The organism is Antiquaquibacter soli, assembly GCF_030580675.1.
Lineage (GTDB): Bacteria > Actinomycetota > Actinomycetes > Actinomycetales > Microbacteriaceae > Rhodoglobus > Rhodoglobus soli.
Window position 1 is genome coordinate 1 of the sequence record NZ_JAUQUB010000006.1, and the last position, 57,671, is coordinate 57,671.

Annotated in this window: 41 protein-coding genes and 1 tRNA gene (1 of these 42 running past the window's edge); 22 read left to right on the top strand and 20 right to left on the bottom strand. The window is 68.4% G+C overall.

Features of this window, described 5'->3' with window-relative positions; translation table 11 throughout:
* The 4 genes from Q5716_RS14745 to Q5716_RS14760 all read left to right on the top strand — a co-directional run.
* A partial coding sequence (locus tag Q5716_RS14745; RefSeq protein ID WP_305003918.1) for a hypothetical protein occupies positions 1 to 432 on the top strand: 432 nt, incomplete at its 5' end.
* Positions 402 to 1,277 carry an RHS repeat-associated core domain-containing protein gene (locus Q5716_RS14750; protein ID WP_305003919.1) on the top strand — a complete coding sequence of 292 codons (876 nt, stop codon included), beginning with the start codon at positions 402 to 404 and terminating at the stop codon, positions 1,275 to 1,277. The genes Q5716_RS14745 and Q5716_RS14750, both read left to right, overlap by 31 nt.
* Positions 1,278 to 2,221: 944 nt before the next feature.
* Positions 2,222 to 3,874, top strand: a complete 1,653-nt coding sequence (locus Q5716_RS14755) for an RHS repeat-associated core domain-containing protein (RefSeq protein WP_305003920.1) — start codon at positions 2,222 to 2,224, stop codon at positions 3,872 to 3,874.
* 133 nt (positions 3,875 to 4,007) lie between these two features.
* A complete protein-coding gene (locus Q5716_RS14760; protein WP_305003921.1) occupies positions 4,008 to 4,487 on the top strand; it encodes a hypothetical protein in 480 nt (159 codons plus the stop codon).
* 118 nt (positions 4,488 to 4,605) lie between these two features.
* Here the strand turns inward: Q5716_RS14760 and Q5716_RS14765 are convergent, their stop codons facing one another.
* Positions 4,606 to 5,484, bottom strand: a complete 879-nt coding sequence (locus Q5716_RS14765; RefSeq protein ID WP_305003922.1) for an SDR family oxidoreductase — start codon at positions 5,482 to 5,484, stop codon at positions 4,606 to 4,608.
* 63 nt (positions 5,485 to 5,547) lie between these two features.
* Complete coding sequence (locus Q5716_RS14770; RefSeq protein ID WP_305003923.1) at positions 5,548 to 6,036, bottom strand: MarR family winged helix-turn-helix transcriptional regulator; 489 nt, start codon at positions 6,034 to 6,036, stop codon at positions 5,548 to 5,550.
* Between the two features lie 98 nt (positions 6,037 to 6,134).
* Between Q5716_RS14770 and Q5716_RS14775 the strand changes: the two genes are divergently transcribed.
* Positions 6,135 to 6,662, top strand: a complete 528-nt coding sequence (locus tag Q5716_RS14775) for a dihydrofolate reductase family protein (RefSeq protein WP_305003924.1) — start codon at positions 6,135 to 6,137, stop codon at positions 6,660 to 6,662.
* Between the two features lie 24 nt (positions 6,663 to 6,686).
* On the opposite strand, the gene Q5716_RS14780 is transcribed toward Q5716_RS14775, so the two are convergent.
* From Q5716_RS14780 to Q5716_RS14790, 3 genes are all read right to left on the bottom strand, one after another.
* The gene (locus Q5716_RS14780; protein ID WP_305003925.1) at positions 6,687 to 8,423 is read right to left on the bottom strand and encodes a hypothetical protein; all 1,737 of its coding nucleotides are present in this window, start codon (positions 8,421 to 8,423) and stop codon (positions 6,687 to 6,689) included.
* Positions 8,420 to 10,156, bottom strand: coding sequence for an outer membrane protein assembly factor BamB family protein (locus Q5716_RS14785; protein WP_305003926.1), 1,737 nt, complete (start codon positions 10,154 to 10,156; stop codon positions 8,420 to 8,422). Before Q5716_RS14785 ends, Q5716_RS14780 begins: the two co-directional genes overlap by 4 nt.
* A 96-nt stretch (positions 10,157 to 10,252) precedes the next feature.
* Complete coding sequence (locus Q5716_RS14790; RefSeq protein WP_305003927.1) at positions 10,253 to 10,804, bottom strand: hypothetical protein; 552 nt, start codon at positions 10,802 to 10,804, stop codon at positions 10,253 to 10,255.
* A gap of 67 nt (positions 10,805 to 10,871) precedes the next feature.
* Here Q5716_RS14790 and Q5716_RS14795 point away from each other — a divergent pair, with 67 nt between their 5' ends.
* Together Q5716_RS14795 and Q5716_RS14800 are read left to right on the top strand one after the other, a co-directional pair.
* On the top strand, positions 10,872 to 11,411 hold the full coding sequence (locus tag Q5716_RS14795; protein WP_305003928.1) for a peptidylprolyl isomerase: 540 nt from the start codon (positions 10,872 to 10,874) through the stop codon (positions 11,409 to 11,411).
* 3 nt (positions 11,412 to 11,414) lie between these two features.
* Entirely contained in the window at positions 11,415 to 12,245 is an 831-nt protein-coding gene (locus Q5716_RS14800; RefSeq protein WP_305003929.1) for a rhomboid family intramembrane serine protease, read from the top strand.
* Between the two features lie 95 nt (positions 12,246 to 12,340).
* On the opposite strand, the gene Q5716_RS14805 is transcribed toward Q5716_RS14800, so the two are convergent.
* Positions 12,341 to 12,577 (bottom strand): cell division protein CrgA, encoded by a 237-nt coding sequence (locus tag Q5716_RS14805; RefSeq protein ID WP_305003930.1) that lies wholly within the window; start codon positions 12,575 to 12,577, stop codon positions 12,341 to 12,343.
* 92 nt (positions 12,578 to 12,669) lie between these two features.
* Here Q5716_RS14805 and Q5716_RS14810 point away from each other — a divergent pair, with 92 nt between their 5' ends.
* Positions 12,670 to 13,764, top strand: coding sequence for a class E sortase (locus tag Q5716_RS14810; protein WP_305003931.1), 1,095 nt, complete (start codon positions 12,670 to 12,672; stop codon positions 13,762 to 13,764).
* A 157-nt stretch (positions 13,765 to 13,921) separates the two neighbouring features.
* On the top strand, positions 13,922 to 14,557 hold the full coding sequence (locus tag Q5716_RS14815; protein ID WP_305004012.1) for an anthranilate synthase component II: 636 nt from the start codon (positions 13,922 to 13,924) through the stop codon (positions 14,555 to 14,557).
* A 352-nt stretch (positions 14,558 to 14,909) separates the two neighbouring features.
* Here Q5716_RS14815 and pknB read toward each other — a convergent pair whose 3' ends face one another.
* The 7 genes from pknB to Q5716_RS14850 all read right to left on the bottom strand — a co-directional run bounded on the left by pknB (position 14,910) and on the right by Q5716_RS14850 (position 23,686).
* On the bottom strand, positions 14,910 to 16,613 hold the full coding sequence (gene pknB / locus Q5716_RS14820) for a Stk1 family PASTA domain-containing Ser/Thr kinase (protein WP_305004013.1): 1,704 nt from the start codon (positions 16,611 to 16,613) through the stop codon (positions 14,910 to 14,912).
* 92 nt (positions 16,614 to 16,705) lie between these two features.
* Positions 16,706 to 18,352: a protein kinase domain-containing protein gene (locus Q5716_RS14825; RefSeq protein ID WP_305003932.1), complete on the bottom strand. Its 1,647-nt coding sequence runs from the start codon at positions 18,350 to 18,352 to the stop codon at positions 16,706 to 16,708.
* Positions 18,349 to 19,803, bottom strand: a complete 1,455-nt coding sequence (locus tag Q5716_RS14830; RefSeq protein ID WP_305003933.1) for a peptidoglycan D,D-transpeptidase FtsI family protein — start codon at positions 19,801 to 19,803, stop codon at positions 18,349 to 18,351. Before Q5716_RS14830 ends, Q5716_RS14825 begins: the two co-directional genes overlap by 4 nt.
* The gene (locus tag Q5716_RS14835) at positions 19,800 to 21,230 is read right to left on the bottom strand and encodes an FtsW/RodA/SpoVE family cell cycle protein (protein ID WP_305003934.1); all 1,431 of its coding nucleotides are present in this window, start codon (positions 21,228 to 21,230) and stop codon (positions 19,800 to 19,802) included. The genes Q5716_RS14830 and Q5716_RS14835 overlap by 4 nt, the downstream gene beginning before the upstream one ends.
* Entirely contained in the window at positions 21,214 to 22,449 is a 1,236-nt protein-coding gene (locus Q5716_RS14840; protein ID WP_305003935.1) for a PP2C family protein-serine/threonine phosphatase, read from the bottom strand. Before Q5716_RS14840 ends, Q5716_RS14835 begins: the two co-directional genes overlap by 17 nt.
* A gap of 4 nt (positions 22,450 to 22,453) precedes the next feature.
* A complete protein-coding gene (locus tag Q5716_RS14845; RefSeq protein WP_305003936.1) occupies positions 22,454 to 22,963 on the bottom strand; it encodes an FHA domain-containing protein FhaB/FipA in 510 nt (169 codons plus the stop codon).
* Positions 22,964 to 23,686 (bottom strand): FHA domain-containing protein, encoded by a 723-nt coding sequence (locus Q5716_RS14850; protein ID WP_305004014.1) that lies wholly within the window; start codon positions 23,684 to 23,686, stop codon positions 22,964 to 22,966.
* Between the two features lie 99 nt (positions 23,687 to 23,785).
* Between Q5716_RS14850 and Q5716_RS14855 the strand changes: the two genes are divergently transcribed.
* The 3 genes from Q5716_RS14855 to Q5716_RS14865 all read left to right on the top strand — a co-directional run bounded on the left by Q5716_RS14855 (position 23,786) and on the right by Q5716_RS14865 (position 30,209).
* Positions 23,786 to 23,869 (top strand) — tRNA-Leu (locus tag Q5716_RS14855).
* Positions 23,870 to 24,552: 683 nt separating this feature from the next.
* On the top strand, positions 24,553 to 28,086 hold the full coding sequence (locus Q5716_RS14860; RefSeq protein WP_305003937.1) for a hypothetical protein: 3,534 nt from the start codon (positions 24,553 to 24,555) through the stop codon (positions 28,084 to 28,086).
* A gap of 1,199 nt (positions 28,087 to 29,285) precedes the next feature.
* Positions 29,286 to 30,209, top strand: coding sequence for a hypothetical protein (locus Q5716_RS14865; RefSeq protein ID WP_305003938.1), 924 nt, complete (start codon positions 29,286 to 29,288; stop codon positions 30,207 to 30,209).
* Between the two features lie 420 nt (positions 30,210 to 30,629).
* Here Q5716_RS14865 and Q5716_RS14870 read toward each other — a convergent pair whose 3' ends face one another.
* From Q5716_RS14870 to Q5716_RS14890, 5 genes are all read right to left on the bottom strand, one after another.
* Positions 30,630 to 31,034, bottom strand: coding sequence for a hypothetical protein (locus Q5716_RS14870; RefSeq protein WP_305003939.1), 405 nt, complete (start codon positions 31,032 to 31,034; stop codon positions 30,630 to 30,632).
* A gap of 31 nt (positions 31,035 to 31,065) precedes the next feature.
* On the bottom strand, positions 31,066 to 32,526 hold the full coding sequence (locus Q5716_RS14875) for a chymotrypsin family serine protease (protein ID WP_305003940.1): 1,461 nt from the start codon (positions 32,524 to 32,526) through the stop codon (positions 31,066 to 31,068).
* On the bottom strand, positions 32,513 to 32,938 hold the full coding sequence (locus Q5716_RS14880) for a hypothetical protein (RefSeq protein WP_305003941.1): 426 nt from the start codon (positions 32,936 to 32,938) through the stop codon (positions 32,513 to 32,515). The genes Q5716_RS14875 and Q5716_RS14880 overlap by 14 nt, the downstream gene beginning before the upstream one ends.
* Positions 32,938 to 34,110 (bottom strand): hypothetical protein, encoded by a 1,173-nt coding sequence (locus Q5716_RS14885; RefSeq protein WP_305003942.1) that lies wholly within the window; start codon positions 34,108 to 34,110, stop codon positions 32,938 to 32,940. Before Q5716_RS14885 ends, Q5716_RS14880 begins: the two co-directional genes overlap by 1 nt.
* A 295-nt stretch (positions 34,111 to 34,405) precedes the next feature.
* Positions 34,406 to 34,954: a hypothetical protein gene (locus Q5716_RS14890; protein ID WP_305003943.1), complete on the bottom strand. Its 549-nt coding sequence runs from the start codon at positions 34,952 to 34,954 to the stop codon at positions 34,406 to 34,408.
* Between the two features lie 61 nt (positions 34,955 to 35,015).
* Between Q5716_RS14890 and Q5716_RS14895 the strand changes: the two genes are divergently transcribed.
* The 5 genes from Q5716_RS14895 (at position 35,016) to Q5716_RS14915 (ending at position 45,111) form a co-directional block, all read left to right on the top strand.
* Positions 35,016 to 37,541 (top strand): helix-turn-helix transcriptional regulator, encoded by a 2,526-nt coding sequence (locus Q5716_RS14895; protein ID WP_305003944.1) that lies wholly within the window; start codon positions 35,016 to 35,018, stop codon positions 37,539 to 37,541.
* A gap of 125 nt (positions 37,542 to 37,666) precedes the next feature.
* Complete coding sequence (locus Q5716_RS14900) at positions 37,667 to 43,342, top strand: beta strand repeat-containing protein (RefSeq protein ID WP_305003945.1); 5,676 nt, start codon at positions 37,667 to 37,669, stop codon at positions 43,340 to 43,342.
* A gap of 229 nt (positions 43,343 to 43,571) precedes the next feature.
* Entirely contained in the window at positions 43,572 to 43,904 is a 333-nt protein-coding gene (locus Q5716_RS14905) for a PadR family transcriptional regulator (RefSeq protein ID WP_305003946.1), read from the top strand.
* A complete protein-coding gene (locus Q5716_RS14910; RefSeq protein WP_305003947.1) occupies positions 43,901 to 44,830 on the top strand; it encodes a hypothetical protein in 930 nt (309 codons plus the stop codon). The genes Q5716_RS14905 and Q5716_RS14910 overlap by 4 nt, the downstream gene beginning before the upstream one ends.
* Positions 44,831 to 44,886: 56 nt before the next feature.
* Positions 44,887 to 45,111: a DUF1232 domain-containing protein gene (locus tag Q5716_RS14915; protein ID WP_305003948.1), complete on the top strand. Its 225-nt coding sequence runs from the start codon at positions 44,887 to 44,889 to the stop codon at positions 45,109 to 45,111.
* Here the strand turns inward: Q5716_RS14915 and Q5716_RS14920 are convergent.
* Entirely contained in the window at positions 45,108 to 48,371 is a 3,264-nt protein-coding gene (locus Q5716_RS14920) for an ATP-binding protein (RefSeq protein WP_305003949.1), read from the bottom strand. The two genes, Q5716_RS14915 and Q5716_RS14920, sit on opposite strands and share 4 nt — an antisense overlap.
* A 130-nt stretch (positions 48,372 to 48,501) precedes the next feature.
* Between Q5716_RS14920 and Q5716_RS14925 the strand changes: the two genes are divergently transcribed.
* The 4 genes from Q5716_RS14925 to Q5716_RS14940 all read left to right on the top strand — a co-directional run bounded on the left by Q5716_RS14925 (position 48,502) and on the right by Q5716_RS14940 (position 55,562).
* Complete coding sequence (locus Q5716_RS14925; protein WP_305003950.1) at positions 48,502 to 49,872, top strand: FAD-binding oxidoreductase; 1,371 nt, start codon at positions 48,502 to 48,504, stop codon at positions 49,870 to 49,872.
* Between the two features lie 73 nt (positions 49,873 to 49,945).
* The gene (locus Q5716_RS14930; RefSeq protein ID WP_305003951.1) at positions 49,946 to 51,697 is read left to right on the top strand and encodes a dynamin family protein; all 1,752 of its coding nucleotides are present in this window, start codon (positions 49,946 to 49,948) and stop codon (positions 51,695 to 51,697) included.
* Positions 51,694 to 53,298 carry a GTPase gene (locus Q5716_RS14935; protein ID WP_305003952.1) on the top strand — a complete coding sequence of 535 codons (1,605 nt, stop codon included), beginning with the start codon at positions 51,694 to 51,696 and terminating at the stop codon, positions 53,296 to 53,298. The genes Q5716_RS14930 and Q5716_RS14935 overlap by 4 nt, the downstream gene beginning before the upstream one ends.
* Before the next feature lie 125 nt (positions 53,299 to 53,423).
* Complete coding sequence (locus Q5716_RS14940; RefSeq protein ID WP_305003953.1) at positions 53,424 to 55,562, top strand: transglycosylase domain-containing protein; 2,139 nt, start codon at positions 53,424 to 53,426, stop codon at positions 55,560 to 55,562.
* On the opposite strand, the gene Q5716_RS14945 is transcribed toward Q5716_RS14940, so the two are convergent.
* Positions 55,563 to 57,191, bottom strand: a complete 1,629-nt coding sequence (locus tag Q5716_RS14945; protein WP_305003954.1) for a cell wall-binding repeat-containing protein — start codon at positions 57,189 to 57,191, stop codon at positions 55,563 to 55,565.
* A gap of 142 nt (positions 57,192 to 57,333) precedes the next feature.
* Here Q5716_RS14945 and Q5716_RS14950 point away from each other — a divergent pair, with 142 nt between their 5' ends.
* Positions 57,334 to 57,671, top strand: the 5' portion of a protein-coding gene (locus tag Q5716_RS14950) for a GNAT family N-acetyltransferase (protein ID WP_305003955.1). 163 nt of this gene lie beyond the right edge of the window; the window shows 338 of its 501 coding nt (coding positions 1-338); it begins with the start codon at positions 57,334 to 57,336; its stop codon lies off the right edge, out of view.

Here is a 57,671-nt window from a genome sequence, read left to right on the forward strand (position 1 = left end):
ACCGACACGGTGGGCGGTGTGTTGGTGACGGATGTGAAGTACTGCTACGACTACGCCGACCGGCTCGTGGGATCGACCCCGGTGGTCGCGCAGTCAGGGGCGAACCCGGTACTGGGCACGGCGTTGTCGACGACGGGGGCGCCGGCGACGATCGTCTACGACTCCCACGGGAACACCACCACGTTGGGCAACCAGGTGATGGTGTACGACTCGGCGAACCGGCACATGAAGACCACCGTGACCGATGGTGGGGTGACGACGGTGATCACGTATGTGCGGGATGCCACCGGCCGGGTCGTATCCCGCACGGAAAAGGTCGGGACGGCGGCGGCGGTGACGACGCAGTACTTGTACTCCGCGTCGGGACTGTTCGCCACCAAGACGGGTCGAGTGTCGACTACATGCTGTCCCTCCCCGGCGGGGTGCAGGTGACCGCCGCGTCGGCCACGGAGCAGGTGTGGTCGTACCCGAACCTGCACGGCGACGTCATCCTGACCGCAGACAAGGACGGTATCCGCACCGGCGACCGGTACCGGTTCGACCCGTTCGGACAGCCCATCGGAGCGGACGGGAAGATCGGCACCACCGGCGCTGATGACACCGTCGCCGACAACACCGACGGGCAAGCCGACCACTCGTGGGTGGGGCAGCACCAGAAACTCTATGAGCACGCGGGATCCATCGCCTCCATCGAAATGGGCGCGCGCGTGTACGTCGCCGCGCTCGGACGATTCCTGTCCGTGGATCCCGTCGAAGGTGGGGTGATGAACGCGTACGACTACCCCGCGGACCCAATCAACGGCTTCGACCTGACCGGGATGTTTCTGGGGTGGGAAGACGAAGTCATTCCCGGCTTGTTCACGGTCGGCGACATTGCCCACATCATCCTCGGCACGGCGTTGACAGTTGTGGTGGTAGCCGCAACTGCGGCGGCGTGCGCGGGGACCGCCGGCATAGCTTGCCCTTTGGCGGCCGGTGCGGCATTCGGGCTCCTCTTCGGCGTGCTGCCTCACTTCATGCTCGATGTGGCGGTTAGCCACAAGACGCGACCGGAAGAGGCATTCGACTACGTCAGCGGCGGCCTGACAATGTACGCAATGCACAGATATGTTGAGGAGCCGATCGAGGAATTGATTATCAAGCCAGTCTTGACCAACCGTAAGGTGCAGGCTGGCCTAGCAATAGGGGCCGCCGCACTTCTGTTGGGCGGAGGATCGAGTGCAAGTACAGGTTCGTCGGGTGGCGCTGGCGGCGGGGGGAGGATGAGGTTCGTATGAGCAGCACACCATCGACAGAGGTGAGGCGCTACCGAGTTATTGAAAGGGTGTTGGCTGTTGCAGCGATCCCTCCCACTGTTGGCCTCTTCCTCTTCGTTACCGCAGCGCCTTCGATCTTCCTGGGATGCCTGATCGCGTGCGTCGCCATTGTCCCGGTGCTTGTGATTCTGGACCGGGCAATTCGACGTTGCGGGGCCGAGTCCTCCTGGCGCGATGGTCGGTTTAGGTGGAGACCCACAGATACTTGACGTACTGAATGAGAACTGTTAATCGCGGCTTTCCGCCGCTCTTGGGGCGGTGACGAAGCCGACGCATGAGGACGAACGGGCGTTACGCGGCCCCTCACGGCCTGGTCGCACGGGATGCATTTTGTGTGACCTGTCCCAGGTTCTACTGCCACCGGACCAGACGAGAGCCGCCCGGTTACGCGTCGTGGGTTCCGTCGTCGGGTGAGCTGACATCGTCGACCGCTCATGGTGGTGTGCTGTCGGCGGTTCACCGTAACTTTGCTGAACTTCGACACCGATATTGGTGGAGGAGCGGGGGGTAGGGCATATTTCCAGGGCGGAGGCTCTATGAGCTCGGGGGGCAGCTAGGCTTTAGTGAGGGTTGCAGCGTTACCTACGATCACACCGAACAATGGTTTTGAGGACGTCACGTGATCTTTGGATTTGTGTTTCTGTTGCTCAGTGTCGTTGCGTTGTTCAATTACCGTCGTTTTTCCATCTACATGCTCGCGGTTTTCAGCACGATATTCCCGCTGGATGAGGTGGACGGCGCAAACTTTCGCAGGTTCGTCCTGGTAGTCCTCGTGCTATTCGCGATCGTATCGGCGGTGTCGGTTGTCCTCGGCTTCGTAGCCGGTCGAGACCAATAGCCGGTCTCTCGGCCTAGCTGAATGCTTGCCGAGATGCGGGCGTGCCCCTGTCACGAACACTGCGCCGGTGACGTGCCAGTTCATCGCGACGGCCACCTCCAACGAGGTGGTGTTCTCCACCGGTTCGCCGACGTCGGATTCGAGCGTGCTGGTTGATGATGTTGCGGTGGTTCAGGATGCCTGGACCGAGGCCGATGGTGCTGTCTCGTCAGACACCGTGACATCTGAGTCGGTGGCGGAGTCGGTGGTGCGGTCGCAGTCGGGTCGGATCATGCGCAACACGGTCACTGATCGGGGGGTGACGGATGTCTCCACCTACACGTATGACGCGGCGGGTCGACTCACACAGGCGATCATCCCGGGTCACACGCTCGGGTACTCGTATGCGGACACCACCGGGTGTGTGAACAACAAGGCGGGCAGGTCGGGTAACCGCACCCGCTTCACCGACACATTCAACGGTGTGCTGGTGACGGATGTGAAGTACTGCTACGACTACGCCGACCGGCTGGTGGGGTCGACTCCGGTGGTCGCGCAGCCGGGGGCGAACCCAGTACTGGGTGCGGCGTTGTCGACGACGGGGGCGCCGGCGACGATCTACTACGACACCCACGGCAACATCACGACGCTGGGCAACCAGTCCATGACGTATGACTCGGCCAACCGGCACATGAAGACCTCGGTCGTCGGTGGTGGGGTCACCACCCTGATCACGTATGTGCGCGATGCCACCGGCCGGGTCGTGTCCCGCACGGAGAAGGTCGGCACGGCGGCCGCGGTGAGGACGCAGTACCTGTACTCCGCGTCGGGACTGTTCGCGACGAAGACCGGCAGCAGTGTCGACTACATGCTGTCGCTGCCAGGTGGCGTGCAGATCACCGCAACCTCGGCCACGGAGCAGGTGTGGTCGTACCCGAACCTCCACGGCGACGTCGTCCTCACCGCCGACAAGGACGGCATCCGCACTGGTGACCGGTTCAAGTTCGACCCGTTCGGGCAGCCGATTGCCGCAGACGGGAAGATCGGCACCACCATCGCCGACGACACGGTCGCCGACAACACCGACGGGCAAGCCGACCACTCCTGGGTCGGGCAACACCAGAAACTCTACGAGCACGCCGGATCCATCGCCTCCATCGAAATGGGAGTACGCGTCTATGTGGCCGCCCTCGGGCGTTTCCTATCCGTGGACCCGGTCGAGGGAGGCGTGACCAATGCGTACGACTACCCGGCAGACCCCCTTAACAAGTCTGATCTGACGGGCGAAATCGCAGCCGTGATTGCGGTTGGGGTCCTTGAGGCATATCTCCTCCAGTTGATGGTCATCGCCGTGGTCGCCGTGGTCGTCATCGCAGTGATTGCCGCGGTAGTGGAAATCGCGAAAGCTGTGCCGCTCGCTGTACCTCGACCACAACGAACCTCATGGCGTAGTGACAAGAACTACTCGGTATACGAGATCTTCAATGTGTCTTCTGGCGCGGTTTGGAAGATTGGTATAACGAGCCAGGTCAACTTGCTAACTCGCCCGAATTCTCAGTTGCCTAGATGCGAAGAGCACTATGGCTCTCCGTGTTTGGCTCGCGAGATTGCTACTAGGGTGGGATATTTTGAGGCTCGCATGGTCGAGTATTTGAGGATACGCGCCTATCGTGTGCGCTACGGCGAGTGCCCACCGGGTCAGCGGTACAGCTGCAAGCAACTCGAGAAATCGCATGAATAACCACTTGGACGATGATTTTCGCTGGAGCCGCTTTGTCGCGACTCAGAGTTATGACGGACGTACATTCAAAGGGGCACGGGTAGCTCGAATAGAGGCCGGTGGGAACTCGAGGGTCGCCGACTACTACGTGCTCATGCTGGAGGGCGCACCTGCACCGGACGTAGTCGCGACGTACCTCAAGAAGAGCTATGCGCGGGTCCAGGAAATATTCGACTTCGTGGTCGACTCGAATGAGGGTCCCGTTGTCGTCTTCGCGCGCACGCTCTCAGGCGATGGCTCGCTGCAAGCAGCACTTGTCTCCCGCGGGATACCTTCCACCACCTCAGAAGGAACGACTCGCGGTCCCTTTTCTGCGGAGGCTCAGGTATTGCGTGAGTACTCCCTTTACGGCTACCGGTCGACTATCAGCGCGGGCGAGGAAGCAATAGAGGTCGTTGGGCTGTTGCTCGGCACCGCATCCGACGTCGAGTCGAATGCCACCGCGCACTTGCGCGGCCTCGCCCGGGCTGTAAATGGCACCCCGGCCTCGGTGGACATCTACACCACGGGCTGGTCGCGGCCAATCACAATCCAGGTCCTGTTTCGATCCCCGCTCAGGAAGAGGGCCACGTAAACCAACCCGAGGCACACCTGGGGAGCCACTTCCCAATCCACTCGTCGAGAGCGCGCGCGGCCGCGGGCGGACCTGACCTCGGCACCGTCCGGCCGCGAGGCGGTGCGCCCCTCCGCCCTTACCCCTCCGCTGCGCGGGCCGCGGCTTTGCGGGCGTTGAACTCCTTGGTGATGCGGAGGTAGCGGCGCAGTTTGGTGAGGGATACGGTGACGGGCCAGTCGTCGCTGCGGTAGAGGGCATCCGTGCCGCCATCGACGAAGACGAGGCTTCCGGTCATGAAGTCGGCGGCGGGGGAGAGCATGAAGACCACCCACTGGGCGATCTGGTCGGCCTGGCCGTAAGTGCCGAGCGGGATGGGGAAGCCCTCGATGGCGCCGGCGAGCTCCGGGTCATCCAACTGCGCTTGCAGCAGCGGCGTGAGGATCGCTCCCGGCGCGATCGCGTTGAGCCGGATGCCCGCCCCCGCCCACTCCGCGGTGACGGCGTTGCGGCGCATCCACCGGCTCACACCGATCTTGGAGCCGGCGTAGGCGAACGCCGACGCGTTCTTGCCGAACCTCTTCACACTGGCGATGGCCTTCTCGGCGTCGCCCGCGAGGAGGGCCTTGATGGTGGAGCCCGGCACCACCGGGGTCGTAGTCGTCGAGTTGGAGGAGAAGATCACGACCTTCGCGTTGCCCGACTTCGCGAGCTCGGTGCGCCAGGCGGCGAGCAGGTCGACGACGCCGAAGTAGTTGACCTCGATGATGAGGCGCGACCGCGAGTCGCCCGGGCCGGGGCCGAGTCCCGCGGCGAGCACGGCACCGTCGAGGCCGGTGGTGGCGAGCTTCAGCACCTCGGCGGCGGCGGCGGAGCGCCCCGCGCTCGTGGAGAGGTCGGCGGTGACGTCGGCGTCCTTCAGGTCGACGCCGATGACGGTGTGCCCCGCCGCCCGCAGCTGGTCGGCGGTTGCCTTGCCCATTCCTGAGGCGGATCCGGTGACGGCGTAGGTGCCCATGGTGTTGCTCCTTCGTGCGGTTCGTGCGGTGCGTGCGGTTCGGGTGGACGGGTTCGAGCGGGGTCAGGGGGTGCGCGGCGACAGGTCGGCGGCGAGACGGGACAGCAGGATGCCTAGGCGCGAGCGATCGTCGTCGCTCCAGCTCGAGAGCAGCTCGCCCATGAGCGCGTCGCCCACGCGGAACAGGTCCGTGGTGACCTCGGCTCCGGCGGCGGTCAGGGCAACGAGGCTCGCCCGGGAATCGTCGGGGTCGGGCATCCGGGTCACGAGTCCCGCGGCGGCGAGTTTCTCCACGAGGCGGCTGACGGTCGGCGCCGACACGTGTAGGTAGGCCGCGAGCGAACTCGGCCGCCGGGGGCCGAGAGTCGCGATTCCGTACAGTGCGGGAATCGCGTTCGCGTCATCCGGGATGCTCGGAGCCGACGCCAACTCGCGCTGAAACGCTGCCGACCCGAGCACCGTCATGATGCGCACGAGGGCAGCGAGCACGTCGGACTCGTACGGCAGGCGCAGCTCGTCGCTGCCCGCATCCGGGTCTACTTTGCGCGCCATCGTCGCCTCTCAGTACTTTCAGGATGAAAGTACTCCTGCTCGGGCGTGCGAGCAAGCGGTCCCGCCGCAGTGTCGGTCGGGGCGGGCAGGATGAGCCCGTGAACCCCCAGTGCTCCGTCTTCATCGCCACCAGTCTCGACGGCTTCATCGCCGAGGAGGGTGACGGGCTCGGCTTCCTCGAGTCCGTAGAGCGCGAGGGCGAGGACTACGGGTACGGCGACTTCATCGACACCATCGACGCGATCGTGATGGGCCGCGCCACCTACGAGGTCGGCCTCGGTTTTCCCGAGTGGCCGTACACGGGTAAGCGACTCATCGTGCTGACTAGCTCACCCGGTCGCACCTCGGTGCACGGCGAAGAGTTCTCGTCCGAGGAGCCAGCCGAGCTCGTCGCCCGCCTCGGCGGTGAAGGAGTGCGTCGCATCTACGTGGACGGGGGCGCGACCATCCGGTCGTTCCTCGCCGCCGACCTCATCGACGACCTGGTGGTCTCGATCATCCCGGTCGTGCTGGGGCGGGGCATCCCGCTGTTCGGTCTCGGGCTGCCGCGGCTCCCGCTCGAGCTCGACGGCGTGGAGGGCTACCCCAGCGGGCTCGCGCAGCTGCGGTACTCGCGGCAGCGGTAGTCGACCAGGGCGTAGCGCGGGTCGTCAGGCGAAAGGCCGGTCGCGGATGCTCGAGGTCACAGCCGCAAGCAACGACACCACGATGAGCGGATAGCCGAACGTGATCGCACCGAGCTCCGCGAAGACCGACAGGTCGAAGGCGCTGGTCGTGTCGCGCGTCAGTGCGACAAAGGCGAGGGTGGTCACCGCGAGCAGTGCATTGGCAAGCAGCAGCAGAACACGCGAGGGTCGAGGGTAGTGGGGGCTGCCCTCATTCGCGGCAGCATTTCCCGTGAGAAGCGACCACGCCAGTCCGACTAGAACGGCGGCGACAGCGGTCGAGCCGAGGATCGCCCCGAGCGGGTCGGACAGGAAGTCGGCGTGGGCGAACAGTGCAGCCAGCAGCAGCGTCGCGGTGATCCCAGCCAACCGGTCGAGCGTGGCGCGCCTGGTGATCACGGTCCACACGAGGAGCGCCAACGCGGCGAGTGTCGCCATGAGGGCGAGCGAGTCGCCGGCCCACAGGGCCGGTCCGTTGACGAGGACGAGCACGCCTCCGACGAGGCTCGCGATGCCGACCGCGAGGAAGATCTCGGGGGTGCCCCGTCGACCGCGGCGCGCGAGCACGAACGCGAGCACAACGAGCACCGCCCCGAGCGTCATCCGCACAATGGCGAGTGCCACCGAGGAGCTGAGAATCCCGGTGACGACCGAGATGGCCGCGGACACCTCGAGTGGGACTCCGAATACGGGGAGCACTCCGCCGATCGTGCTGAGTACGCCGATCGGAACCATGAGTGTGAGGAAGGCGGCGATGAGGAGGGAAACCGTGGAGAGTGCCTTGACGAGGACGGTGACGGTCGGGGCGGGCGCCTCCCGCGCCAGGCGTCCGATGATGAACCAGCCGGCCCCGGCAACGCCCAGGAACCCCACCGAACCTGCGAGCGTCACGAGTTCCCCCTCCGGATTGTCAATGACGCGTCCGACCGCCGGCACGAGCTCGAAGACTCGCCACACGACAACGAGGGCGAGGGCGATGATGAGCACCGTTCGAGCGGTGCGGTCGCGGAAAGCTCCGGCGATCCACGTCGCTGTCGAGACGGCGAGTTCCGCGACCGCGGCGCCCGATGCGATGGTCAGGGGCGCAGCGAGCGTACCGATGGCTCCGAGCACAGTTGCGAACAGCAGTGGCACGAAGTCGAACCCGGTGGTCGCCCCCCGCGACGAGATGAACAGGATGCTTGAGCCGATCGACCCGAACACCAGCGCCGCGACGATGGGGAACTCCCACCACACGAACGACCGGTGACCCCGAAGGGCGACCAGGAGCACCAGCCCCAGCGAGGTGACGAATGCGACGACACGCCCCACCTGGCCGCCTTCGGTATCGAGTGCGCCGAGGAAGCCGAGTGCGAGAACGGTGTAGCCAGTCACTGCCCAGCGCACCCACGCCCGCGCATGGATGGCACCGGTTTGACCGATCGAGAGGGCGAGGGCCATCAGCACAAACAGCAGCCAGATCGAGAAACGCGGGACGGGTGAGATGCTCGACGCGGCCTGGGAGAAGAGCTCGAACGTCGATCGAATGACGCCCGCCCCCACGATCAGGAGTACGGCGACGCTGTACCCCGCGATGGCCACCACGACGACAGGGCGCAGTCCGAGCGGAATGCGGACATCCCGGAGTCGGCCCTCGCGGATGGGCTCGACGACGACCTTGGTCACGAGCAGGATGAGCGCGGCCCACAGGCCGCCCGCGATTCCCGGACGGACATCGCTCATGGCGTCCTCACCTCCTGGACCTCGAAGGAGCTCGAGGTGACCCAGAAGCCGCCGGGGACCGCGAGGATGTCCATGGTTGTGGCGAATCGTGCTGGATCGAGCATCCACGTCGTCACGGTCGATCCGTTCTCATCGACGAGCCGCACAGCACCCGGGCCCAGCAGCGCAACCAGGGTGCCGTCCGACAGGAGCCGGTCGCTCGCGTCGATGGTCCAGCGCACTGCGCCCGTTAGCGAATACCCGGCGGTCATGTCGGAGCCGGCCACCACGATCGTGTCGCCCAGCACGGTCATCGCCCGAGGTATCCCGACGTATCCGGACGACCACCGCGCTTCGCCGGACGTGGCATCCCACGCGAGCACCGAGCCCGCGTAGCTCGCCACGATCACCCGGCCGTCGACAACCGCAGCGAGGGACGGACGCTCGACGGCCTGCGACCACAGGAGGGTGCCGTCGTCGAGGTCGTAGACCATCGCAGCGTCCTCGGCGTCATTGATCGCGACCACGACACCGTCGCCGACTGCGGGCGCGATCGCGCTGTCCCCGCCCAGGCCGGTCGACCAGGTCGTAGAGCCGTCCCCCAGCGATACGCGGCGCAGCTCGCCGTCCACGGACAGGATCAGCGCACCGCCCCGGCCGTCCGGCACGGGAGGCGCGAGCACGACGTCGTCGAATCGAGCGGTCCACCCCCGTCGCCCCGCTGAGTCGTAGGCCTGGATCGCGCGGTCCGTGGTGCCGACGAGCACCACGTCGCCGATCGCGGTGAGGGTCGTGATGGTCCCGCCGGGGTGCGCGACCCACTCCCGAACGGACGGCTCGCCGGGAGCCGCGGCCCGATAGGCGAGGAGGTCCCGAGTGGACGCGAACACCACCGCCCCGTCCGAGGTGGCCGCGACCGTGCCATCCGTTGTGCCGGGAAAGTCCTGTTCGCCGAAGAGCGGATCGCGCACGAGCAGCGAAACATCCTGCGCCGCTGAATCCGCGAGCGCGAGAAGGTCGACGCGTGGAGAGGCAGCGGATGACTCGAGCCGACGGTCCTCGGGCAGCGGCCGCGTCGCCGACGTGCCGGGTTCTCCGCCGGTGGTGTACTCCGACTCGACCACGCCGCGGCCGGGGCACCAGGTCGAGGTGTCCGCGGACTCGAGGAGAACGGCGTCCGCAGCATCCGGGTCGGTGTAGACGACATCAAGCTGCACGACGAGGCATCCGTCCGGCCCGGCCTTCGCCGAACCGGTCGAGCGGTACTCGATGAGCTGCTGAGGCAGGGCGAAGCCCTCGCTCGACCACGTCGACCCGTCGTGGATGTCCGCGGGAAGCGAGAGCAGCCCCGGCTCGAAGCTGAACCCGCTCTCGCCCCCGGTGAGGGTGAGCATCCTGACCCCGTCGACATCGAGTTCGTAGAGCTCGGTGAGCTGGGGTCGCTCGCCGGAGACGTCGCTCCAGGTCTGCCGCCAGTAGCGATCCGTGTTGTAGCCCTCGGCGTTGACGTCGGCCAGGTTGAACTGGTGGGCGCTCGCGTACGAAGGCAGCTGCAGCAGCATCTGCGGACCGGTCCCGAAAGCGGACTCGAGAATCCACTCCTCGCCGGTGCTATACGTCAGCTCCGAGGCAGAACCGTCGGGCGGCAGGAAGGCTTCTGCAGCATTCTGGGGCGCAGCTGACGGACGTTGATCGGCGACCGCCATCAGCGCGGTGCCTCCGAGTACCGTGCCGACCACTGCGATCCACGCCACTGCGTTCAATCCGGGTCGGGCGGCCTCGGTATGCGGGGGCCCCGATTCAGGTACTACTTCAGCGACCGGCTCTGCGGGTTCGTCGGCCACTGTCGGCTAGCTCGCCGGCGGAGCCTCGGGCTCGTCGTCGATCCACAGGTCGTCGTCCGCGCGCAGCGTCTGCCACGCTGCGTACGCGATCGCCGCGACCGTCACGACTCCGAAGCCGATGAGGATGTACTTGCCCGGGCCCGACTTCTTCGGGGGCTCGATGATGCCCACCTTCTGGCCGAGGTCGGTGCCGAAGCGGGATGCCCGCGCGATCGCATCCCGAACCTGCTTGTTCTTCGCCACCTCGATAGCCGCCAGAGCAGTGCCGAGGGCGGAGGACATCGCGGGCAGCACGTCCTCGACGAGCTTGTCGCGGACACCCCCCGCGGCGTTCCGGGCAGCCGTGCCGGCTGCTCCCACAGCCGGGGCGACCTTGTGCTCGAACGTGTCGCGAACGCGGGGCGCGACCTCCTCGCGCGTGTAGTTCGCAGCCTGACGGCTGGCCTCGCGCACCACGCGAGACGCGTGGTCGAGGAGGTCCTTCTGGTCCTCCCACAGGTCCTCAGCCTGGCTCTTCAGCCGGTTGAGCTCCTTCTGACGCTTGCGCGATAGTGCCATGGCGAAACCTCCAAAGGTCGTTTCGACGAACTCTCCCATCCTGTCATGACATGCAAGAATTGACGCCATGTCTCTTGCTACCGCGGTCGCGACCATCACCACCAACTACGGCCCCATCAAGGTCGAGCTCTACGGCAACCACGCCCCGAAGACCGTCGCGAACTTCGTCGGCCTCGCCACCGGCACCAAGGAGTGGACGCACCCGGCGACGGGCAAGACGACCACCGACCCGCTCTACAACGGCGTCATCTTCCACCGCATCATCAAGGACTTCATGCTCCAGGGCGGCGACCCGCTCGGTCAGGGCATCGGCGGCCCCGGCTACGAGTTCGACGACGAGATCCACCCGGAGCTCACCTTCAACCAGCCCTACCTCTTCGCGATGGCCAACGCCGGCCTCCGCGGCGGCAAGGGCACCAACGGCTCGCAGTTCTTCATCACGACCGTCCCCACCCCGTGGCTGCAGGGCAAGCACACCATCTTCGGCGCGGTCACCGACCCCGAGTCGCAGAAGGTCGTCGACGCCATCGAGGCGGTCGAGACCGACGGTCGCGACAAGCCCCTCAAGGACGTCGTGATCGAGAGCGTCACCGTCGACGAAGTCTGATCGGTGAGCGACTCAGCGGGCCGGTCGAGCAACTACTGCTACCGGCATCCCGACCGCCAGAGCTTCGTCCTCTGCCAGCGCTGCGGCCGCACCATCTGCCCGCAGTGCCAGACGCAAGCGGCGGTGGGGGTGCAGTGCCCGGAGTGCGTGAAGGAGGGGCGCGCGAGCATCCCTCGCCGTAAGCCGGCGATCGTGACGGCGTTCCGACCCGGCGGCACCCAGCCGGTCGTCACCTACACGCTCATCGCGCTGTGCGTGATCGTGTTCATCCTGCAGAACATCCCGGGCGTGCGGGACTACGTCACCACGTTCGGCGTCTACCGCCCGGTGTACACGGCGATCCTGCCGTGGACGATGATCACGGCGATGTTCCTGCACGGGTCGATCATCCACATTCTGCTGAACATGTACTCGCTGTTCATCTTCGGGCCGATCATGGAGCGGCTCCTCGGGAGGGGGCGGTTCCTCGCCCTGTACCTCATCAGCGGGTTCGGCGGATCGGTGGCGGTGCTGCTGCTCGCTCCGGCGTCGGCGGTACTCGGGGCATCCGGCGCGATCTTCGGTCTGCTGGGTGCGTTCTTCGTGATCCAGCGGCGGCTCGGCGGGAACAACATCCAGCTGCTCATCGTGATCGCGCTCAACCTGGTGATCGGATTCCTGCCGAACCTCAATATCTCGTGGCAGGCGCACGTGGGCGGGTTGGTCGCGGGAGCGGCGGTAGCGTTCGTGTTCTTGCGCACGCGGCATCCGAGTCAACGGATGCTCCAGCTCGTGCTCGTCGGCGGCGTCGTTGCCGCACTGCTCGCCCTCACCGTGGTGGGCGTCCTCGTCTAAGCCGCGCGGCTCACAGGTCGGACTTATCCACAGGTGATTCCACAGTGGGTATAACTACAGCCGTGTAGTTCCACCCCTGAAGTGGGGGAGCGGCGTCAGCGCCACCGCGTGGTCATGAGGAACCCGATGAACATGATCCCGAAGCCGATGAGGATGTTCCAGCTGCCGAGGTCCGGAATGGGCAACTGGCTCTGGCTCACGTAGAACACGATGATCCAGATGAGTCCGAGCAGCATGAAGCCGAACATCACGGGCTTGAACCACACCGGGTTCGGGGCGGACTCGCCGGTCGACACCGGGCGCTCGGGCTTGGTTCGTGCAGTACGGGCCATGCCGGAGATTGTAGCCGATGGTGCGCAACGCGGGCCCGGCGCTGAGGCCCACTCACGGTACGCATCCAGCAATCTGACCTTAGAATCTAGCCATGTCCGACGATCTGGAGCGCCTGTTCAACTTCGGCGCCGACGACGACTCCGAGAACGCCGCGCGGCGTGAGTCGGAGGCCGTTGCGCCGACCGCGGACACCGTCGCGGGCTCTGCCCTTGAGCGAGTCCCCGGCACCGAGGTCGAGCGGCTCCCCGGCAGCGACGTCGCGCGAGTCCCCGGCACCGAGGTGGATGCGCTGATCGGCACCTCCGTCGAGCGCGTGCCGGTGGAGGGCGGCCGAGTCGCCCGCCGGCTCGCCGAGAAGGCCGAGCTCGAGGCGCAGAAGGGGAACAAGCGCGCACCCCGAGTGCCGAAGGCCCCCCAGGAACTCGGGGAGGGAGCGGCGGTCGCCGCAAAACCCCGCCCGAAGCTCAGCGTCGTCGGAGTGCTCGGCGAGTTGCTGATCACCGCCGGAGTCGTCGTTCTGATGTTCCTCGGCTGGCAGATCTGGATCAACGACAAGATCGTCGGCAACGAGCAGCAGCACCAGGCCGCCGAGGTCTCGCAGGAGTGGGACAAGGGTGAGGGCCTCGCGCCCGCCCCGGTGGACCGCCCCGACCCGGGTCCGCCGCCGACGATGGCCGCCCCCGGTAACGCCGAAGTCATCGCGAACGTCATCATCCCGCGCCTCGGCGCCGACTGGGTCCGCACGCTGCGCCAGGGCATCGGCGTGCACGACGTGCTCAACCAGGGACTCGGCCACTACCCCGACACCCAGATGCCGGGCGAGGTCGGCAACTTCGCCATCGCCGGGCACCGCACCGGGTGGGGCGCGCCCCTCGAGGGCATCGTGAACCTCGAGGTGGGTGACAGCATCTACATCGAGACTCCGGATGGCTGGTACCGCTACGTGTACCGGTCGCACGAGTTCGTCATGCCCACCGGCGTCGAGGTGCTCGAGGCCGTGCCGCAGCTGCCCGACGGCACCCCGACCGACCGGATCATCACGATCACGAGCTGCAACCCGCCCCTTACCGCGGCGGAGCGCATCATCTCGTACGGCGTGTACGACACCTGGTACCCCCGCGCCGGCGGACCCCCGCCGGAGATCGCGGGCCTCGTTCAGGCCCAGGCGGCGGCGGCGGCGGGCTGATGTACGGGGCGCTGTGGAGGGTCCTTCCGGGGCCGTGGTGGGTGCGCGTGCTCATCCTCGTGGTGGCGGTCGCCGCCATCCTTTACGCGCTCACGTTCTGGGTGTTCCCATTCGTCAATACACTGATCCCTCAAGGTGATGTGACCGTGGAGGGCGGCTGATGCGCGTACTGGTCGTCGACAACTACGACAGCTTCGTCTACACCCTCAACGGGTACCTCCTGCAGCTCGGTGCGGAGACCACGGTCGTGCGCAACGACGCGTTCCCTGCGGACGCGGCCGCCGACGCCGTGAGCGAGTACGACGCCGTGCTGCTGTCGCCGGGCCCGGGGACTCCGGCTGACGCGGGGGTGAGCATCCCCATCGTCAAGGCGGCGCTCGAGTCGGGTCAGCCGCTGCTCGGCGTGTGCCTCGGCCACCAGGCGATCGCGGAGGCGATGGGCGCGGTCGTGACTCACGCCGAGGAGCTCATGCACGGCAAGACGTCCCTCATCACCCACGATGACAGCGCCTTCTATGACGGAGTACCGCAGCCGTTCACGGCGACGCGCTACCACTCGCTCGCCGTCGTCGACTCGACGGTGCCGAGCGACCTCATCGTCACGTCGCGCACCGAGGGCGGCGTCATCATGGGGCTGCGTCACGAGAGCCTGCCCATTCACGGCGTGCAGTTCCACCCCGAGTCCGTGCTGACGGAGGGCGGCTACCGGATGCTCGGCAACTGGCTCGCGGCGGCGGGACTCCCCGAGGCCGCCGAAACCGCGCGCGGCCTCACTCCCCTCGTCAAGCTGTAGCAGCGCCCGCCCCCTCCTTCGCCCGTTCCCTTCTTCGCCCGTTCGGCCGCATCCGCATCTGCCAACCGCATCCGCGGCTTCCGAAAAGACGGAGATCGCGGGGCAGGTGTGCGCCTTTCCGCAGGACCGCGGGCGGATGCCCCGAATCTCCGTCTTTTCGGGCGGAGGAGGGACCCCGTGGGGGCGAGCGGGTAGGGCGGGCGCGCGGGTATGGCGGGCGCGCGGGTATGGCGGGCGCGCGGGTATGGGGGGCGAGCGGGTATGGCGGGCGAGCGGGTAGGGCGAGCGCGCGGGTAGGGCGGGGTGCTCCCTTCCCGGGGTCGGGCAGCGGGCCGCAGGGAGCGGCGGGCGCCTAGCCGCCGCCGCAGACTCGGATCGTGATGGGGGTGCGCTGGGGCACGTCGCCGATGGCGGACTGAGCGGCGACGACGTTTCCGCCGCAGCCGAGGTCGACCTGCGGGGTGATCGGCAGCTTCAGTCCCTCGAGGATGGAGCGCGCCTCACCCACGGCGCGACCGGTGAGGTCGGGCACCTGCACGAGGCCGTTGGAGACGAACAGGTTGACGGTGTCGCCTTCACGGATGATCGTCCCATCCGTGCGCCGCTGCGCGTCGCCCTCCGGATCGGACCGGATGACCACTCCCGTCGGCACGTCGGCCGAGTACTCCTGGGTCGTGGTGCCGTAGACGAGCCCCTTGGCTTGGATCTGCGCGATCGCGTCGGCCTCGAGGAGGTTGTTGACGTTGGGCACCATCGCCGGGGTCTCGCCCAGGGATACATAGACCTTGATCTGCGTGCCCGGTGCGACGGTCGTGTCGGCGGCGGGGTCGGTGCGGATGATCGCACCCTCGGGCACGGACTCGCTGGCCTCCGTGAACCGCTGGGGAAGGAGGTCCACCTCTTCAATGACGGCGGCGCCGTCTTCGTACGACTGGCCGACGACGTCGGGCACGACGCGCGACGTGTTGCTCGCGAGGTCGGCGGGGGCGAGGTTGAAGGTCCAGAAGATGACGGCCGCGATGATGACGACCATGCTCGCGATGCCCGCCCAGATCCAGGCCACGGGCGGGCGGTTCTGGGTGCGCACGAGGCGCTCGTCGTTGTCGACGGTGAGCTGGCGCAGCGCGGCCTCACTGCCGGCGACCGAGCTGGGGTTCACGCCGAAGAGCGTCGCGTTGAAGTCGTTGACCGCGAGCTCCTTGCGCACCGGCACCTGGCCGGCGGCGGCGCGCTCCAGGTCCTGGCGGAAGTCGCTCGCGCTCTGGTAGCGCTCGAAGCGGTCCTTCGAGAGCGCGCGCAGGACGACGGCGTCCATCGCGGGGGACACCTGCGGGTTGAGCGAGCTCGGCGGCACCGCCTCGGAGTTGACGTGCTGGTAGGCGACGGCGACGGGGTTCTCCCCGCGGAACGGCGCACGGCCGGTGAGGAGCTCGAAGAGCACGATGCCGGTCGAGTAGAGGTCGGTGCGGGCATCCACCGTCTCACCGCGCGCCTGCTCGGGCGAGAAGTACTGGGCGGTGCCGACGATCGCGCTAGTCTCGGCGATCGTCGCGGAGGAGTCGGAGATGGCCCGGGCGATGCCGAAGTCCATGACCTTCACCTGGCCGCTCGAGGTGATCATGATGTTGCCGGGCTTGATGTCGCGGTGCACGACGCCGGCGCGGTGCGAGTACTCGAGGGCCGTGAGCACTTGCTCGACGATGCGCGCCGCCTCGGCGGGCTCGACGGGGCCCTCGGCGATGATGTCTTTGAGGAGTCGGCCGTCGACGTACTCCATGACGATGAACGGCACGAGCGTCTCGGCGCCGCTCGCCTCGCGCACCGACTCCTCGCCCGCGTCGAAGATGCGCACGATCGTGGGGTGGGCCATCTTCGCGGCATCCTGCGCTTCACGGCGGAAGCGGGTGCGGAAGGCGGGGTCGTTCGCGAGTGAGGGCTTGAGCAGCTTGATCGCCACGCGGCGACCGAGGCGGGTGTCCATGCCGACGTGCACGTCGGACATGCCGCCGCGGCCGATCAGCTCGCCGAGTTCGTAGCGCCCCGCGAGCTGTCGCATGAGACGCGCAACGTCATCGGTCACGAAAGCTCTCCTCGGGGGAACGCGACAATACCTCTGCCAGTGTAGCCGTCAGGCCCACGGCCAGTCTGTCACTCGACTGTGATCGTCACGGGGTCGGATGCGGGGGACTCGAACTCCGTGCAGACGGCGGTGTAGGCGATGGTGGTGTCGCCCGCGGAGCCGAGCGTGACATCCATGCTCGTCGTGCTCGCCGGAACGACGTTGCCGATGGAGGCGGTGCCGTTCGTGATCTGGAAGTTGAAGCCGCTGTGCACGTAGCCGGACGGGCATCCGCTGTACGACGGCCAGGAGATCGTGATGACGCTGCCGGCGGTGTACGGGCCGGCGGGCACCGTCACCTGCCCGGGCTTGGTCGCGACCGGGTCGGGGATGGCCGTGTAGAAAGTGACCGTGATGATCTCGCCCTTGCGCACGTTGCCGCGGGGGTTCACGCTCGACGCGAGGCCCTCCTGCTCCTTCGTCGGCGCCTGCTGGCCGTCGCGCACCTCGAGGTTGAGGCCGAGCTGGTCGAGGTAGGCCTTCACCTCGGCCTCGGTCTTGCCGAGCACCTGGCTCTCGTCGAGGAAGACGCGGTCGCTCGACGGGGTGGGCGTCGGGCTCGTCGGCTTCGCCGACGTGGGAGCCGAGCTCGTCGGGTCGACGGGGGCGGTGCCCGGGTTGGCGAGCAGGGCGATCAGGGTGCCGATGAGCACCACCGCGAGCAGCGAGATGAGGGCGACGAGCGGCCACGTCCACGGGTTGCGGGGCTTCGCCTCCGGCTGCACCGGGGTGTCGACCGGGCCGTTGACCGGCAAAACCGTCGTCGCGACGGCCGTCTGCTGGCCGAGCACCTGGGTGGCGGGGGACGACGGCATCTGGCCGAGGATGCCCGGCACGGCCGCGGCGGCGGCCGCGACATCCCCACGGCGCAGCGATTGGGCGGCACGCGCCAGGTGGGCCGCCGACGCGGGGCGGTCGGCGGGGTTCTTGGCGATGCACGAGTAAACCAGGTTGCGCACCGGCTCGGGAACGGTGTCGGGCAGCGGCGGGGGCTGCTCGTTGATCTGCGCCATCGCGATGGCGACCTGCGACTCGCCCGTGAACGGCCGCTTGCCGGCGAGGGCCTCGTAGGCGACGATGCCGAGCGAGTAGATGTCGGTCGAGGGGGAGGCGGGATGCCCGCTCGCCTGCTCCGGCGACAGGTACTGAACCGTGCCCATCACCTGCCCGGTCGCGGTGAGCGGCACCTGGTCGGCGATGCGGGCGATGCCGAAGTCGGTGATCTTGACGCGGCCGTCGGGCGTGATGAGGAGGTTGCCCGGCTTGATGTCGCGGTGCACGAGCCCGGCCGCGTGTGCGGCCTGCAGGGCGAGCGCGGTCTGGGCGACGATGTCGAGCACGCGGTCGGTGGGGAGCACGCGCTCCCGCTCGAGGATGGCGCTGAGCGCCTCACCGGGCACGAGCTCCATCACGAGGTAGGCGCTGCCGTCCTCCTCGCCGTAGTCGAAGACGTTCGCGATGCCTTCGTGGTTGACGAGGGCGGCGTGACGCGCTTCAGCGCGGAAGCGCTCGAGGAAGCCGGGGTCGCCGAGGTACTCGTCTTTGAGGATCTTGATGGCGACGGTGCGCCCGATGACGAGGTCGGTCGCCTGCCAGACCTCGCCCATGCCGCCGATGGCGACTCGGCTGGACAGCTGGTATCTGCCCCCAAACGTGAGGCCGCTGCTGGGTCTCATCCGAATAGCACCGCCTCAAGTACTCTCTTCGCGATCGGGGCCGCGATCTCGTTTCCGGAGCCGGATTGTCCCTGCCCGCCGCCGTTCTCGATCACCACTGCCACAGCTACCTGTGGGTCGTTCGCCGGGGCGAAACCGGTGAACCAGAGGGTGTAAGGGTCACCCTCGCCGTTCTCTGCTGTACCGGTCTTACCCGCGACATCGACTCCGTCTATTCTGGCATTACTGGCCGCGCCGTTCGCGACCGACTGGACCATCATTTGGCTGATCGCGGCGGCAGTTTCGGCGCTGATCGCCTGGCTGAACTGCTCCGCCTCGAACTGCTGCAGCACCCGCAGGTCGCTCGTCATGATGTTCTCCACGAGGTTCGGCTTCATGAGGGAGCCGCCGTTGGCGATCGCCATCGACACCATCGCCATCTGAAGCGGGGATGCCCGCACGCTCGACTGCCCGAAAGCGGAGAGCATCGTCTGCGGCTCGTCGAGCGCGCGCGGGTACACGCTCGCCGTCGACTCGAGGGGAACGTCGATGGACTCGTTGAAGCCGAACTTCGTCGCCTGCTCGCGGATCACCTGGGGCCCGAGCGCCTGGCCGAGCTCCGCGAAGGGGATGTTGCACGACAGGCTGAGGGCGGTCGCGATCGACACCGTCGCAGTGCCGCCGCACACGTCGCCGCCGGAGTTGGTGATGACGTTGTCGCTCTGCGGGAGGGTCAACTGCGCGGGGTTCGGGAACTCGGAGGCCGGCTGGAACTGCCCGCTCTCGAGCGCCGCGGAGGCGACCACGAGCTTGAAGGTGGAGCCGGGCGGGTTGAGCGCCCCGGCGAGGGTGCGGTTGAAGAGCGGGCCGGCCGGGTCATCCAGCAGGGCTTCGTATTGGGCGATGACCGCGTCGGTGTCGTGCACCGCGAGCGTGTTCGGGTCGAAGGTGGGCTTGGAAACCATCGCGAGGATCTCGCCGGTCTTCGGGTTGATGGCGATGACGGCGCCCTGGAGGTCGCCCATCGCATCCCACGCGGCCTGCTGCACGACCGGGTCGATGGTGAGCTCGACGGAGGCGCCCTTCGGGTTCTGCCCGGTGAGGATCGCGTTGATGGTGTCGAGGAACTGCGAGTTCGACGTGCCCGAGAGGTAGTCGTTGAGGGCTCCCTCGATGCCGGTGTTGCCCTGGTTGAGGGTGAAGTAGCCGGTCACGGGTGCGTAGAGCAGGGCGTTCGGGTAGGTGCGCTGGAACTTGTACTCGTCGTCGGTGGGCACGGAGACGGCGATCGGCTGGCCGTCGACGAGGATGGGCCCGCGCTCGGCCGAGTAGCTCGCGTAGAGGGTGCGGGAGTTGCGGCCGTCGGCGCGCAGCGAGTCGGCGGTGATGACCTGGATGAGGGTCGTCGACACGAAGAGGGCGACGAACATCGCGAGGACCACGATGCTGATGCGCTTGAGCTCCTTGTTCACTGCTGCCCCACCACCAGTCGGGCCGGCTCGCCGTCGGACTCGATGACGAGCAGCGGCTGCGTGCGGACGGAGTCCGAGAGCCGAAGCAGGAGCGCGGCGATGATCCAGTTGGCGACGAGCGACGAGCCGCCCGCGGCGAGGAACGGTGTCGTGAGGCCGGTGAGCGGGATGACCCGGGTGACGCCGCCGATCACGACGAAGACCTGCAGGGCGATGACGAACGCGAGGCCGACCCCGAGGAGGCGGCCGAAGTCATCCTGCCCGGCGAAGCCGATGCGGAACCCGCGCGCGACGAACAGCAGGTACAGGCCGAGGATCGCGAACAGGCCGACGAGGCCGAGCTCCTCGCCGAGCGCGGAGATGATGTAGTCGCTCTCCGCGAGCGGCGTGATGTCGGGGCGGCCGCGGCCGAGGCCGGTGCCGATGAGCCCGCCGTTCGCGAGCCCGAAGAGTCCCTGCACGAGCTGGTAGCTGCCGCCGATCGCCTCGTAGTTGTCGGGGTTGAACGGGTCGAGCCAGGCATCCACGCGACCGCCGACGTAGCTCAGCACGCGGCTCGCGACGAACGCGCCCGTGCCGAAGAGCGCGAGGCCCAGGATGATCCAGCTCGAGCGACCCGTCGCGACGTACAGCATCACAAGGAAGAGGCCGAAGTACAGCAGCGCGGTTCCGAGGTCGCGCTGCACCACGAGGACGAGCATGGAGGCGGCGAACACCACGAGGATGGGGCCGAGGTCACGGGCTCGGGGCAGCTGCATCCCGAGGAACTTCCGCCCGACCATGGACAGGGAGTCGCGGGCCGTCACGAGGTAGCCGGCGAAGAAGATCGCGAGGGCCACCTTGCCGAGCTCACCGGGTTGGAACGAGAACGGACCGATCTCGATCCACAGCCGGGCGCCGTTCTTCTCGGTGCCGATAAGGGGGAGCATCGGCAGCAGCAGGAGCAGGATGCCGCTGAACATGGCGATGAAGCGGTACTTCTGCAGCACCCGGTGGTTGCGCACGACGATGAGCACGCCGATGGCGATGACGATCGCGATCGCCGTCCAGACGATCTGCCGGATGCCCCCCGCCTCCCACCCGGAGGCGCCGTCCGCGAGGTCGATGCGGTAGATCATCGCGATGCCGAGGCCGTTGAGCACGGTGATGATGGGGAGGATGAGCGGGTCGGCGTCGGGGGCGACGATGCGCATCGTCACGTGCATCCCGAGGATCAGCACGCCGAGGCCAGCGACGAGGGCGAGCACCGACGCGTCGATCGCGCCCGTCGCCCCGAGCTGCACGAGGGCGACCGCGCCGAGCACGATCGCGATCGCGAAGATCACGAGGAGCAGCTCGAGGTTCCTCAGCCGCGCCGGCTGGCGCAGCTTGAGGCGGATGGTCGACGTGAACGTCGCCCGGGCGTCGGCGCTAGGGGAGTCGGTCATTCGACAGCTGCTCCACGATGCGTCGCGCGTCCGCGAGGTCGGTCGCGTTGATGGTCTGCTCGACCGCCGACTGGCGGTAGGCGGGGAGGTCGTCGATCTCGATCGTCGTCTCCTCGAAGACGTGCGAGAGCTGGATCGGGCCGATGTCCTGCTGCACGCCCTGGAAGATCGCGACGCGACCGTCCTCAACCCCCACGAAGTAGTGCCGCTGCGTGAACTGGTAGCCGAGCAGGAGTCCGAAGACGATGCCGACGATCACCAGGAGGAGGAACACCAGCCACGTGACGCGGCGGCGTCGGGCACGGCGGCGGTCTTCCGCGATGAGGGCGGCGAGGTAGTCGTCGGACTCGGGCTCGAAGTGGCTGTCGTCGGGCTGGGTGGCCTTGAGCGGGTGCAGCAGGAGGCTCGGCAGGCGCAGGGCACGGCGTTCCGTCTCCCCGTCGAACTGGAGGGGGAGGGCGGCGGACCCGACGATGGTCGGGGAGGCGTGGGAGTTGTCGGCCGTGTCATCCACGTCGACGACGACGACGGTGACGTTATCGGGCGCACCCTGGTCGAGGCTCTCGCGCACCAGCCGGTCGGCGGCCTCGCGAGCCGAAGGCACGGACGCGAGCACCGCGGCGATCTTCTCCTCGGCGACGTAGCTCGACAGCCCGTCGGAGCACAGCAGCCAGCGGTCGCCGGGGCGGGTCTCGCGCACGGCGGTGTCGATCTCCGGCGAGGCATCCACATCACCGAGCACGCGCATGAGCACGGAGCGGCGGGGATGCACGGCCGCCTCCTCCGGGGTGATGCGCCCGCTGTCGACGAGCCGCTGCACGAAGGTGTGGTCGCTCGTGACCTGCTCGAGGTGGCCGTCGCGGTAGAGGTAGATGCGCGAGTCGCCGATGTGCGCGATGGCGACCTTGTCGTCGACGCGGAGGATGCCGGAGACGGTGGTGCCCATGCCGGTGAGCTCGGAGTGCTCGAACACGGTCTCGGCGAGAAGGGAATTGGCGGCGAGGAGCGCCGACTTGAGGGCGAACTCGGCGTCGTGGGGGGAGGCGTACTGCTTGTCGGTCTCGGTGATGCGCTTCGTGGCGATCGCGGAGGCGACGTCGCCTCCCGCGTGGCCGCCCATGCCGTCGGCGACGAGGAAGAGATATCGCCCGGCGTAGCCGCTGTCCTGGTTGTTGGAGCGGATCTTGCCGACGTGCGACACCGCTGCGCTTCTGCTCACCGGCCTACCGTCGCAGCTCGAAGCTCGTCGTGCCGATCCGCACCGGGGTGTTCAGCGGGATGACCGTGGGCATGATCACGCGGTTGCCGTCGAGGAACGTGCCGTTCGTGGAGTCGAGGTCTTGCACGACCCAGCCGTCCGGCCACTTGAGGAGGCGGGCGTGGTGCGTGGACGTGTAGTCGTCGCGGATGACCAGGCCGGAGTCGCTCGAACGCCCGATGGTGAGCTGCTCGTCGGGCAGGTCGATCTCGAGGCCCTCCTTCGCGCCGGACGTGATGACGAGGCGCGTGGCGAAGACCGGTCCCTGGGGGGTGGCCGCGGGGCGGGGTGCGGGGGCGGCGGAGCGCGGGGCGGCTGCCGGTGCTGCGGCCTGCGGGGTGGCGGCGGGGGCGGGCATCCGGCGCACTTTCTGTCCGAAGAGGTCGGAGCGCAGGGCGTAGACGATCGCGAACACGAACGCCCACAGCACCGCCAGGAAGGCGATGCGGAGGAGGAGGAGCGTGAGCTCGCTCACCTAGAGCCCGCCCATCCAGGTGGTGTCGTCGCTGACGCGACGGTCGTCAGAGCTTGCGGCGGACTGGGCGAGCACCCGGAACACGATACGGGTTCGACCGATGTCGATGACGGAGTCGGGCGGGAGTGGCGCGCGTGAGACCGGGTTGCCGTTGAGGCGGGAGCCGTTCGTGGAGCCGAGGTCGTGCACTTCGGCGCGGGTGCCGTCCCACAGGATCTCGACGTGCTTGCGGGAGATGCCGGTGTCGTCGACGGTGATGGTGGCGTCGCTGCCGCGGCCGATGATCGTGCGGGAGTGGGTGAGGGGATGCCTCACGCCGTCGATCTCGAGCACGGGGGTCCAGCTCACGGCACCCTTCACGTTCTCGCTGCGCACGTCGATCATGCCTTGGCTGAGGCGCGGGTCGGGTGCGAGGGAGACGGAGATGCCGCCGGCGAACGAGTAGCGCTGGGCCGTGGCGTGCCGCTGCACGAGGTCGACGAGCTCATCTATGAGGGCGGGGCCGAGGCCGTGCATCCGGTCGTAGTCGACGGAGCTGAGGCCGACGACGAATTTGTTGGGCACGAGGATGCGGTCGCGCGAGACGACCGCGGCCCGGGTGTCGAGCTCTCGCCGCAGCGCTGCGGTGATCTCGACGGGCTGCAGACCGCTCTTGAAGGTCTTCGCGAACGCGCCGTTGACGGCACGCTCGAGACCCTTCTCGAAGCTGTCCAGAAGTCCCAAGGCTCTCCCCATGGTCGCCGGTCCTGTTTGTTGAATGTTAGCCGCTGGTGCTCGTCCCGGCCTGTGAGTCGCCCTGTGGTAAAGTCGGCAGTTGCGTCCGCGCGAGTGGCGAAATTGGCAGACGCGCACGGTTCAGGTCCGTGTGCCCGTGAGGGCATGGGGGTTCAAGTCCCCCCTCGCGCACGAAAGAAAAGAACGGCCCGGCTCCTCTTGGAGCCGGGCCGTTCTTTCTTCCTTGCGTGGGTGGCGTCTCTTGAGCGCTCGGGGCCCCGACCGGCGCAGTCCGGCGCAGCGCGCTTTTGGGTGGCTCGGGCACTTCGTAGTGCCGCGATGTGGCGGCGGCACCGGTTGGGCGTCAAGTCCCCCCTCGCGCACATAACGAAAAAGCACCCCGGCTCCTCCTGGAGCTGGGGTGCTTTTCGTTAGGGGCGTGGGTGGCGTCTCTTGAGCGCCCGGGGCCCCGACCGGCGCATCGCGCGCTTTCGGGTGGCCTGCAACTTCCGTGGTGCCGCGCGATGTGCCGGCGGCACCGGTTGGGCCCCCGTGCGGCACGAGAAGCTTCCGCGAAGTGCCGGTGGGTTCAAATCCCACCGGCACCGCTCTGAAAAGCCCGTGTTGATCAGGGATTTTTCTGCGCTCGACGAAGGATCTGTGGCAACTGGCAACAACTCGGCAGCGCCATAGTGATATTGCTGTTCTAGCCCTGCGATGAGGAGCACCGCGATCAACGCCGGGACGAGGGTGACTTGTAGCGGGCTGCCGGCGTGAAGGCAAAACGATTGGGCGATGTCCGGTCCAGCAGAGCCACGGTCCGCAGTCGCACGGTGGCGATAGGTTGTGTCCGATTCTGACCCGAAGGATTTGCCATGGTCGATATTGCAATTGCGCTGTTAGGACTCGCTGCGAGGTTGTTTGGTTGGGCAACCTTGGAAACCCGGATCTCCCTTCGGGTTGCGAAGTCGGCGAAGCAGCTCGGCGTGCCGATTCACCGCAAGCTTCTCCGAATCGCAATCTCATCGCCAGCCTTTCGGGACAGGTATTACGCCCGTGACGAACCGACAAGACGTGATGTTGACCTCGAGTTGGCGGCAGCGCTTCGCTCTCGTAGTGGCGACGTGCGGGACGTCGCGGTTCTGCGCACTGCGTTGTCCCGCGCTTATCTGACCATGCTGCCGGGCGGGAGCGAGGCCCTGCGTCACAAAGACCAGCTCGACGAGGCCCGCACAGAGCTTCTCGGGGAACGCCTGTCGACAGCAGCGGACGATAGGGCATTGTTCGACAGCAGGCTGGAACATATGCATCCGCTCCGAGCTCGAGAGTTCAGAGAACTTCGGCTCGTCTGGGACAGAACGCCTACTTTGCTCGGGCTTCTTAGTGGCGACGCGAAGACTCAGTTGACCTACTGGTCGAAGTATCCTCCAGCAATCCTCACCGACGCACCGGCGGACGTCTTCGGGGTCTTGGCGAACGTGGCCGGAGATCACGACCTTCGAGACGTCAGCGCAGGATTCATCGAGCGAGGGCTGGCCTCCGGTCTTGCACCGGCGGGGTACTGGATGGTACGACTGATGCCCCTGCGCGGAGTCGACGACCGAACTGCTGCAGCGCAGTTCCTGTCGGGCTTTCGTGGGTATCCGCTTGCCGAAGCTCAAATCGCCGAAGACGGCCGCGAAGCAGCACGTGCCGCTCTGCTCGATTGGACGCCGGATCACCCGGGTGAGCACCTACTTCGACTGCTGCTTCTCGGAGAACTCTTCCTGGCGGACCTGATGGTTGATGAGGCCATTGCGACTGCTCTCGAGGCAGTCAACGAACATCAATCGACCAGCGCCGCGCTGCTGGCGGCGCGAGGGATGATGACGCGATCGATGGTCGGCAACTCTCAGTTGCATCGATATGACATCTCCGATGGGCTCGTCTATGCCCGTCGCGCACGTGCCGACTGCCTCAAATGGGGACTTCCCAGCGGGGAAGCCCTGGCGCTGATCCTTCGACTCATGAGGATGCTCAGCGATGTCCGCGGCGCCCTCCAGTTCGGCTCACCGCCACCGGTCGGGTCGGCCACCCCAGCGGAGATCGCTGACCCAGTCGTTGTTAATGAGCTCGCGCTCCTTCACGCGTTTCGTGGAGACGTGGCGAAGGCACGTGAAATGCGGGCAACCCTCGGGGTGGCAGGCGACAAGATTGATGCGGAAATTGCCGAGCGAGGCTCGACAGATCCGGTCGAAGCTTGGGAGCGCGCGATGGAGTCGACCGACGACTGGGGAGAAAAAGCCGACATTGCCCTTCAGCTCGCCTTCAAGGGTCGAGTCGCCGATTTCCTCGACGAGGCTGAGGCTTCAAATCCTGAGATTGTGACCGAGCTGCGATTGATCGCTTCTCTGTTCGCTGGTGAAGACGGCGCCGTCGAGCGATTCCGTGGTTTCGCCGCCTCTAGCTTCCGCGGCACCCTGTTCCTCCTTCGGTACTACCAAGAAAACAGCGACGACTCGAACGGCGCGAAACTGGCCGAAGACGGAGCGCGGGCATGGAACGACTCGGACCTTTGGGTCGAGTCGGCCAAATACAAGTACGACAGTGGCGAGCGCGGCGGCGCGATCGTGGACCTGCACAACGCTCTGGTAGCCGCGCCGCCTGGCTGGGGCGGTACGGGGGATACCTACAGGCGAATTGTCGAGGCGTATTCTGCCTTGGGTAAATGGCACGACGCGAGGAACGCGGCAGCGCAACTTCTCGCTCAAGACCCCGACAACCCCGACTCTGCCTGGGCCCTCATCGTGTGCCAACTGCACACGAGTGATCCGGGTGGTGCCTTGTACACCTGGAGGGCTCGGGGTCGTCCGCGTCCGGCCAGTGAAATGCAAGCCGGAGCTTGGGTCGAACTACTTCGTCGTTTTGGTGACGAGTTCGCGAGTCCGGGCGACGCGCTCACCGTGGCGGCTGATTGGGCGACCAATGAAGAGATCCGGCGCGCTTTGGTGGTGGCTCTGTTCACGGGCGGAGGTCGCGAAGCACGCAACGCACCGGACGCCATAGTGAACGAGATTGAACGTTCGGATTCGGCGACGCTGCTTCAGGAGTACCTCCGTGACTTTCCGGACGGTGGTATCTGGGCGATCCAATTCGATGAGAACGACCCGCTAGGTTCGCTCAAGGCCGCTATAGGAGACGACGCAGATACCGAAGCCATCGACGAATCGATCTTCAACGGCTCTCTGCCGGCGGGGTTCAGCGGGGAAGTGCACGGGCGGGGCTACCTCGAAGTACTGATAATCAAGCGCCGTGGACCGATTCACAGTGGCACTCGAAACCCCGCCGCGGAGAGAGCCGCCATCACAGCAGCTCGCGAGGGCTTCGTCGTTCTCGACACTTCCGCGATGCACACGAGGGCTCTACTGCCAGACCCTGTGGGCGATCTCCTGTTCGGTCACTTTGCAGGCGCGCGGGCGGTTGCAGAGCAACATCGCGATGCGCAAAACGCGCTCGAACGCTTCCGCGACGACAACGGACTTTCTGTTCGCCCGGGCGGTCCAGGAGAAGACCCTTCGGTATCGACGACGTCGCCCGAAGAACTCGCTAGACGGCTAGACGTCGCAATTAGAGCGGAGGTCGGATTCAGCTCAGTCGTCTCGGTGAGTCACCCGACCGTCAACGGGATCGCGGCTCTCCGCGGTGAGGAATTCCGTACCCCGATCTTTCTAGCTCTCGACTACGCCGTCGCTGAAGGCATACCTCTGTGGTCAGACGATCGCGTACTCAGAGATCTTGCAGACGGCGCCGGTGGAGCTGCATTCGGCACTTTCGAACTCATCGCTGCAATGAGGGACGAGGGTTTAATCGACCCCGCAGAACTCGACGTCGCCGAGGCGACCCTGATCGCAGCGGGCTATACCGGCTCTCGTTTCGATCGCTCTGTTTGGGCACTCGCAAGAGGTCTGGACGACGGAGCGGGGGTTTCGAATGCGATCCGATTTGCCAATGGCGACCAAGTTCCTGACCGAGTGCAGTTCGCGATAGAGGAAATCGAGGCGCACACCCAGCACCCCGAGCTGCTCGCCTCGGCGACCAACGCCGCGAGCCGCTGGATACTTGCGATCGCTGGGGATGACTCCTCGGCCGCCCGAAACCTCAGACTGTTGTGGCGAAGCTTGCTCACGCGTCCGTGGATGAACAGTTCCTTGCTGCCCTTCTGTCTGCAAGGCGTCGCAGGACTCGACAGAATCGCGGACCCCATCGGCGTCGTGCTCGCGGAGATATTCGCGCTCTACCTCGCACTCAGAGAGCGCGCAGGCGATCCAGACGCGGCCCTGATGATTTTTGAACTCGTGAGCTTGCTGCCGGAAGAGAACGGCAAACGCGTGCGGGGTGCGATCGTCACTGGCTCCTTTGACGGCCAGTGAGACCGGCACGTGGCGCAAACGTCGCTAAGTGAGACGCGATTATTGTTTCGAGATGGATGACGCCGACCGCCAACTCTCTTTCGTGATTGGGGAAATGGTCCGAAACGACGTGTATCTCGAAAATGAGGTCCGGTACTACCGGCTACGGCTCCAGGATGCCGGCCTACCCCTCAAGGACCCGCAGCCGAAGTTAGACGAGCACCCAAAGGAACTAACCTACGGGACCGCGCTCGAGCAGCTTCGAGTCAAGATCGCGAAGCATCGGCTCCCGGAGGACCACCGCGCAATCGCTCTCGATGCCGTCGCGTACGCAACTGAGATGCACCAGCTACGGAACGACGTTGCACATCGATTGCTCATGATCGACCATCGAAAGCGCGACCATTACCGCCGGATGCGTTCCACCATTCCGCCGCGACCAACGAATTGGAGCAAAACGCCCGTGACATTCTCCTTGCAATGTGGAGAGTAAGAGGGCTGGCGACCATCACTCCGTTCTGGCTCAACATGTCGTACGAGGACTACGAGACAGCCACCGATCTACGCTCCTGGACACGGGTGGCGATGGGCCACGTCGATCTCTCAGGAGCGACTGTCGTGGGCACGCCGGGTGAGTCAACTGAGCCCCCAGGTGGCTATCCCAACTTGTCCCCTGGTCTCCTTGCCCTCTAGGTCTGCCGCACGCAGCTAGTCGGTCTGAGTATTCGGCTCCGACTGTGCGAGCCGTTCGGCAACGACCGAGGTGATGTCACGACGCCGTGATGATCGCTGGGCCAAGTGGTCTTTTACTCGAATGGGCAGTTCACTGCGTTCGTGAGGGGGCAGTTCCTGATTCAAGTCCCACCAGCACCGCGATGAAAAACCGATGTAAATCAGGAATTTTTCTCTGCTTATCGGGCGATCGGTGGCAAGTGGCAACAACTCGGCAGCATCCCTGGGGTTACACCGGCTCGAACGGCACTCGTACGTTCGTTCCCGCCGGTAGTCGCGGCTTAGAGCGCATCACTCATCGATCTGGCGATTTCCCGATGCCGCGCAGGCGGGACTCTGCCCCGGATCCCGTCGTGTTCGCTCCACTCGGAACCGCTTAGCGGCATCAGCAAGATTCGGGCACGAACTGACCGAGCAAGCTGCTCGGCCGTGGAGCACGGACACCCTGGAGGGTGACGAACGCCGAGTAGCTTCGCTAGCCTGCCCCCATGAGCCCTCGCGACCCCACCGAGTGGAACCGCGTTATGGGCGATGACGCGGACGAATTGGGAATGCAACTATGCCGAGCGCTCTTCCCGCGCGTCGATGAAGCGAATCGGAAAGTCACAGGCGTGTACTGCGCGATCGTCGATGAGCGGTCGAGCCTGCGTCTTGATGATCGCTACCTAGGAGCTTGGCGGGGCGGCGGACTTCACGGCGTGGCGTTTCGAGCCGCGCTGGACGCCTTGATGACTGTGCAGCTCATCCTCGAGCAGAACGTCATCCCAATGATCGGGCTCTACCCGCTTCTTCGAGCGGCGATCGAGAATAGCGCGCTCGCCATCTATCTACTGGAGCCCGTCGAACGCGACGAGCGGCTGCGTCGCGCCTACTGGGTAGCGGCAGAAGACGCGCGACTTCGCTACGTGCACGAACGCGAGCGGGAAGCGCCCGACGCCCGCGACAAGCTGAACGGAGTGAAGGAGGAAATTCGGTTGCTTGTTGGCGAGCGACCGTCGCTCGGCGAGGCGACCGACTTCCGGTTTGACCGAGTCCAATACACCGATCTCGTCCAGCTGGCCGATCGAGCAGTCGAAGCAGATCCCGCGATCAACATCGATCGTGCAATGTCGATGCTCGGGTGGTGGCAAGTCCTGTCTGGGCTCAGTCACGGTAAGCAGTGGTCGTATATCTACGCCCTTGAGCGAAGCGGTGCTGTGGTTGACGAGGAAGACGAATCTGCGCAGGTCCTCATGACCTCCTCGCCCGCCGCGATCGCCGTCATCTTGGAGCGGGCAATCATAGCCCTCGAGACTGCGCTTCGCCTGTACGGGAGGCGCTCCAAACAGGCGTGGAATCAGCCAGAGGACGCGTCTGAGCCGCCAGCCGTTGCGTACGTCGAGATCCGCCGCGCGCGAGGACATTCGGTGTAGGCACAACTTGGTGACGACAAGGCAGACAGTCGGGTCGCGGACTACGAGAGCGCTTTGTTGATCGCCGTCGTCAGTCTTCCTCAGGCTGCCGTTTCTTCTGCCCTGAGGGCGGCTGACCCATTTCCGGAAAGCCAGCGCACGAAGTCGCGGGCGAGTTCCCAGCTTGCAAGATAGCGCTCGCCGCCGAGGCGGCGTGGCGACATTTGGGACTGCTGAAGGTCTTGGTGGCTTCGGTTAGGCCGCGGACGCTGCGGTGTGGTCATGGTGGCTTCGAACTTGACGGCGGTCAACTTGCCGAGGACGCGCCCGAGGACTGTGGGCACCTATTGTCCGCTTGGCGGGAGAAAATACTCGGCCGACATCTTGCGCCGCTGTAGTCGAGCATCCGATAGGCGAAGTTGCATTCAGCGGCAAATCACCTCATACGCGCTCCGACAACCCACCCGTCGGCACGTAGTCGATCTTCCAGTCGACGTACACGCCCGTCACCCCGTCGGCCAGGCACGAGAGCCCCACGGAGACCCAGCGCACCTCGCCGTCGCCCGCGAACGCGAAACCCACCGCCACGAGGAACTCCGTTCCCCCGCACGTGCACGTCGCCTCGTCGACCGAGTCGACCTCGTCGGCGTGGTCGTCGGAGTCGAGCATCCCGAACTCCTCGCCGCACTCGGCGCACACGCGGACGGCGACGCCGACCTCGTCGTCGAAGAGCAGGCCGAAGCGGATGCTCCCGCACTCGCACACCGCATGCCGGACCTCGCCGACGGGGTACCCGCCGGCCTCGAAGTCGATGATGCTCGCGGCGAGGTCTTCGGCGGCGCTCACGTCGTCACCCGAACTGGAAGACCCGACCTTTTCAGCACGCAGTCGGAACCAAGTGCGTGGACACCGCGCTGAACGACTCCGTATACGCCCAGGCGGACAGCTGATAATTGGACCCCGGGTCCAGATCCGCGGTAATCACCCAAGTCCCATCAACCGTGGATGACGCAGGCGCGGTGAACTTCTTATACTCGCCGTGGACGTAGCCATTGATCTGTACTTTGTAGCCCACTCCGGCCAGAATCGTGCCAGATATCTGGCACTTTCCGCTTAACGGTACAGCGCTAGTCAGCACCGGATCCGGAACGTTGATGGCAGGTTCCCATTGGCCATTGAGGACGGATCTGATGGTTGTGTCTCCTGCTACTACCGCTTCATAGGAAAGAAACATCGTGTAGCGCTGTGGTGCACTTTGGTCGCCCACCACACAATTCACGTCCCACGTGGAAGAGCGCGCGATTCCAACGAAGAACTCGGCGCTCATTCCTGGCGCCCCCGTTTCCGTCGGCAGGGTGCAAACCGATGCAGTAAACGATCGATAGTTGGTGAAGCCGTTGCCATTCTGGCCAAATCCCACGGCGAGAATCTGGCCACACGTCCACCCTGAAACGGGGGAGGACTTGCACAAGGGAGCGCCCACTACAGGCGCCTTGGTGCCTCTCACCGGGACCGGGGTGCCGCCTTCAGGCGCGCCGGTTCCGCCCGACCACGTTGCGACGTTGGGCGACGGGTTTACCCAATTGGGGTCCAAGGGGATGAAGGGAACCCCGATTAGCGCTATACCACCCGGTTCATTGAATACACCTCCGGTCTTGTAGGCCCCGAGCGGCGCATCTTGTGATGCGGAAGAACCAGCAGCGGTCACATCGGACACATAGAACTGGCCGGGATTCTCCGCGACGCAATCGCCGCTGGTCAGAATCCAGTTCTCGTAGCTCGTGAAGCCGACGTTGTGACCGTTGAGTCCAGCGGTGCAGACGGTTTGGAAGGAGCCGTTAATAACCCCACCGATAGGCATACCCGCCATGAAGTTGCCGGCTTCGGCACTCGTCGATCGGTGCTCGTCTAGGGCGCCACCGGCCGAAACGGCAGCGTGCGCGGGAGGCGTCGCCTCAAAAGGCGTCCCAATGGCTGCGCCGACTGCGCTAGCGATTTCGTTCGCATTGGGGTCCGCGATCTTGAGCACCACACCGTCCAGGTAGACATCGTTGGGGTCAATGCCTTTCGTCGCCAGATATTGAACAACCTCGTTTGCCTGGGAAAGGGCAGCGCCGGCAGCGAGATACTCCGGGCCTGTGATCCCAAGATCCCGCTCTAGAGCTCGAACAAGCTCGGGAGGCAGTTCGTGGGCGGCATCGACGAAGGTGGAGATGTCGGGCTCGACGAAGTGCGGAGCCTCAACGACCGGGCCGCTCGTGCAAGAAATCAATGGGACGCAAGCCAACAACAGCCCAAGGGATACGCATGCTGCTTTGGTGGTTCTAGTCCTCGCCATCGGAATCTCCCCGCTCGACCTTGGTTGTTCGACGCCCAAGGGCCACATTGATTGCAGCGCCGATTAGCCCAAGCGCTAACCACCCCGCGATAAGGAACGCTCCGTAGTCGTTGACCGCGTAAGCCACGAAGTACAACACGACGGTCAGAACCGCGGTCGTCGTCGCCGACAGCCCGAAAGCAACAAGCGCCCGACGCCATGGCCGATGGGGGTCTATCCAGCGATATACGATTCCCGCGAGCGCGACCGCGGGCAGGACACCCAACGCTAGTGCTGCGTACCCGAGCCGTTGCGCTGCTGTAAATCCGCTCAATTCGCCAGGCACGGCAGCTTGGTAGATGCCGATCGTAGCGATGACGATGGCTGCGACCTCTACGAATCCGACGACTCCTAGAGCGATCGAGGTTCGCACTAGAAACATCCGTCCGAGTCGTACGGCAATACGTAAGCAGGGGCCGTCATCCCCCAGGAGGCGGAGGTCCAGCACTTGTTGGGTGACGCGTACCAGTTGCGCCATCCCGCCAGCGTGGACCGTGCCGACTCCCAGGGTGCGGGAGGCACCTGGAGGTCATATCCCATGCAGTACGTCGGAAGGATGAGAGGGTCCGCCTGGCACCTCATATCGTCGTTGAGCGTTACCGATCCGACAATGTGTCCCGACGATTGTGTCCCGACGGGCGCGTTGATCGAGATGAGCACCTGCCGGAACCCGTTGCTGTTTACGGGAATGTTCTGGGGGTAGCGCAGGCCCACTCCGAAGGAATTCTTGTGGCAGGCGTCCTCGATCTCCCAGTTGTCGATGTACGCAGTCGTAGCAGATGCGACATTTGTCGAGCCGGTTGATACTCCCCACGTGAATGACTCATTAGCTGCCAGGAAGCCCGACTCGTTTTGTCCCGGTAAGCAAAACGGTCGAACGTTGCTCGAAAAGTTGTAGTTGAAAGTGTCAATTTGGAACTCCATGCCCCACTTGACAACGAAGCAGACGCCTCCGGCTGAGCAGCGAAAATCCTGGGGAAGGAGCGCGGGCGACGTTCCACCGCGCCAGTTGGCGAACTGGTAGAAGTACTGTCGTCCTGAGACCCGCTCGACTCGTAGTTCCATGTAACTGGGTGCCCAAGACAGCCCCACCGGCGGTCCAGACGGCACGTAGCTTGCTGATGATGGACTCGCGCCCGAGCCCTCGTCGGAATAGGGGGAAGGTAGTGCCTGGGACGTGGCGGTCTCCGTGGCTGGCAGATCGGTATCGAAGATGTCCTCCACTTCCCCTCCGACCGCCGCGGGGGCTGTGAACGTCTCGGCATCCGTGGGTATGACCGAGGGCGCCTCAGCGGGCACGAGGAGATCGGGCACTTGATCTCCCCCTCGGCTCGCTTCGTCGCTGGTCGGCTGCTCATAAGGAACGGGGACGATCAGTCCAACCGCTTGCGCCTCCGTGCCGTAAAGCCCGCCAAACCAGTCCTCGAAGTCTTGGAGACTTAAGCCGTCTGAAAGGGAGTATTCGCCTGCGGCAATTGGATTCTCGAATCGCACAGCCGTCGCTTTCAAGTTCAAGGAGTCGTTGATCTCCAGCGCGTCGGCCATGGAAACGGGGTGCTCGAATGGACGGAGAGAGTAGGCCGTGGGCGCCGGTTCCTCGTCACTTACCGCGAGAGCGACGGACGAGACCAAGGGCGGGGGATCACCTGCGGCTGGGACAGCGCCAGCAGCGCCCACTAAAACTGTTGTAAGGGCTGCCGCAATTGCAAACCGTCGCATGCCCAAGTCCCGCTCCCCACGCTTGCCGTCGTTACCGAACCTAGGTCAGGTTTTCCGCGAGGGAAAGTCATCATTTAGGGGGACCCGGAGCCAATCGACCCCAGCTTCGGGAGGGCAGCGCTCACGCCCGCCCCTCGATCGACCGCTCGAGGCCGGCTGCGCGCAGGCCGCGTGCGACGTAGGTGCTCGCGATCGCCAGAGCCACCACGCCCACGAGCCGGGCCGCGACGATGAGCAGGATCATCAGGGGTACGAGGTTCTCGGGGCTGATGACGACGAGGGACATGAAGAACGACGCCGTCTGACCGGCGAGCGCGACGAGAAACGCTCGCGACCAGGTCGGCAGCCGCCGCGCAGCGAACGCCGCGAGTTCCATCGCGAGCGCCTGCAGGGTGATGAGCGGGATGAGCAGGAACCCGAGCACACTGAACGGCACGGCGATGATCGCGGCCGCGAGACCCATGAGCGTGATCATCCCGGGCCGCAGGTCGAAGTGGCAGGCGACCGCCAGCACGAGCACGGACACCCAGGCGGCGAGCGCGTAGAGCGGCGGTCCGGCCAGGGCGAGCGCTGTTCCGATGGGCCCGAAGGCGATGATGAGTACGGCTTGCACGGCGGCGAGCGCGCCGAGCACGAGCAGCCATCGCGTTGAGACGCGAGTTCGCGACATCCTGAATTTCCCCCCGCACATGACGCTAGTGCATCGGGGTACATTCATCAGAATGGGGGATGTGGGGAAAGATCCGTACCCGCGCCGCGTCGATTCGAGCGCGCCGCGAATTCCGGCCGACGCCGTGCTCCGGCCGCGGCTCATGGGGGCGCTCGATCCGCTGCCGCCGCTGACGGTGCTGCGCGCGCCGGGCGGGTCAGGCAAGACGGTGTTGGCGAGCCAGGCGGTGACGGGACGCGAGCTCGCGGGCGCGTGGGTGACGGTGGGGCAGGAGTCATCCACTCGCGACGGCTTCTGGCGCGACCTGCTGCCGCGCGTGCTCGGCGGTGACCGGGCGGCGATGTACCTGGGCGGCAGTGAGTCGCCCAGCCGGCACACGCTGACCGACGCGTTCCTCGATCTGGGGGACGTCGTGGTGGTGGTGGATGACGCGCACGAGTTCGACGATCCGGCGGAGGTCGCGGATGACATCGTCGAGATCGTTCGGGCGACGCCGGCCCGGTTCGTGGTGCTGACCCGCACGCCGGTGGGGCGGTTGGAGGAGGCATCCACGACCCTGCGCCTGGATGTGGTGCGCGTCGGCGTCGACGATCTCGCGTTCACCCACGACGAGGTGCGGCAGCTCGCCCCGGATGGCTCGGTCGACCGCCTGCTGGCGGCGTCGGGCGGCAACGCGCTGCTGCTGCGCGCGCTCGTGCTCGACCGGGATGACTCGGAGCTGCCGGCCACGACACCCGGCGAGCTCGCCTCCGACCTGATCTCGGGGTTCGTCGCGGAGCTGGACTCCGACGAGCAGCACTTCTTGCTGCGCACCTCCCTCGCGGGCAGCTTCACCCTCGCGGAGGCGGAGGCGCTCGTGGGCCCCGGCGATCACGCGCAGACGATCGAGGAGGTCGAGCGCCGCGGCCTGCTGATGCGCTACCGCACGGGCACGGATGACGCGTACCGCTACCACCCGGTGGTGCGCGATGTGTTGAGCGCGGCGCTCGCCGCCCAGTTCCCCGGAGACCTGGCGCGGCTGCACGGCATCGTGGCCCGCAGCCGTTTCGCACGCGGCGAGCTCGTGGATGCCTTCCACCACGCTCTCCTCGCCCGCGACTACCCGCTGGCGACGGAGGTGCTCACGCGCGGCGGCACGGTGCTGCTGCGCTCGGGCGGCGGGGAGGCGTCGTTGACGGTGCCGTTGCGGGTGGCGTTCTCGTACCCGCTGCTCGCGATGGCGCGGGGCCTCGCGGAGAATGCGCGCGGCCGGCACTGGGTGGCGCGCGAGTTCTTCGGCGCGGCGCTCGTGGCGGGGCGCTCGCGGTCGCAGCGCAACCCGGCGGAGCGGGCGACGCTCGCGGTGGCGCAGTCGGTGATCTTGCGCATATCGGGCAAGCCGCAGGACGCGGCCCGCATCGCCCGGAACGCGCTCGAGCTGATCGAGCGGGCGGGCGCGGACGCGTTCGGCGAGCAGCTGACGGAGTTGTACGCGTTGTGCGCGGCGACGTTCTTCCAGGCGGAGTCGTGGGACGAGGCATCCCGCGTCCTGGAGCGCGTACCGTTCTCGTCGCCGCGCGGCGGCATGCTGTCGGCGTCGCTGCAGGCGGCGATGGCGGCGCTCCGCGGTGAGTGGGTTGCGGTGGGCGACATCCGTCGTCAGGTGGAGGAGATCGGCTGGCCGGATGCCTCGATCAACAACTATCCCGGCGCGCTCCTGCATTTCGCGGAGATGGCCCGCGACCTGATGCACGGCGACGCGGCGAGCGTGCGCGAGCGCCTCGCCCTGTGGGAGCCGCGGAAGGCGCTCGAGTTCCGGGTGCCGATTCTGACGGTCGGCTACCTCGCGGATGTGCTCGACGGCGCCCCGGAGCGCACGGTGCGCTCGCTCGGCGAGTTGCGCGAGTTCGAGCTGGGCCGCAACCGGCTCTCGGAGGAGGGTGCCCGCACGATCGCGTTCGCGGAGGCGATCGCGCGAGTGGCGACGGGCGACTTCGCGGGGGCGGAGCGGCTCGTGGCCCGCCAGCGCAGCGTGTGGGCGGCATCCCTGCGGGCGCACATCGCGCTCCTGCAGCGGGACGACGCGAAGGCGGTCCGGGCGCTCGCCGACGCGGCTCTCGTGTCGTCGGTGGACCCTCGCGCGGTCGTGGTGCGGCACCTGCTGCTCGCGTGGCGCTTCGTGCTGCTCGGGGACGAGGCATCCGCCGCCCGCAACCTGGGCGCGCTGAGCCACCCGGGCGAGGCGGCCCTGGTGCGCGATTTGGCGATCGTCGTGCCGGGGGAGGTGCGCGGGATGCTCGCCGCCGCCCTCCCCGCCGACTCGCCGCTGAGGCTGCCGCTCGAGCAGGCGCCCGAGTCACCGTTCTCGGAGCGGCTCGCCCGCCGCGCCTTGACGGAGCGCGAGGTGGCCGTGCTCCTGCAACTGCGTACCGGCGGCAGCAACGCGGACATCGCCCAGGCGCTGAACATCTCGACGAACACCCTCAAGGCGCAGTTGCGGTCGGCCTACCTGAAGCTGGGGGTGTCGAGCCGAGAGGATGCCCTCGCCCGGGTCGCCGAGCTGGGCTTGCAGCCGCGCGTGCCGACCGGGGTTAAGCCGCAGGGTTAATTCTGGGCGGTTCGGCGGCACCGGATAGACAGGCCTGTCCCGCCCGCTCATAGCCTCCAGATGATTGCCACCAGTGACGGCCCGAGTCCGTCACGTCGACGGTGATCTGATCTGGGGGTTTCACCGTGTCTCTTCTTGCTCTCTCGCGACCCGATCGACCGAGTTGGGCGGCGCGCATCGCCGTCGCGGTCGCCGCGCTCGCGATCCTGCTCGTGCCGGTGCTGCAGGCGACGCCCGCGCACGCGGCGGAGGCGATCGTGGTGCTGACGCCGTCGTCGGCCACGGCGGAGAGCAACGTCAACACGACGTACACGCTCAACATCACCTGCAACGGTCCGGGCGCGTGCGACAACACGGTCGTGTCGATCCCCACGAACACGGTGACCGGTAACGGCGCGAACACCGACATGGCGTCCTGGATCAGCGCGTCGTCGTGCCCGGAGGTGACGCGCACGGTCGTGGGGGGCGAGGTGCGGTTCACGTACGGCAACCTGCCGACGGGTCTCAAGCAGTGCACGTTCACGGTGCGTGCACCGGAGTACACGACCCTCAACGGGGCGCAGGCGACGCTGACCCCGACGATCAGCGGGTCGAGCTTTGCGACGTCGACCGGAGCATCCGCGGTCCTGACGGTCACGGCGGGCCACAACGCGTCCCTCGCGACGAGCGGGCCCTCGGTGGCGATCAGCGGAGCCCAGTTCACGTACACGATCGCGTTCGGCTGCGGTGCGGCGAACGCGTACGACGGCGACATCGGCTTCAGCCAGATCCACATCGAGTCGCAGCTGCCGGCGAACTTCCAGTACTCGAGCTACTCGATGCGCAGCGCGGTACCCGGCACGGTCACCATCACCCCGCCGGCGGTGGGGTCGCAGGGCGGCACGTTCGTCTTCGACGACCCGACGGGCGCGCAGTGCGCGAACCCGCCGCTCAACGCCGGCAACTACCAGGCGATCCGCATCGTCGGAACAATCATCGGTCCGGTCGGTTCGACGGCCTGCAACGCCGCCACCGCGTCGTTCACCTACATCGACGGCGTCACCGGTTCGCTGAGCGCCACCCAGTCGCCGTGCACGACGACGGTGAACCTGCAGACGGTGCCCGCGAAGGGCGCCGTGACCTCGACGATCGGCCCGAGCCCGATCTACACGTTCCCGGGCAACTGGGACCAGAGCAACAACTCGCTCACCTACACGTTGTCGTCGCGCACGCAGCCGGCGACGAACAGCGCGGGCGTGAGCTACGAGTTCTCGGATGCCCTGCCCTGCCTCACGAACGTCTCGGGCACCACCTACCAGAGCAACGCGCTCGGCACGCTCTGCCAGAGCCCGGCCTTCATCCCCACGCGGATCACGGCGACGGGCTTCACGCCGACGGCGGCGGACATCATCACGCTGACCTTCGCGGATGGCTCGACCCAGGACATCCCGTTCGCCTCCGGCGGCTGGACGCTCCCGGCGCCGTCCACCGGCGGCGGTGTCGCCGAACTGCACATCCCGCCGTTCCCGGGCCAGGCCTCCAACGTCGGCACGACGGTGTTCTCGATCGCGGGCTACGCCTCGCCGAGCGCGGCCCCCGGCTTCACGCTGCGCAACACCTCGTACACGACCCCCTACTACGGCGGCAGCGCCATCTCCACGCCCCAGAGCTCACTCTCGACTCCGGTCGTGATCCTCGACCCGAAGACCGGGTCGGGCCAGACCGGCCAGACCGTGCTCTACCCGAGCGTGTTCGCCCAGTACACGAGCAATTGCCAGGCGACGGGCGGCTTCGTCTCGCCGACCGCGTCGCAGCGCAACCACATCGAGCTGTCGAAGGCCCCGTCGGAGGCGATCTACTTCGACTATCTCGCGCCGATCGGCTCCTCGATCTCAGGTTCGGCAGCGCGCGCGTTCAGCGCGGTCGGCCTCGACAACGGGTTGACCTTCACGTCGGCATCCATCACCCCGACGGTCACCGCGAACTACAACGGCTCGGGTCGCACCCTCTACCAGTGGGTGATCCCGGCCGGCGTCATCACGGTGCCCGGCGTCTACCGGCTGCAGACCGCCAACTGGACCCTCAACCTGGGGGCGGGGTGCGCGGGCACGTTCGAGAGCGACATGACGCTCGGCTACGGCGCCCCGGTGCGCGACTGCTTGTTCAACAACAACTCCTCGGTGCGCCACCAGCTGCCGCCGATGATCGGCAGCAACAACGACCTCACGACGAACGCGACCCCGATCGCGAACAACTTCTGCGGCTACTCGTCGAAGTTCACCGTCGAGGCGATGAACCCCGCGTACTCGGTCAACAAGACGGTGCAGGGCAATCTCGATCCGTCGCCCGCGACGGGCGGCGCGCTCGGCCACGTGAGCCCGACGGGCGGCCAGGCCACCTACAACGTGACCTTCGCGAACTCGGGCACGTCGTCGAACCTGACCGACCCGATCATGTACGACATCCTCCCGCGCGTGGGCGACACTCGGGCGAGCCAGCTGACGCCACGCAACTCGGCCTTCACGGTGACGCTGCTGTCGGTCGGCACGATCCCGGCGAACGTGACCCTGTCGTACTCGACGGCCGCGAATCCCTGCCGGCCGGAGGTGCTCGCCACCAACCCCGGGTGCGTGGATGACTGGTCGACGACGCCGCCCACCCCGATCTCCGCGACCACGGCGCTGCGCATCGCGTACTCCGGCGTGATCGGCGTCGCGGGCAGCTCGTTCCCGACGAGCTTCTCGGTGCCGTACACCGTCTCGACGCCCACGTCCACGAGCGGTGCGATCGCCTACAACAGCGTCGGCACCAACGTCATCGCGGGCACGAACTGGTTCGGCGCGGCGGAGTCCGACCTCGTCGGCCTGCAGGCGGCGGAGAACCAGCCGCAGATCACCAAGTCGGCGTCGGTGACCGAGTACGACGCGGTCGGCGACACGATCACGTACACCTTCACGGTCACGAACAACACGACGGTCACCCTGACGAACGTGGGCGTGACGGACGTGATCACGGATGCCGCTGCCGGAGCCACCGCGCCCGCGGCGACGTGTGTGACGCGCACCTCCCCCACCCAGACCTGCTCGGGAGCGACCACGACGCTCGCGGCTGGACAGTCGGCGACGTTCACGGCGACGTACACGGTGCGCCAGGCGGACCTCGACCACGGCTCGATCACCGACACGGCGACGTCCACGGGCACGCCTCCCACCGGCGGCGCCCTCAACGGCTCCTCGAACTCGGTCACGGTGACTGCGGCGCAGGCACCTTCCCTCGAGCTCGTGAAGTCGGCATCCCCGACGATCGTCGACTCGGTCGGCGACACCATCACCTACGAGTTCGAGGTGACGAACACCGGCAACGTGACGGTCTCCGGTCTCGCGATCGAGGAGACGGCGTTCTCGGGCAGCGGCTCGATCTCGGCGATCACGTGCCCGAGCGGCCCGCTCGCCCCGACCCAGTCGGCGACGTGCACCGCCACCTACCCCGTGACTCAGGCCGACCTGACGGCCGGCGCGATCGACAACACCGCCGTCGCCACGGCGACCGCTCCCGGTGGCCCCGTCTCGTCCGACGAGTCCTCCGCCTCGGTGGACGTCGAGCAGACGGCGAGCCTGTCGCTCGTGAAGTCGGCATCCCCGTCGGAGGAGGCCGCCTACACCGCCGGCCAGCTCATCACCTACTCCTTCGTCGTGACGAACACCGGCAACGTGCCCGTCGACGACATCGCGATCGACGAGGTCGCCTTCTCGGGAACCGACGCCGTCTCGGCGATCGACTGCCCGGCGACGACGCTCGCGCCGACCGCGCAGGTGACGTGCACCGCGACCTACACCCTCACCCAGGAGGACGTGGATGCGCTGACCCTGTCGAACACGGCAGAGGCGACGGGCACCTCGGTCGCCGGCCCGGTCACGTCGAACGAGTCCTCGACGACGACCCCGCAGCTCCCGGACGCGAGCCTCGAGCTCACCAAGACCGCCAGCACGTCGTTCGTGAACGGCGCCGACGAGGTCGTCACGTACACGTTCTCGGTGCGCAACACCGGCAACGTGACCATCGACGGCATTGCGATCGACGAGACGGAGTTCTCCGGCAGCGGCGCCCTCTCGGCGATCGACTGCCCGACGACCTCGCTCATCCCGGGCGGCATCGTCGACTGCACCGCGACCTACACGGTCACCCAGGACGACATCGACGCGGGCTCGATCGAGAACACCGCCGTCGCGACGGGCCTCGACCCGACCGGCGCCGAGGTCACCTCGCCCGAGTCCGACTGGCTCATCACCGCGAACATCGACGCGAGCCTGTCGCTCGTGAAGACCGGTGACCTCGACGCGTACGCTGCGGTCGGCGACGTCATCGAGTACGCCTTCGAGGTCACCAACACGGGCAACGTCACCTTGAGTGGCGTCGGCATCGAGGAGGGCGACTTCACCGGCTCCGGCTCGCTGAGCGCCATCGACTGCCCGACGGGCGACGTCGCACCCGGCGACAGCGTCACGTGCGCGGCGCAGTACGAGGTGACCCAGGCCGACCTCGACCGGGGGAGCATCGACAACACCGCGGTGGCGTTCGCCACTCCGGCCGGCGGCGACGAGCCGGTCGAGTCGGAGAGCTCGAGCGAGAGCATCCCGGCCGCTCAGGATGCCGCGCTCACGCTCGTGAAGAGCGCAAGCCCGACGACGCTCGACGCCGAGGGCGACGTGATCTCGTACGAGTTCCTCGTGACGAACACCGGCAACGTGACGATCTCGGGCATCGCGATCACCGAGACGGCCTTCTCCGGCTCAGGTGGCGCCCCCGCCGTTACGTGCTCGGCCGCGCCGCTCGCGCCGGGCGACGACACGACCTGCACCGCGACCTACGCGGTGACGCAGGCCGACGTCGACGCGGGAGTCGTCGAGAACACCGCGATCGCGACGGCGAACGGCGGCGACGCCGAGTCGGAGGAGTCGTCGGCATCCGTCACGATCGAGCGCTCGGCATCCCTGTCGCTCGTGAAGTCCGCCGATCCGGCCGACCCCGAGCTGCTCTTCGCAGGCGACACGATCACCTACTCGTTCGTCGTGACCAACACCGGCAACGTGACCATCACCAACCCGGTGGTCACCGAGACCGAGTTCACGGGCACGGGAACCCTCCCGGAGCTCGAGTGCGACGACACCGTCTCGCTCGCCCCCGGTGACCAGTTCGTCTGCCAGGTCGTCTACACACTCACCCAGGACGACGTGGATGCCGGCACCCTGAGCAACACGGCGACCGCGTCGGGCACCGCTCCCGACGGCGCCGAACCGCTCACCCCGCCGAGCGACACGGTCACGGTGCCGAGCCCGGAGGCCGCCGGCCTCGAGCTCGAGAAGGCCACGACCACCGAGAGACTCTCGAGCGTCGGCCAGGTCGTGACGTACACGTTCACGGTGACGAACACCGGCAACACCACCGCGACTGGGCTCACCATCAGCGAGGACGAGTTCACCGGCCGCGGCACCGCCCCCGAGGTGGAGTGCCCGACGACGACGGTCCTGCCCGGCCAGACGGTGGTCTGCACGGCCGAGTACATCGTGGTTGCCGCCGACCTCGACGGCACCGCCCTGTCGAACACGGCGACCGCGACGGCGGAGAGCGCGGGAGGCGACGCGGTCGTGTCCGACGCGTCGAGTGCGATCATCTCCGACGTCGTGGATGCCCGCCCGCCGCTAGCCCTCACGGGAGCGACGGTGCTGTGGACGGCGGGTGCTGCGGCCCTCGTGCTCCTCGCCTCGGGCGGCGTGCTCTTCGCGCTCGTGCAGCGGCGGAGGCGCGAGCAGGGCGCGGCGTAGGTCTGGGGGCGCCGGATGCGGAACCGGCGCCCTCGGCAGTCCTTCTGATCACCGCCCGGGCCGTCACCCCTCGGCCCGGGCGGAGTGGGATCTCCTAGCGCTCACACCGATCGGGAGCGGGAGGGGGCGGTGCGAATTCGGGTCGCGCCGCCCCCGTTTCCGTGCGCGCGGGCATCCTGCCGCCGACGCGTGCTTGCCTTACTGTGCGGCACTATGTAGTGTGTCTCGCATGGTAGACGCGTCGAAGCACGAGCAGGACCTCCGCAAGGGCGTCCTCGTGCTCGCCGTGCTCTCCCAGCTGCGCGAGCGGCAGTACGGCTACTCCCTGCGGCAGGCGCTCGCCGAGCGCGGGATGCCCATCGAGGAGGGCACGCTCTACCCCCTGCTGCGCCGACTCGAGTCGCAGGGACTCCTCGATTCTCAGTGGCAGGCCGAGAACGGGCCGCCCCGGCGCTACTACCTCCTGAGCGATCGCGGCGCGGCGCTCTACCGCGAGCTCGCGTCGTCGTGGGACTCCCTCGCGACGGTCATGACCACCCTCCTGAAAGGGGAAGAGCGATGAAGCCGGATGCTCTCATCGAGTCCTACGTCGCCGACGTCGTGCGGCACCTCCCGCGTCGCCAGCGCGCCGACGTCGCGTTCGAGCTGCGGTCGCTGCTCGCGGATGAGCTCGAAGGCCGTGCCGGCGACGCCGAGCCCACCGCCGCCGACGCGCTCGACCTGCTCGCCGGTTTCGGCCGACCCGCGGACGTGGCCGACCGCTACCGACCCGCCGGCTTCACGATCATCCGGCCCGCGGAGGCGCCGCGCTTCGCGCTCATCGCGCTCATCGGCGTCGCCCTGCAGTGGATCGGCACACTGCCCGCCGTCTTCGTCGGCGAGGGCGACTGGCTCAACCGGCTCGCGCAGTGGTGGCTGAGCTGGGGGCTCGGGGCGTTCTGGTGGCCGGGCATCCTCGTCTCGCTGTCGATCGTGGCCGCGCTCGTCGGGTCCCGCCGCGACTCGACCGCCGAGTGGACCCCTCGCGAGGCGGCCGCACTCGACCGCGACCGGATCTCGCGACCCCTGTACGTGCTCGCGATCGCCGGCGGCCTCGTCGGCGTCGCCGTGCTCCTCGCCGTCGTGTCCCTCGAGTCGGTGCTGCCGGGTCTGCCGCGGCCCCTCCTCGACGCGTTCGAGTTCGACGCGGGCTTCCTCTCCACCCGGGCGCCGTGGGCGCTCGCGCTGTGGGCGGCGAGCTTCGCCGGGCTGATCGCGGTACTCGTCGCCGGGCGGTGGTCGCGGGGCACGCGCATCCTCGCCATCGCCGTCGACGCGGGATGGCTCGCCCTCCTCATCTGGTGGGCGACCGGCCCCGTCTTCGTGTCGCCGCTCGCCGACTCGGTCACGCGGGGCTGCCTCCTGCTCGTCGCCGCCTTCGTCGTGTGGGATGCCGTGGCCTCCGCCCGACGGCTGCCGCGTCGCATCCCGGCGCCCGCAGTGCCCTAGGCACCCGCCGCGCAACCCCCTCGCACAACGCGCAGCCGCCGCTTACGCTGGAAGGCATGTCCCGAGGTCGTCAGGTCGCCGCCGCCGTGCTCATCGCCGTCGCCGCGCTCGTCTACGGGGTCTCGCCGCTCGACGTCGTGCCGGAACTGCTGACCGGCCCGCTCGGGTTCGCGGACGACCTCGCCGTGCTCGCCGGTGCGGGCTTCGCGATCTGGAAGCTCCTGAGCGGCGGCAAGCCGAAGCCCGGCGAGACCGGGCCGACGACACCGCCGGCCGCCTAGAACCTCGGCTCGAGGCCGAGTTCGACGGCGACCCGCTCGCGAACGCGATCGGCCTCAGCGCGGTGGGCGGCCGCGGCATCCGAGCGACCGAGCCGGTCGGCGAGCCGGGCGAGGAGGTCCGCGCGAGGACCCCAGCAGACGAGGGCGGTGCCGAGCACGACGAGCGTCGACGGGGATGCCGCGACCGCGTCGTACGCCTCGGTGAGCAGAGGCGACCCCAGGCGCAACGACACCTCCGCGGCCATCGCGCGGTCGAGGTCGGTGCCCCAGTACTCGGCGGTCGGGACGCTGTGCAGCCCCCACCGGGACTGGAGGGCGCGGGCATCCTCGACGCGGCCCGCGTCGGCGAGCGACAGCACGGCGAGCCAGCGCAGCGAGCGGTGCGAGTCCTTCATCGCCTTGTCGGCGATCTCGCGGGCGACCGGTTCGATGTCTCCCGTGCGGCGCGCGAGCGTGTACATCTGGGCCGAGTACGCCCAGTCGCCGCCCCAGATGCTCGTACGCTGCAGCGACGCGTGGGCATGGTCGATGAGCGCCCGCACCTCGCCCTCGCGGCCGGTGAGCAGCGCGAGGCACGCCGCCTGACCGGTGTACTGCGCGTCGAGCTCGGGGCGGCTGAGGAGCGCGGTGAGCTCGCCCGCGCGCGAGTGGTCCTCGACGAAGCCGGCGACGTCGCCGCGCGCGAACCGCAGGCTCCCGCGGTGCAGCCGGGCGACCACCTCGCCCGTGGAGATGGGGTCCGCCTCCCCGGCGAGGGCGATCCAGCGGTCGAGCACCTCCAGGCGGAGGTCGTCGTCGGCGGGCTGCCACAGGGCGAACACGCGGTCGTTGAGGGCGCGGGCGAGGAGCGCCGGCTCGCCGATCCGCTCCGCGAGGGCGACGGCCTCGACCGACACCTCGCGGCCGCGCGCGCGATCGGCCGCTTCGCCGTAGTAGAGCTCCATCGCGAGCGCCCCGGTGAGCTCGGCGCGCTCCCGGTCGGTGAGGTCCGGGCCGGCGAGCTGCTCGTCGAGGTGCCGGATGACCTCGCGGTCGACCTCCCCGAACTGCCGCCAGTTCCACAGCGTGATGCTGCCGAGCAGTCCGAGCGAGCGCACCGTGAGCTCGCGCTCGCCGAGTCGCGACGCCGCGCGCAGGGCACGCCGCAGCGTCCCGGCTGCGCCTTGGGCGTCGCCGGCGTCGCGCTGGTCGAAGGTGAGCTGCACGAGCATCTCGGCGCGCGTGCGCTCCGCATCGGGGCCGGGCGGCAGCATTTCGAGGGCGCGCTTGCCCGAGAGCGCGGCGAGGTCGAAGGCGAGGATGGCGCGAGCGGAGTCGGCCGCCGCCACGCACGACTCGAAGGCGCGGGCATCGGGCACGCCCGCCGCCGCGCGGTAGCGGTGGTCGGCGAGCTCCTGCACTCGGTCGTCGCTGTCGGCGTCCGGGAGCCGCTCGATCGCGTCGGCGTAGGCCGCGTGCAGCTGGGTGCGGCGGGTGAGCGGGATCGCCGCCACGATCGCGTCGCGGGCGAGGCTGTGCGTGAAGCGGTACCCGCCGTCGCGGGCGACGAGGATGCCGTGCGCCAAGCCGCCCTCGATGGCCTCGAGCACCGCCGCGCCACCGCCGCCGGCCACCCCGAGCACGGCGAGGTCGAGCGACTCGCCCGCTACCGCCGCGAGGTCGAGCACGTCCCTGGCCTCCGGCGGGAGCGCGCTCGCGCGCACGGCGAGGAGGTCGCCGACCGAGGCGGGAAGGGCATCCGGGTCGCCCGATGAGAGCACGGCGGTGACGAAGTAGGCGTTGCCGCCGGTGCGCTCCCAGAGCTCGTGGATGCGCTCCTCCGACAGCCCCTGGGCGGTGGGCAGCTGGGCGACCTCGTCGGGAGTGAGGGGTGCGACGAGGTGCCGGGTCGTGGATTCGGTGCCCGCGATGGCGACGAGGGCGGCCGCGATGTCGGGGCGGCGGGACTCGGGCAGCCTCGCCGTGATGAGCAGGGAGACCGGGAGGCTGCGGAGCCGCGCGGCGAGCAGTCGCAGCACGTGCACGGTCGTGGCATCCGCCCACTGCACGTCGTCGAGAACGACGAGCACGGGCTCGGCGGCGGCGGCGGTGACGACCTCGCCGGCGATCGCCTCGGCGAGGATGAGGCGGGACTGCTCCACGTCGTCGACGCCGCTCGTCGACTCGAGGAGGGTGGCGAGCTGGCTCGCGCCCGACGGGTCCGGGCTGCCCGGCAGCGCCCCGAGCAGTTCGCGGACGATCCACAGCGCGGGCGCCCCGCCGTCCGGCGCCTTCGCCCACGCGACGCGCACACCCGCGCCGACGGCGGTGCGCGCGGCGAGCTCCGCGAGGTGCGTCTTGCCCACCCCGGTGGGGCCCTCCAGGATGACGGTGCGACCCCGCCCCTCGCGGGCGCCGCGCACGGCGCGGTCGATGTCCGCCCGCGCCGCCGTCCGCCCCACCGTCTCCGTCGCGGACCCCGCGGACACTCCGGACCCCGCGGGCGCGGCGGGCGACGGAGCGCCCACCGCGGGCTCGCGCAGCACGCGGGAGTGCAGCTCGCGCAACCGGGGGCCGGGGTCGATGCCGAGGGCGTCGGCGACGAGCTCCCTGAACTCCTCGAAGACGGAGAGCGCGACGGCGGTGTTGCCGGCGCGGTGCTCCGCGTCCATCCGCAGCAGCCAGTAGCCCTCGTTGAGGGGTTCGAGGTCGGTGAGCGCGCGGGCACGCTCGGCAGCCTCGGCGGCGTCCCCGTGCTCGAGGAGGGTTCGGGCATCCAGCTCGTCAACCCGGTGGCGGAGCCGCTCGAGCCGTTGCCTCTCGAGCTGGAGGTCGCTCGTCGGGATCGCCCCCTGGAACGGGATGCCCCGCCACAGCCCGCGCGCCTGCCCGAGCGCGTCCGCCGCGGCTGCCCAGTCCCCGCCCCGCGCCGCCGCGTCTGCGGCCTCGACGGCGCGGGAGAACCGCACGAGGTCGATCGACTCGGCGGCGACATCGAGGCTGTACCCGCCGGGCCGCGTGGTCACGGCCACGCCGAGTGGGGCGAGCTGCTTGCGCAACCGCGACACGTACACGTAGAGGGTGGACACGGCCGACGCGGGCGGCTCGTCGTCCCAGAGCTGCTCGATGAGGTGCTCGGTCGACACGACGCGCGACGGCTCGAGCGCGAGGAGCGCGAGCAGCGCCGTGACGCGACCCGCCTGGGGCACGACGGGCTCGGCTCCGGGGGCGCGCAGCTGCGGTTCGCCGAGGAGGGCGATCGTCAGCTGAGAGGAGGTCACTAAGCGGTTATACCGCGATCGGGGCTGCACCGACCTTGCACCCCGCGGGTGGCCGTCACGCGCCGCGTGCAAGACCGGCGACAGGTGGCGGTGGGAGAACTGAGCCACACGCTTCGGAAAGGAAGAACCCATGACCATCGAGATCGAGCGCCCTCGCGCTCTCGCCGCTCAGCTCGCCGCGGTCGGCGTCGCCCGGGTGTTCGCCCCGGACGAGGCCGAGTACGTCGACGAGCTGCTCGGTTTCAACCGCGCCCTCGTCCACACGCCCGAGATCGTCGTCGCGGCGACGAGCGTCGACGACGTGGTCGCGACGGTGGCCTTCGCGAGCCGCCACGGCCTGCCCATCTCCGTGCTGGGGCGGGGGCACGGCATCCTCGCGCCCATCACGGAAGGGATCGCGCTCACCACCGTCGGGCTCGCGTCCGTCGAGGTGGATGCCGCGGCCCGCACCGCTCGCGTCGGCGCGGGCGCCATGTGGAGCGACGTGCTCGACGCGAGCACCCCGCTCGGCCTCGCCCCGCTGTGCGGCTCGGCCCCCCACGTCGGGGTCGTCGGCTACCTGCTCGGCGGCGGCATCGGCCCCGTCGCCCGCACGTTCGGCTTCGCGGCCGACCACGTGCGCTCGGTGACCGTCGTCACCCCTCAGGACGGCCTCGTCACCGCCGACGCGACCTTCAACACCGACCTGTTCTGGGCGGTGCGCGGCGGCAAGGGCGGCTTCGGCGTCGTCGTGTCCGTGGAGATCGACCTGTTCCCCCTCACCCACGTCTACGGCGGCGGGCTGTACTTCGCGGCGGCGGACGCCCCCGCAGTGCTCCGCGCGTTCGCGGAGTGGTCGGCCGACGTGCCCGAGGAGCTCACGACCTCCGTCGCGCTCCTGCGCCTGCCCCCGCTCCCGCAGCTGCCGGAGCCCCTGCGCGGCCAGTTCGTCGCCCACGTCCGCATCGCCTACGTCGGCGACGCGGAGGAGGGCGAGCGGGTGATCGCGCCGCTGCGCGCCGTCGCGACGCCTCTCATCGACACGGTCGGCGTGCTGCCGTACGCGCAGCTCGGCTCGATCCACTCCGACCCGGTCGACCCGATGCCGGTCACCGAGGGCGGCATCCTGCTGTCCGGCTTCGATGCGGGAGCGGCGGATGCCCTGCTCGCGATCACGGGGCCGACGCAGGAGGTGCCGCTCGTCGCCGTCGAGGTGCGGCGACTCGGCGGGGCGCTCTCGCGCACCCCCCAGGTCGACAACGCGATCGGCGGCCGGGAGGCGGAGTACGGGCTGCACATCGTGGGCGCCCCCGTGCCGGAACTGCTGGAGACGGTCATCCCGGCCGTCATCGACGGCGTCTTCACCGCGCTCGCACCATGGGCGACGGGCACGACGCAGGTCAACTTCGTCGGTCCCGCGAACCGCGCGGCGAGCTCGTGGCCGCCCGCGGTCGCCGAGCGCCTCGCCGAGGTGCGTCGCCGCTACGACCCCCAGGGCCGCTTCCCGTACACCGGGAGGTAGGAGGAACGGGGCCGAGGTGAATCGGGTGTCCTCGGCCCCTTCCGTTTTCGCTCGCATCGGGCATCCTTGAACAGTGGACGCGACCGGCACGACCGCCCTGGAGCGGCTGGATGCCGTGCGCGCCGACCTCGACGGCGTGCGGTTGCCGCTGCCGCTCGACGGGGCGCTCGAGTCGCAGCAGTCGGCCGCGGCGGCCGTGCGCCAGATCGACGACTACGTGCGGCCCCGCCTGACGGACCTCGATGCCCCGCTCCTCGCGGTCGTCGGGGGATCGACGGGCGCGGGCAAGTCGACGATCGTGAACGCCCTCGTCGGCTCGCCCGTGACGCGGGCGGGAGTCATCCGGCCGACGACGCGCCAGCCGATCCTCGTGCACGCTCCCGCGGACGCCGGCTGGTTCGCGTCCGACCGCATCCTGCCGTCGCTCGCGCGGGTCCGCGGTCGCCTCTCCGCCCCCGACGAGCGAGCGGACACCGCGGGGGATGCCCCGGACGCGAGCCGCATCGGCGAGCTCGTGCTCCTGTCCGACGGCCGCATCCCCGACTCCGTCGCCCTCCTCGACGCGCCCGACATCGACTCGGTCGCCGACGAGAACCGCGCCCTCGCGAACCAGCTCCTCGCCGCCGCCGACCTGTGGCTGTTCGTGACGACGGCCGGCCGCTACGCGGACGCCGTGCCGTGGCGGCTCCTCGACGACGCCGCGGCGCGCGCCATCACCGTCGGCGTGGTGCTCAACCGCGTTCCCGCCGCGGCCGCCGACGAGGTGACCGAGGACTTGCGCCGGATGCTCGCCTCGCGCGACCTCGCGGCCGCCCCCGTCTTCACGATCGCCGAGCAGCCGCTCGACGCGGCCGGCATGCTGCCCTCGGCGGCGGTGGCGGGCATCCGCGGCTGGTTCGAGTCGATCGCGGGCGACCGGGCCGAGCGCGCCCGCATCGCGGCGGCGACCCTGCTCGGGGCGGTGGTCGACCTGGGTGCCCGGGTCGAGCGCATCGCCGCCGCGCGCCAGGCGCAGCTCGACTGGGCCGACGACGCGGAGCGGGCCATCCGCGAGGAGTTCCGATCGGCGGACGCCGCGATCGACGCCGCCACTCAGGACGGCGCGCTCCTGCGCGGCGAGGTGCTCGCGCGCTGGCAGGACTTCGTGGGCACCTCCGACGTGTTCCGACAGGTGGAGTCGTGGTTCTCCCGCACCCGCGACGCGGTGACCTCCTGGCTCCGCGGCATCCCGCAACCGGTCGTCGACGTGGAGACGACCATCGAGCACGGGCTGCACGCGGTCGTCGTCGATCAGGCGGGCCGGGCATCCGCGGGGGCGTGGCGCGAGCTGCAGCGCAGCCGGGCGGGTCGCGCGCTCGCCGAGGGGCACGCGGAGCTGTCTGCGGCGTCCGTGGGATTCCCGGCCCGGGCGTCGGGGATGATCCGCGACTGGCAGGGCTCGGTCATGCAGCTCATCAGCGACAACGTCGGCTCGAAGCGCACCCGTGCGCGGGTGCTGTCGCTCGGGCTCAACGCCGTGACCGTCGCGCTCATGGTCGTCGTGTTCGCGTCGACCGGGGGGCTCACCGGCGGCGAGCTCGTCATCGCCGGCGGCTCGGCGGTCATCGGCCAGAAGCTCCTCGAGACGATCTTCGGCGAGGACGCCGTGCGCCGGCTCGCGAAGCTCGCGCGAGACGACCTCGGTCGGCGGGTCGACGCCCTCCTTCAGTCGGAGGCCGACCGCTACACCGAGCTTCTCGCGGGAGTGCGGGGCGGCCCCGATCCCGAGCGCCTGCGCGGAGACGCGGCCGCCCTCGTCGCCGCCGTCGAGAGTCAGCGCTCGTGAGCCGCGGTGCCGCGACCCCGCTCGGCGATCGGCTCGACGCGCTCCGCACCGTCCGCGACCTCGGTGACGGACGGGTGCAGGATGCCCTGCTCGCCGACCTCGACGCCCTCCTCGTGCGTGCCGAGGGCCGCCGCGCCCTGTCCGGCGATCACACCGTCGTGGGGCTCTTCGGAGCGACCGGGTCGGGAAAGTCCAGCCTCCTCAACGCGATCGTCGGGCAGGAGGTCGCGCGCAGCCATGTCCGCCGACCGACGACATCCGAGCCCCTCGCCGTCGTGTGGGAGCCGACCGGGGCGACCGCCCTCCTGGACTGGCTCGAGGTGCGCGACCGTCGCACGGGGCTCGCGACCATCGACGACCGCGCCGACCGGCTCGTGCTCCTCGACCTCCCCGACTTCGACTCCGTGGAGTCCGCCCATCGCGCGGTCGCGGAGCGGCTCGCTGCGCAGGTCGACGCTCTCGTGTGGGTCGTGGACCCGCAGAAGTACGCCGACGCGGTGCTGCACGCCGACTTCCTCCAGCGGCACTCCCGGCACGGCGCCGTCACCCTCGTGGTGCTCAACCAGGTCGACCTCCTACCCGCGGCGGACGTGCCCCGCGTCGTCGAGTCGCTCCGGGGGCTGCTCGCCGCCGACGGGCTCGGGTCGGTGCGCATCCTCACCACGAGTGCCGCGACGGGCGACGGCGTGGCCGCTCTCCGCTCCGCGATCGGCGAGCTCGCCGGCTCCCGCGCCGCGGCGACGGCGCGCTTGGAGGCGGATGTCTCGGCCATCGCCGCGCGAGTGCCGGAGCCGGGCATCCCGCCCCGCCCCGCCGCCGCCGATCGCTCCCGGGAGCGCGCGCTCGCGGCGGAACTCGCCACCGCCGCCGGAGCGGACACCGTCGCGAGCGCCGTCGCGGCGTCGTACCGCAAGCGCAGCGGGCAGGCGACGGGCTGGCCGCTCGTGTCGTGGCTCCTGCACTTCCGAGCCGATCCGCTCGCCCGGCTCGGCTTGCGGCCGACGGCGGGCACGAAGCGCGACCCGGAGCTGCACCGCTCGAGCATGCCGGCGATGAACGCGGGCGGGCAGGCGCGCGCGTCGCTCGCGGTGCGGTCGTTCGCGGAGGCGGCGGCGGAGCCGTTCACCGAGGACTGGCGGGCGGGCATCCGGGATGCCGCGCAGTCGGGTCTCGACGAGCTGCCGCGCTCCCTCGATCTCGCCGTCTCCCGCGCGAGCCTGCCGACCCGCGGCTCGTGGTGGTGGCCGGTCTTCGGGGTGCTGCAGTGGCTGTCGGTGCTCGCCGCCCTCGCCGGAGTGCTGTGGATGCTCGGCATCGCGTTCCTCCCCCGGTTCGGCCTCGAGGCGCCTGCAGTGCCCTCCGTCGAGGGGTGGCCCGTGACGACGCTGCTCGTCGCGGGCGGGGTGCTGCTGGGCATCCTGCTCGGCCTCGCCTCGGCGGCGATCTCTGCGGCGGTCGCGGCGGACCGCCGTCGCCGGGCGCGTGCGGCGATCGTCGAGCAGGTCACTCGCGTCGCGCGGGAGCTCGTCGTCGAGCCGATCGCGGCCGAGGTGGACCGCGCCGCTCGGTTCTCCGCCGCCCTCGGCACCGCCCGAACCTGAACATATGGTGAAACGGTCTGTCAACCGCTACTAATTGAGCGAAACTCCGCGTAGCATAGGGGGCGCGGGGGGCCGCGTTTCGACGAATTCCGTCATTTCTGGACGCTCCACGCCTCCTGGAAAACATGACGAAGCGACCGCACTACCTCCTCCGGCCCGCCGAACGGCGGCACCGGCCCGTGCTCAGCGCCCTGCAGGGACTGCTCGGCCTCATCGCCGCGAGCGTGATCGGCGGGCTCCTCGTGGCCACCGCCGTCGCTCCCGGCATAGCGCTCGTGGGGATGGCCGGCGCGAGCGTGGCGAACGTCTTCGACGAGCTGCCCGAGTACCTCGAGATCGACCGCACGCACGAGGCCAACACGATCTGGGGGCAGTCCACCGCGCCCGGCAACGTCAACGGCTACGCGGTGATCGCGTCGGTGTACGAGCAGAACCGTCACGCCGTCGCGTTCGACGAGATCTCGCCGTGGGTCATCTCGGCCGCCGTCGACGGCGAAGACCACCGCTTCTTCGAGCACAACGGCGTCGACACCCAGTCGGTCGTGCGCGCTCTCGTCGGAAACTTCCGCTCGCAGGATGTCGACAGCGGCGCCTCGACGATCACGATGCAGCTCGTCAAGAACCTCTTCGTGCAGCAAGCGCTCAACGAGCCCTCGGAGCTGTTGCGAGAGCAGGCCTACGACGAAGCGACCGAGGCATCCTTCGATCGCAAGCTCTCGGAGATGAAGTACGCGATCGGGCTCGAGAAGAGGTATACCAAGCAGGAGATCCTCACCGCGTACCTCAACATCTCGTTCTTCGGCGACAACACCTACGGCATCGAGGCGGCCGCGCAGCGGTACTACAGCGTGCCGGCGACGCAGCTCACGCTCCCGCAGGCCGCGAGCCTCATCGCCATCGTCCAGTACCCCGGCATCCGCGGACTCGACGACCCGGAGAACTTCGAGGCCAACCAGAAGCGTCGCGACGTCATCCTGCACGCGATGTACGACGAGGGCAGCATCACCCACCAGGAGCTCGAGGAGGCGCTCGCGACCCCCGTCGACGCCTCGACGGTGGCGCCGCGCGACATCGGCAGCGGGTGCGTCAACGGCCTCGAGTGGGCCCGATGGTTCTGCGACTACGTCGTCAAGAACGTCGACTCCTTCGAAGCGCTCGGCGCGACCGAGGCCGAGCGCTTCACCAACTGGAGCTACGGAGGCTACGACCTCTACACCACGCTCGACCTCGACATCCAGGGCCCGGCGAATGCGCTCACGACCGGGTGGGTCCCCGCGGGCGAGACAGCGTTCGCGCTCGGCGGCGCCACCGTGTCGGTCGAGGTGGGAACGGGCCGCGTGCTCGCCATGGCGGTCAACAAGACCTTCGACGACCGCTCCGAAGGCGGTGGCCCCGGCACCGGCGCCGTCAACTACGCGACCGACTACGACCACGGCGGCTCGAGCGGCTTCCAGTCCGGGTCCACCTACAAGCTCTTCACCCTCATCGCGTGGTTGCAGGCGGGCAAGAAGCTGTCCGCCGTGGTCGACGGGAGCGCGCGGACGGTCGAGCAGAGCAAGTTCCGCGACACGTGCCCCGACAGCCAGGGGCCGTGGGTCGGGCCCTACCCCTTCAAGAACGACTCGGGCGGCGGCGGCGCGATGAGCGTTCAGTCGGCCACAGCCGCCTCCGTCAACGGCGCGTTCATCTCGATGGCCCTCCAGCTCGACCTGTGCGACATCCGGCGCGCTGCCGAGGCCCTCGGGGTCGAGCGAGCGGACGGCGAGCCGCTCCTGACCAACCCCTCGGGCGTGCTCGGAACCAACGAGGTCACCCCGATCAGCATGGCGGGCGCATACGCCGCGATCGCGGCGGGCGGGGTCGCCTGCACCCCGATCGTCCTCGACCGCGTCACCGGGCCCGAGGGGGACGACCTGCCCGGCCAGAAGAAGCAATGCCACCAGGCGATCGACCCGGCGATCGCGGCGCAGGCCTCGATCGCGCTGCAGGGCGTCATGACCTCGGGCACCGGCTCGTCGTCGAACCCGGACGACGGCATCCCGATCCTCGGCAAGACCGGAACGACCGACGACGCCATCCAGACCTGGATCGTGACGTCCACGACCCGCGTCGCCACCGCGGTGTGGGTCGGCAACAGCGTGGGCGCCTACCCGCTCAACAAGTACGAGTGGTCGGGAGTGCCCGGCAACCTGCTGCGCCACCAGATCATGCGGGCGCTCACGGGCAGCATCGACGCCAAGTACGGCGGCGGTGCGCTGCCCTAGTCAGCAGCGCTGGAGGGTCGCCACCGCCGGACTGAGCGAGGCCGGCCCGCCCAAGAGCACGACCTTCGTCGGCTGCAGCGCCGACATGCCCTTGACGATGGGCTCGGGAATGCACCCGGGAGTGGCGATGTACAAGGGCGCTCCGCGGAACGCCGCCAGCGCGGACCCGGCTAGGGCGTCGGGGAAGTTAGCGCCGGACGCGAGGTAGACCTCGGGGGCGCTCGAGAAGACGCCAGCGTTGATGTTCGCGGCCGCCTCGTAGCGGTCGGCCCCCCCGATGCGCTGCACGGAGAAGCCTTCGTGCGACAGATCGGACATGATGCCCGGGCTCACACTGTTGACCCCACCCGCGATCCTCACACTCGTGACGCCGAGGTCACGAAGAAGTTGCAGCGTTGGGGCGTCCACTCCACCCGCTTGACCGTTGACGAGGATGACCGGAGCATCCAGACTTGCGGCCGCGGCCCCCGCGGTCAGTGCGTCGGGGAAGTTCCATCCCGTCGACAGATACGCGACGCTGGCGCTCTCGAAGGCACCCGACACGATCGTGCGCGAGGCGTCGAAACGGTCGGCGCCCCCCGCCCGTTCGGTGGGAGCGATCGCCGAGAGAGCCGCGAATACCGCAGGGGAGACCGACGCCTCACCTCCCGCAACGACGATCCGCGCCGGCCTCAGCCTCAGGATCTCCGTCCGGGTAGCCGCCGGCAGCCCGCCGGGCTCAGTGAGGAGGAGCGGGCTGCCGTAGCGGGCGGCGGCCGGAACGGCGCTGATGGCATCGGGAAAATTGACTCCCGACGCGACGTAGACCACTGCCACGCCGGGAGCGAAGGCGCTCGCCGAGATCGCAGCGGCGGCGGAGTAGCGGTCGGCCCCCGAGAGGCGGCTCACCGTCGGGCCGCCCGTGAGAGCGGTCGTCGGCGCTGAGGTCTTCGTCGTCGGCAGGTACCCCGAAAGGCGTCCGGTGACGGCGACGGTGATGCGGCGCCCGGCGTCGCTGATGGTGGTCGTGTAGGTCGTCGATGTCGCTCCGGAGATGGCGGTGCCGTCGGAGAACCACTGCCAGCCGAACGTCGTACCGCCGGGCCAGCCGCTCGTGCTCGCCGTGAGGGTGCTGCCCACCGTGGTGCCGCCGGCGATCGTCGGAGCGTTACCCGCGGGGACCCGAGGGCCGGCCGACGCGGCGAAGATCTGAACCCAGTAGTGGCCATACGGCCCGCCGGCCACGTAGGCGACGCCGACTCCGACGTAGTTGGGGTTGAGGATGTTGGCGCGGTGCCCCGCGGAGCCCATCCACGCGGTCATCACGGATTGCGCGCTCGTGTAGCCGGCCGCGATGTTCTCGCCGGAGTTGATCCACCCGGCGCCGCCGATCATGGAGTTGCGCCACTCCGAGGAGCTGTGCAGGAACTGACCGGTCGTCGCGAGGTAGTTCGCCCACTGCCAGGCCGCGTTGTCGAGGGTCGGGTCGGTCATGAGCGGGCCGAGGCCGTTGGCTGCGCGCTGCTGGTTGAGGATCGTGTACACGTCGCCCGCAGGGCCGCTCGCGGCCTGCGCCGGAACGGTGGACCCGACGGCGACGAGCGCCGCGACGAGAACGGCTGCGCTGGCGCGCAGGAATCGGCCGAGCATCCGGACCCCCTTGATCGAGCGCGGTCCCCACCCCGGATCCCGTGCACTGACGGGTCGAGACTACGGGTGTGTTCGCCTCGCTACTAGACGTCATTAAGGGGGACCCTCGTGGGAGGGACACGCCGAGGCCTAGGCTGGCGGCATGCTGACACTGCCCGAGGGCTACGGCGTCCGGCACACGCGTGAGACCGATCATCCCGTCATCGTCGACGCGATCGGGCGCTGGTGGGACACTCCCAACCGCGCGATGCTGGGGCTGCTCATGCCGAGACTGTTCCTGCAGTTCTTCACCCGCACGAGCTGGATCGTCGAGAGCGAGTCGGGCGAGATCGGGGCGTTTCTCATCGCCTTCCGCTCGCAGGACGACCCGTCGATCGCCTACATCCACTTCGTCGGCGTCGACCCCGAACTGCGCCGGGCCGGAATCGCGCGCGGCCTCTACGAGCAGGTCTTCGAGACGATGCGAGGGCTCGGATGCAC

Excerpts from the sequence above, each read along its gene's own strand:
- Q5716_RS14750 (WP_305003919.1), top strand. The coding sequence starts at position 402 with ATGCTGTCCCTCCCCGGCGGGGTGCAGGTGACCGCCGCGTCGGCCACG.
- Q5716_RS14760 (WP_305003921.1), top strand. The coding sequence starts at position 4,008 with ATGCTGGAGGGCGCACCTGCACCGGACGTAGTCGCGACGTACCTCAAG.
- Q5716_RS14765 (WP_305003922.1), bottom strand. The coding sequence starts at position 5,484 with ATGGGCACCTACGCCGTCACCGGATCCGCCTCAGGAATGGGCAAGGCA.
- Q5716_RS14770 (WP_305003923.1), bottom strand. The coding sequence starts at position 6,036 with ATGGCGCGCAAAGTAGACCCGGATGCGGGCAGCGACGAGCTGCGCCTG.
- Q5716_RS14780 (WP_305003925.1), bottom strand. The coding sequence starts at position 8,423 with ATGAGCGATGTCCGTCCGGGAATCGCGGGCGGCCTGTGGGCCGCGCTC.
- Q5716_RS14790 (WP_305003927.1), bottom strand. The coding sequence starts at position 10,804 with ATGGCACTATCGCGCAAGCGTCAGAAGGAGCTCAACCGGCTGAAGAGC.
- Q5716_RS14795 (WP_305003928.1), top strand. The coding sequence starts at position 10,872 with ATGTCTCTTGCTACCGCGGTCGCGACCATCACCACCAACTACGGCCCC.
- Q5716_RS14805 (WP_305003930.1), bottom strand. The coding sequence starts at position 12,577 with ATGGCCCGTACTGCACGAACCAAGCCCGAGCGCCCGGTGTCGACCGGC.
- Q5716_RS14810 (WP_305003931.1), top strand. The coding sequence starts at position 12,670 with ATGTCCGACGATCTGGAGCGCCTGTTCAACTTCGGCGCCGACGACGAC.
- pknB (WP_305004013.1), bottom strand. The coding sequence starts at position 16,613 with ATGCGACAGCTCGCGGGGCGCTACGAACTCGGCGAGCTGATCGGCCGC.
- Q5716_RS14825 (WP_305003932.1), bottom strand. The coding sequence starts at position 18,352 with ATGAGACCCAGCAGCGGCCTCACGTTTGGGGGCAGATACCAGCTGTCC.
- Q5716_RS14835 (WP_305003934.1), bottom strand. The coding sequence starts at position 21,230 with ATGACCGACTCCCCTAGCGCCGACGCCCGGGCGACGTTCACGTCGACC.
- Q5716_RS14860 (WP_305003937.1), top strand. The coding sequence starts at position 24,553 with ATGGTCGATATTGCAATTGCGCTGTTAGGACTCGCTGCGAGGTTGTTT.
- Q5716_RS14865 (WP_305003938.1), top strand. The coding sequence starts at position 29,286 with ATGAGCCCTCGCGACCCCACCGAGTGGAACCGCGTTATGGGCGATGAC.
- Q5716_RS14875 (WP_305003940.1), bottom strand. The coding sequence starts at position 32,526 with ATGGCGAGGACTAGAACCACCAAAGCAGCATGCGTATCCCTTGGGCTG.
- Q5716_RS14885 (WP_305003942.1), bottom strand. The coding sequence starts at position 34,110 with ATGGCCGACGCGCTGGAGATCAACGACTCCTTGAACTTGAAAGCGACG.
- Q5716_RS14890 (WP_305003943.1), bottom strand. The coding sequence starts at position 34,954 with ATGTCGCGAACTCGCGTCTCAACGCGATGGCTGCTCGTGCTCGGCGCG.
- Q5716_RS14905 (WP_305003946.1), top strand. The coding sequence starts at position 43,572 with ATGGTAGACGCGTCGAAGCACGAGCAGGACCTCCGCAAGGGCGTCCTC.
- Q5716_RS14910 (WP_305003947.1), top strand. The coding sequence starts at position 43,901 with ATGAAGCCGGATGCTCTCATCGAGTCCTACGTCGCCGACGTCGTGCGG.
- Q5716_RS14915 (WP_305003948.1), top strand. The coding sequence starts at position 44,887 with ATGTCCCGAGGTCGTCAGGTCGCCGCCGCCGTGCTCATCGCCGTCGCC.
- Q5716_RS14925 (WP_305003950.1), top strand. The coding sequence starts at position 48,502 with ATGACCATCGAGATCGAGCGCCCTCGCGCTCTCGCCGCTCAGCTCGCC.
- Q5716_RS14940 (WP_305003953.1), top strand. The coding sequence starts at position 53,424 with ATGACGAAGCGACCGCACTACCTCCTCCGGCCCGCCGAACGGCGGCAC.
- Q5716_RS14945 (WP_305003954.1), bottom strand. The coding sequence starts at position 57,191 with ATGCTCGGCCGATTCCTGCGCGCCAGCGCAGCCGTTCTCGTCGCGGCG.